The sequence below is a fragment of the Micromonospora psammae genome (genome assembly GCF_036902725.1).
Classification (GTDB): Bacteria; Actinomycetota; Actinomycetes; order Mycobacteriales; family Micromonosporaceae; genus Micromonospora.
In genome coordinates, this window is record NZ_JBAKHM010000010.1 from 54,928 (window position 1) to 112,598 (window position 57,671).

The 57,671-nt window shown below is 73.0% G+C and carries 50 protein-coding genes (2 of these 50 only partly in view); 31 read left to right on the forward strand and 19 right to left on the reverse strand.

Going from position 1 to position 57,671, the window contains the following annotated elements; all coding sequences use genetic code 11:
• The 3 genes from V6U79_RS14530 to V6U79_RS14540 all read right to left on the reverse strand — a co-directional run.
• Positions 1-245, reverse strand: partial view of an EcsC family protein gene (locus V6U79_RS14530; protein ID WP_334614929.1) — the 5' end (the start) only. Its footprint begins 526 nt before the window's first position; the window shows 245 of its 771 coding nt (coding positions 1-245); the start codon lies at positions 243-245; its stop codon lies beyond the left edge, outside the window.
• A 32-nt stretch (positions 246-277) separates the two neighbouring features.
• Positions 278-427 carry a hypothetical protein gene (locus V6U79_RS14535; protein WP_334528315.1) on the reverse strand — a complete coding sequence of 50 codons (150 nt, stop codon included), beginning with the start codon at positions 425-427 and terminating at the stop codon, positions 278-280.
• 73 nt (positions 428-500) lie between these two features.
• Positions 501-1,379, reverse strand: a complete 879-nt coding sequence (locus V6U79_RS14540; RefSeq protein ID WP_334614930.1) for a peptidase M23 — start codon at positions 1,377-1,379, stop codon at positions 501-503.
• 421 nt (positions 1,380-1,800) lie between these two features.
• Here V6U79_RS14540 and V6U79_RS14545 point away from each other — a divergent pair, with 421 nt between their 5' ends.
• From V6U79_RS14545 to V6U79_RS14555, 3 genes are all read left to right on the forward strand, one after another.
• Complete coding sequence (locus tag V6U79_RS14545) at positions 1,801-2,721, forward strand: proteasome assembly chaperone family protein (protein WP_334528320.1); 921 nt, start codon at positions 1,801-1,803, stop codon at positions 2,719-2,721.
• A 37-nt stretch (positions 2,722-2,758) separates the two neighbouring features.
• On the forward strand, positions 2,759-3,553 hold the full coding sequence (locus V6U79_RS14550; protein ID WP_334528323.1) for an exodeoxyribonuclease III: 795 nt from the start codon (positions 2,759-2,761) through the stop codon (positions 3,551-3,553).
• Between the two features lie 65 nt (positions 3,554-3,618).
• Positions 3,619-3,939: an antibiotic biosynthesis monooxygenase family protein gene (locus V6U79_RS14555; protein ID WP_334528327.1), complete on the forward strand. Its 321-nt coding sequence runs from the start codon at positions 3,619-3,621 to the stop codon at positions 3,937-3,939.
• Positions 3,940-3,974: 35 nt separating this feature from the next.
• Here V6U79_RS14555 and V6U79_RS14560 read toward each other — a convergent pair whose 3' ends face one another.
• Together V6U79_RS14560 and V6U79_RS14565 are read right to left on the reverse strand one after the other, a co-directional pair.
• Entirely contained in the window at positions 3,975-4,643 is a 669-nt protein-coding gene (locus V6U79_RS14560) for a class F sortase (RefSeq protein WP_334614931.1), read from the reverse strand.
• 2 nt (positions 4,644-4,645) lie between these two features.
• Entirely contained in the window at positions 4,646-5,251 is a 606-nt protein-coding gene (locus V6U79_RS14565; protein WP_334614932.1) for a hypothetical protein, read from the reverse strand.
• A gap of 131 nt (positions 5,252-5,382) precedes the next feature.
• Here V6U79_RS14565 and trmB point away from each other — a divergent pair, with 131 nt between their 5' ends.
• The 4 genes from trmB to V6U79_RS14585 all read left to right on the forward strand — a co-directional run bounded on the left by trmB (position 5,383) and on the right by V6U79_RS14585 (position 10,745).
• Positions 5,383-6,123: a tRNA (guanosine(46)-N7)-methyltransferase TrmB gene (trmB, locus tag V6U79_RS14570; RefSeq protein ID WP_442933779.1), complete on the forward strand. Its 741-nt coding sequence runs from the start codon at positions 5,383-5,385 to the stop codon at positions 6,121-6,123.
• 136 nt (positions 6,124-6,259) lie between these two features.
• Positions 6,260-8,764, forward strand: a complete 2,505-nt coding sequence (locus V6U79_RS14575; protein WP_334614933.1) for a DEAD/DEAH box helicase — start codon at positions 6,260-6,262, stop codon at positions 8,762-8,764.
• Between the two features lie 118 nt (positions 8,765-8,882).
• Positions 8,883-9,527, forward strand: a complete 645-nt coding sequence (locus V6U79_RS14580; RefSeq protein WP_334614934.1) for a hypothetical protein — start codon at positions 8,883-8,885, stop codon at positions 9,525-9,527.
• Between the two features lie 204 nt (positions 9,528-9,731).
• On the forward strand, positions 9,732-10,745 hold the full coding sequence (locus V6U79_RS14585; protein WP_334614935.1) for an endonuclease domain-containing protein: 1,014 nt from the start codon (positions 9,732-9,734) through the stop codon (positions 10,743-10,745).
• Between the two features lie 267 nt (positions 10,746-11,012).
• Here V6U79_RS14585 and V6U79_RS14590 read toward each other — a convergent pair whose 3' ends face one another.
• The 4 genes from V6U79_RS14590 to V6U79_RS14605 are packed head-to-tail and all read right to left on the reverse strand — an operon-like array spanning position 11,013 to position 15,086.
• Positions 11,013-11,960, reverse strand: a complete 948-nt coding sequence (locus tag V6U79_RS14590; protein ID WP_334614936.1) for an ABC transporter substrate-binding protein — start codon at positions 11,958-11,960, stop codon at positions 11,013-11,015.
• Entirely contained in the window at positions 11,960-12,889 is a 930-nt protein-coding gene (locus tag V6U79_RS14595; protein ID WP_334528407.1) for an ABC transporter ATP-binding protein, read from the reverse strand. Before V6U79_RS14595 ends, V6U79_RS14590 begins: the two co-directional genes overlap by 1 nt.
• Before the next feature lie 44 nt (positions 12,890-12,933).
• Positions 12,934-14,043, reverse strand: coding sequence for a FecCD family ABC transporter permease (locus V6U79_RS14600; RefSeq protein ID WP_334528347.1), 1,110 nt, complete (start codon positions 14,041-14,043; stop codon positions 12,934-12,936).
• The gene (locus tag V6U79_RS14605; RefSeq protein WP_334614937.1) at positions 14,040-15,086 is read right to left on the reverse strand and encodes a FecCD family ABC transporter permease; all 1,047 of its coding nucleotides are present in this window, start codon (positions 15,084-15,086) and stop codon (positions 14,040-14,042) included. Before V6U79_RS14605 ends, V6U79_RS14600 begins: the two co-directional genes overlap by 4 nt.
• A 159-nt stretch (positions 15,087-15,245) precedes the next feature.
• Between V6U79_RS14605 and V6U79_RS14610 the strand changes: the two genes are divergently transcribed.
• Positions 15,246-15,605 carry a YciI family protein gene (locus V6U79_RS14610; protein WP_334528353.1) on the forward strand — a complete coding sequence of 120 codons (360 nt, stop codon included), beginning with the start codon at positions 15,246-15,248 and terminating at the stop codon, positions 15,603-15,605.
• Between the two features lie 4 nt (positions 15,606-15,609).
• Here the strand turns inward: V6U79_RS14610 and V6U79_RS14615 are convergent, their stop codons facing one another.
• Positions 15,610-16,083 (reverse strand): cytidine deaminase family protein, encoded by a 474-nt coding sequence (locus V6U79_RS14615; protein WP_334614938.1) that lies wholly within the window; start codon positions 16,081-16,083, stop codon positions 15,610-15,612.
• A 204-nt stretch (positions 16,084-16,287) separates the two neighbouring features.
• Between V6U79_RS14615 and hrpA the strand changes: the two genes are divergently transcribed.
• The 7 genes from hrpA (at position 16,288) to V6U79_RS14650 (ending at position 28,050) form a co-directional block, all read left to right on the forward strand.
• Positions 16,288-20,301: an ATP-dependent RNA helicase HrpA gene (gene hrpA / locus V6U79_RS14620; RefSeq protein WP_334614939.1), complete on the forward strand. Its 4,014-nt coding sequence runs from the start codon at positions 16,288-16,290 to the stop codon at positions 20,299-20,301.
• 104 nt (positions 20,302-20,405) lie between these two features.
• The gene (locus V6U79_RS14625; RefSeq protein ID WP_334528360.1) at positions 20,406-20,762 is read left to right on the forward strand and encodes a cupin domain-containing protein; all 357 of its coding nucleotides are present in this window, start codon (positions 20,406-20,408) and stop codon (positions 20,760-20,762) included.
• Positions 20,746-21,483, forward strand: coding sequence for a cupin domain-containing protein (locus V6U79_RS14630; protein ID WP_334528362.1), 738 nt, complete (start codon positions 20,746-20,748; stop codon positions 21,481-21,483). Before V6U79_RS14625 ends, V6U79_RS14630 begins: the two co-directional genes overlap by 17 nt.
• Before the next feature lie 113 nt (positions 21,484-21,596).
• Entirely contained in the window at positions 21,597-22,541 is a 945-nt protein-coding gene (locus V6U79_RS14635; RefSeq protein ID WP_334528365.1) for an ABC transporter permease, read from the forward strand.
• 47 nt (positions 22,542-22,588) lie between these two features.
• A complete protein-coding gene (locus V6U79_RS14640; RefSeq protein WP_334528368.1) occupies positions 22,589-23,593 on the forward strand; it encodes an ABC transporter substrate-binding protein in 1,005 nt (334 codons plus the stop codon).
• Between the two features lie 7 nt (positions 23,594-23,600).
• Positions 23,601-24,392 (forward strand): ABC transporter ATP-binding protein, encoded by a 792-nt coding sequence (locus tag V6U79_RS14645; protein WP_334528371.1) that lies wholly within the window; start codon positions 23,601-23,603, stop codon positions 24,390-24,392.
• 214 nt (positions 24,393-24,606) lie between these two features.
• On the forward strand, positions 24,607-28,050 hold the full coding sequence (locus tag V6U79_RS14650; protein WP_334528374.1) for a ThuA domain-containing protein: 3,444 nt from the start codon (positions 24,607-24,609) through the stop codon (positions 28,048-28,050).
• Between the two features lie 52 nt (positions 28,051-28,102).
• Here V6U79_RS14650 and V6U79_RS14655 read toward each other — a convergent pair whose 3' ends face one another.
• A complete protein-coding gene (locus tag V6U79_RS14655; RefSeq protein WP_334614999.1) occupies positions 28,103-29,038 on the reverse strand; it encodes a LysR family transcriptional regulator in 936 nt (311 codons plus the stop codon).
• 29 nt (positions 29,039-29,067) lie between these two features.
• On the opposite strand from V6U79_RS14655, the gene V6U79_RS14660 reads away from it, so the two are divergent.
• From V6U79_RS14660 to V6U79_RS14685, 6 genes are all read left to right on the forward strand, one after another.
• Positions 29,068-29,799: a succinate dehydrogenase cytochrome b subunit gene (locus V6U79_RS14660; RefSeq protein WP_334614940.1), complete on the forward strand. Its 732-nt coding sequence runs from the start codon at positions 29,068-29,070 to the stop codon at positions 29,797-29,799.
• Between the two features lie 2 nt (positions 29,800-29,801).
• Positions 29,802-31,739 carry a fumarate reductase/succinate dehydrogenase flavoprotein subunit gene (locus V6U79_RS14665; protein WP_334614941.1) on the forward strand — a complete coding sequence of 646 codons (1,938 nt, stop codon included), beginning with the start codon at positions 29,802-29,804 and terminating at the stop codon, positions 31,737-31,739.
• Positions 31,736-32,497 (forward strand): succinate dehydrogenase/fumarate reductase iron-sulfur subunit, encoded by a 762-nt coding sequence (locus V6U79_RS14670; protein WP_334528383.1) that lies wholly within the window; start codon positions 31,736-31,738, stop codon positions 32,495-32,497. Before V6U79_RS14665 ends, V6U79_RS14670 begins: the two co-directional genes overlap by 4 nt.
• A 195-nt stretch (positions 32,498-32,692) precedes the next feature.
• Complete coding sequence (locus V6U79_RS14675) at positions 32,693-33,877, forward strand: zinc-dependent alcohol dehydrogenase (RefSeq protein ID WP_334614942.1); 1,185 nt, start codon at positions 32,693-32,695, stop codon at positions 33,875-33,877.
• Positions 33,874-34,821, forward strand: coding sequence for an SDR family NAD(P)-dependent oxidoreductase (locus V6U79_RS14680; protein WP_334614943.1), 948 nt, complete (start codon positions 33,874-33,876; stop codon positions 34,819-34,821). Before V6U79_RS14675 ends, V6U79_RS14680 begins: the two co-directional genes overlap by 4 nt.
• A gap of 234 nt (positions 34,822-35,055) precedes the next feature.
• On the forward strand, positions 35,056-36,201 hold the full coding sequence (locus tag V6U79_RS14685) for an MBL fold metallo-hydrolase (protein ID WP_334614944.1): 1,146 nt from the start codon (positions 35,056-35,058) through the stop codon (positions 36,199-36,201).
• 55 nt (positions 36,202-36,256) lie between these two features.
• Here the strand turns inward: V6U79_RS14685 and V6U79_RS14690 are convergent, their stop codons facing one another.
• Positions 36,257-37,768, reverse strand: coding sequence for a deoxyguanosinetriphosphate triphosphohydrolase family protein (locus V6U79_RS14690; protein ID WP_334528393.1), 1,512 nt, complete (start codon positions 37,766-37,768; stop codon positions 36,257-36,259).
• Positions 37,769-37,871: 103 nt separating this feature from the next.
• Between V6U79_RS14690 and V6U79_RS14695 the strand changes: the two genes are divergently transcribed.
• Both V6U79_RS14695 and V6U79_RS14700 read left to right on the forward strand, forming a co-directional pair.
• Positions 37,872-40,364 carry a Tex family protein gene (locus V6U79_RS14695; RefSeq protein WP_334614945.1) on the forward strand — a complete coding sequence of 831 codons (2,493 nt, stop codon included), beginning with the start codon at positions 37,872-37,874 and terminating at the stop codon, positions 40,362-40,364.
• 769 nt (positions 40,365-41,133) lie between these two features.
• A complete protein-coding gene (locus V6U79_RS14700) occupies positions 41,134-41,568 on the forward strand; it encodes a hypothetical protein (protein ID WP_334614946.1) in 435 nt (144 codons plus the stop codon).
• Here V6U79_RS14700 and V6U79_RS14705 read toward each other — a convergent pair.
• On the reverse strand, positions 41,531-42,508 hold the full coding sequence (locus V6U79_RS14705) for a DUF389 domain-containing protein (protein WP_334614947.1): 978 nt from the start codon (positions 42,506-42,508) through the stop codon (positions 41,531-41,533). The two genes, V6U79_RS14700 and V6U79_RS14705, sit on opposite strands and share 38 nt — an antisense overlap.
• 589 nt (positions 42,509-43,097) lie before the next feature.
• Here V6U79_RS14705 and V6U79_RS14710 point away from each other — a divergent pair.
• Genes V6U79_RS14710 through V6U79_RS14725 form a run of 4 tightly spaced genes read left to right on the forward strand, consistent with a single transcriptional unit; the run spans position 43,098 to position 46,673 of the window.
• Positions 43,098-44,225, forward strand: a complete 1,128-nt coding sequence (locus V6U79_RS14710) for a DegT/DnrJ/EryC1/StrS family aminotransferase (protein WP_334526344.1) — start codon at positions 43,098-43,100, stop codon at positions 44,223-44,225.
• Positions 44,222-45,277 carry a lipid II:glycine glycyltransferase FemX gene (locus tag V6U79_RS14715; RefSeq protein ID WP_334614948.1) on the forward strand — a complete coding sequence of 352 codons (1,056 nt, stop codon included), beginning with the start codon at positions 44,222-44,224 and terminating at the stop codon, positions 45,275-45,277. Before V6U79_RS14710 ends, V6U79_RS14715 begins: the two co-directional genes overlap by 4 nt.
• Before the next feature lie 5 nt (positions 45,278-45,282).
• Positions 45,283-45,906 (forward strand): sugar transferase, encoded by a 624-nt coding sequence (locus V6U79_RS14720; protein ID WP_334526338.1) that lies wholly within the window; start codon positions 45,283-45,285, stop codon positions 45,904-45,906.
• The gene (locus tag V6U79_RS14725; RefSeq protein ID WP_334614949.1) at positions 45,903-46,673 is read left to right on the forward strand and encodes a GNAT family N-acetyltransferase; all 771 of its coding nucleotides are present in this window, start codon (positions 45,903-45,905) and stop codon (positions 46,671-46,673) included. Before V6U79_RS14720 ends, V6U79_RS14725 begins: the two co-directional genes overlap by 4 nt.
• 32 nt (positions 46,674-46,705) lie before the next feature.
• Here the strand turns inward: V6U79_RS14725 and wecB are convergent, their stop codons facing one another.
• From wecB to V6U79_RS14750, 5 genes are all read right to left on the reverse strand, one after another.
• Entirely contained in the window at positions 46,706-47,830 is a 1,125-nt protein-coding gene (gene wecB, locus V6U79_RS14730; RefSeq protein WP_334614950.1) for a non-hydrolyzing UDP-N-acetylglucosamine 2-epimerase, read from the reverse strand.
• Complete coding sequence (locus tag V6U79_RS14735; protein ID WP_334526330.1) at positions 47,827-49,065, reverse strand: glycosyltransferase family 4 protein; 1,239 nt, start codon at positions 49,063-49,065, stop codon at positions 47,827-47,829. Before V6U79_RS14735 ends, wecB begins: the two co-directional genes overlap by 4 nt.
• Positions 49,062-50,189, reverse strand: a complete 1,128-nt coding sequence (locus tag V6U79_RS14740) for a polysaccharide biosynthesis C-terminal domain-containing protein (RefSeq protein WP_334614951.1) — start codon at positions 50,187-50,189, stop codon at positions 49,062-49,064. The genes V6U79_RS14735 and V6U79_RS14740 overlap by 4 nt, the downstream gene beginning before the upstream one ends.
• Positions 50,183-51,223, reverse strand: a complete 1,041-nt coding sequence (locus V6U79_RS14745) for an SDR family NAD(P)-dependent oxidoreductase (protein ID WP_334614952.1) — start codon at positions 51,221-51,223, stop codon at positions 50,183-50,185. Before V6U79_RS14745 ends, V6U79_RS14740 begins: the two co-directional genes overlap by 7 nt.
• Before the next feature lie 105 nt (positions 51,224-51,328).
• Positions 51,329-52,597: a glycosyltransferase family 4 protein gene (locus V6U79_RS14750; RefSeq protein WP_334614953.1), complete on the reverse strand. Its 1,269-nt coding sequence runs from the start codon at positions 52,595-52,597 to the stop codon at positions 51,329-51,331.
• 174 nt (positions 52,598-52,771) lie between these two features.
• Between V6U79_RS14750 and V6U79_RS14755 the strand changes: the two genes are divergently transcribed.
• Genes V6U79_RS14755 through V6U79_RS14770 form a run of 4 tightly spaced genes read left to right on the forward strand, consistent with a single transcriptional unit; the run spans position 52,772 to position 56,846 of the window.
• Complete coding sequence (locus V6U79_RS14755; protein ID WP_334526319.1) at positions 52,772-53,464, forward strand: NeuD/PglB/VioB family sugar acetyltransferase; 693 nt, start codon at positions 52,772-52,774, stop codon at positions 53,462-53,464.
• 35 nt (positions 53,465-53,499) lie between these two features.
• Positions 53,500-54,513, forward strand: coding sequence for a GDP-mannose 4,6-dehydratase (gmd, locus tag V6U79_RS14760; RefSeq protein ID WP_334526316.1), 1,014 nt, complete (start codon positions 53,500-53,502; stop codon positions 54,511-54,513).
• A complete protein-coding gene (locus tag V6U79_RS14765) occupies positions 54,510-55,700 on the forward strand; it encodes a glycosyltransferase (protein ID WP_334614954.1) in 1,191 nt (396 codons plus the stop codon). Before gmd ends, V6U79_RS14765 begins: the two co-directional genes overlap by 4 nt.
• 9 nt (positions 55,701-55,709) lie before the next feature.
• The gene (locus V6U79_RS14770; protein WP_334614955.1) at positions 55,710-56,846 is read left to right on the forward strand and encodes a DegT/DnrJ/EryC1/StrS family aminotransferase; all 1,137 of its coding nucleotides are present in this window, start codon (positions 55,710-55,712) and stop codon (positions 56,844-56,846) included.
• Here V6U79_RS14770 and V6U79_RS14775 read toward each other — a convergent pair.
• A protein-coding gene (locus tag V6U79_RS14775; protein ID WP_334614956.1) for an MATE family efflux transporter crosses the window boundary here: on the reverse strand, positions 56,824-57,671 show its 3' portion. 535 nt of this gene lie beyond the right edge of the window; only the last 848 of its 1,383 coding nucleotides appear in the window; its start codon lies beyond the right edge, outside the window — the gene reads right to left on this strand; it ends in the stop codon at positions 56,824-56,826. The two genes, V6U79_RS14770 and V6U79_RS14775, sit on opposite strands and share 23 nt — an antisense overlap.

Here is a 57,671-nt window from a genome sequence, read left to right on the forward strand (position 1 = left end):
TCGGGCCGCTCGGCGCGGGCCCGGACGACCCACTGGGCCGCCTCCGGCCCGAGCCGGCGGACGGCCTCCAGGGCGAGGTGCTCCGGGGCGTACTGCGGGTCGTCCCGCATCCGGTCCCAGAGCGTGGCCGGCGGCGCCTCGGGGGCGTCCGCGCCCCCGGCCGGTGGGGCCGGGGGCGGAGCGGTCGGGGTGGCCTGCGGCGTGGGGACGGTCGGTTCGTCGTCGACGGGGGCGGCGTCGGTCACGGGGGCTCCCGCTGGGGTCGTGGAACGGGGGCTCAGCGGCGACGACCGGAGAGCCGGTCGGCCACCTGCTTGAGCTTGGTCTTGTTCTCGGGCTTGGCCATCTCGCGCCGACCCCGGTCGACCAACTGCTGGCCCTTCGGTGACCGCAGGAACGCGCTGATCCGTTGCATCAGTGCCGACATGTCTTCCTCCGTCAAGTTGTCCTGCCTCATGTGTACCCCGGAACGACAAGCGGCAAGCAGACATCACGGACTATCACGCCAGGATGGCCTCGACCACCTGGGTGGCCCGCCATTCGTGCTGGGCGTAGGCGTCGGGGAAGGCGGAGACCTGGACGGCCTGGGCGGCGACGGTGAGCGGCAGGTTCTGCCAGCCCGGGATCTCCAGCAGCACGCGAAGGAACGCCCGGGTGGCGTACTCCGGGTCCATCAGCTCCCCCACCTCGCCCCAGCCGCTGCTGGGGCGCTGCTGGAACAGTCCGACGGAGTCGTGGTCCCAGCCGATGGCCTGGTGCGGGTACCGCTGCGACTCCGGGAGCACACCGCTGGCGTAGTTGTAGAGGCGACTTTCCTGCATCGCGGTGGCCACCGCGATGATCAGTGCCCGCCGGGGCGCGCCCATCCGGCGACCGGCGTTGACGATGGCCTTGGCGTTCTCCATCTGCGCCCTGTCGAGCCCGGCGACCGGGGCGATCCGCTTCGGCCGGGGCTTCGGCCGGTGCCGGGGCTTCGCCTCCCGGCTGGCGGCCGACTTCGGGTTGGGTGTGGCGGCGCTCCGGGTGGGGGACGCGGTGCCCGGGGTGCGGTCGTGGCTGCGGGAGGCGGGGTTCTCCTGGGCCCGCTCGGCGAGCGCCGGCTGGGCGGCGACGGGTTCGACCCGCTCGGCGGGGAGGACCTGGACGCCGGCGAAGGCGGCCACGCCGAGGCAGCAGGCCACGCCGGTGGCGAGCGCCACCCGGATCCGGGACGGGCCACCGGACCGGGCGTTAACGAGGGCGCCGAGGCGGGTACGGAGGGAGGGGGTCGCCGCGGTGTCACGGAGCACGCCGACCTGATCGGACGAGGGGGTGTCGTCCGAACGGCCAGTCGTGTCCTCGGGGGAGTACTGGTCGTCGAGGGTGTCGTCGTCACGCATCCGACGAGGCTAAGCAGGGGAAACGGCCTCCACCCGGCGCCGTGGTGTGGCCCTGCCCACACTTCGCGCCCCGGAACGGGACGTCCTCGGCCGGGCGCGGGTGCCCACGGACAGAGGTGCCGGGTCGGGCAAACCGGTCAGACGCCACAGGCCCGACGGTCGCGGGGACGAACCACTCCCGATCATGACGTCCTACCCCATGATCCGCAATATCCACCGTTCGGCCGACACGACGGGGTACGGAAATCCAATCCGCTGACGGATGATCGGCGAATTGCCGCGTTCGTCGGTCTTCACCCACCTCGCCGTGACGGATCTCCCCCTGCTGGAATGGATTACGCGGGCGGGTACGTTCCCCGAACCGGGTGCCGTGTCGCGGACGGGCGCCCGCACGCGCGTTCTTCTCAGGAGGTCCCCACCGGTGCTCGACCCACACGAGCTCTACCAGCTCACCGACGACCTGCCCGACCTCGGTCAGCCGGTGCTGATCCAGGCGCTGACCGGCTTCGTCGACGCCGGCAGCGCCAGCCGCCTGGCCCGGGAGCAGCTGCTCACCTCGCTGGAGTCCCGTCCGATCGCCACCTTCGACGTGGACCAGCTCTTCGACTACCGGTCCCGGCGCCCGGTGATGACCTTCGTCGAGGACCACTGGGAGCACTACGACGCGCCCGAACTGGAGCTGCACCTCCTGCACGACGACGACGAGACCCCCTTCCTGCTGCTCACCGGCCCCGAGCCGGACCTGCAGTGGGAGCGGTTCGTGGCGGCGGTCGGCGGGCTGGCCGCCCGACTCGACGTCCGACTCACCGTCGGGCTGAACTCCATCCCGATGGCGGTGCCGCACACCCGCGCCACCGGCGTCACCGCGCACGCCACCCGGCGCGAGCTGATCGCCGGCTACGAGCCGTGGCTGCAGCGGGTGCAGGTCCCCGCCAGCGTCGGCCACCTGCTGGAGTACCGGCTGGGCGAGCTGGGCCGGGACGCGATCGGCTTCGCCGCCCACGTGCCGCACTACGTCGCGCAGACCGAGTACCCGGCCGCCGCCGAGGTGCTGCTCTCCTCGATCTCCCGCAGCACCGGGCTGCTGCTGCCCAGCGACGCCCTGCGCACCGCCGCCGAGGTGGTCCGGGTCGAGATCGACCGCCAGGTCGCGCAGACCGACGAGGCCGCGACCCTGGTCCGTGCCCTGGAGGAGCAGTACGACGCGTTCGCCCGGGGACGCGGCGAGAAGAACCTGCTCGCCGCCGAGAGCGGCCCGCTGCCCACCGCCGACGAGCTCGGCGCCGAGCTGGAACGTTTCCTCGCCGAGCAGACCCGCCCGGGCGACACCCCGGGCAGCTGACGCGGCGCACCGGGGCGGGATGCGGCAGGCTGGAGACATGCGCCTGGCCACCTGGAACGTGAACTCCGTGAAGGCCCGCCTGCCCCGGCTGCTCGACTGGCTGGCCACCACCGCCCCGGACGTGGTCTGCCTCCAGGAGACCAAGTGCCCCGACGGCGCCTTCCCCACGGAGGTCGGCGAGCTGGGCTACGAGGTGGCCAGCCACAGCGACGGCCGGTGGAACGGGGTGGCGATCCTGTCCCGGGTCGGGCTGGCCGACGTGACCGTCGGCTTCCCCGACGAACCGGGCTTCCCCGACCCCGAGGCGCGGGCCATCGCCGCCAGCTGCGCCGGGGTCCGGGTCTGGTCGGTGTACGTGCCGAACGGCCGCGCCCCGGACGACCCGCACTACGCGTACAAGCTGGCCTGGTTCGCGGCGCTGCGGGACGCCCTCGAACCGGAGCTGGCCGGCGGCGGGCCGGTGGCCGTATGCGGGGACTTCAACGTCGCCCCGACCGACGCCGACGTCTGGGACCCGGCGCTCTTCGCCACCTCCACCCACGTCACCCCGGCCGAGCGGGCGGCCCTGGCGGCGCTGCGCGACCTCGGGCTCAGCGACGTGGTGCCGACGCCGATGAAGGGCCCGCACCCCTACACCTACTGGGACTACCGGGCCGGGATGTTCCACCAGAACAAGGGCATGCGGATCGACCTGGTGTACGCCTCCGCGCCGTTCGCCCGCGCGGTCCGCTCGGCGTACGTGGACCGGGAGGCCCGCAAGGGCAAGGGGCCGTCCGATCACGCCCCGATCGTGGTCGACGCCGACCTGGTCCCGGCCGTCGAGTCGTTCTGACCCGACCCGCACCCCAGGGATGCGCTCGCCCCGCCCGGCGCCCGCCCGGTCGTTAGGGTGGAGCCATGGCAGTAGTGAAGATCAACGCGATCGACGTCCCGCCCGGCGCCGGCGAGGAATTGGAGAAGCGGTTCGCCGCCCGGGCCGGCGCGGTGGAGAACTCCCCCGGCTTCCTCGGCTTCGAACTGCTCCGCCCGGTCGCCGGCGAGAACCGCTACTTCGTGTACACCCGATGGGAGACCGAGGAGGCGTACCAGGCGTGGGCCGCCGGGCCGTCCCGGGCCGCGCACGCCGGTGGTGAGGGTGGCGAGCAGCGCCGGCCGGTCGCCTCCGGCGCGACGCTGTTGGAGTTCGAGGTGGTGCAGCAGGTGACCGGCAAGGGCTGACCCACGCCCGGCCCACCGCACTGCCCGGCCCGGGGTCAGGGCTCGCGGATCTCGGCGAGCGTGGCGAAGGCGATGACGTTGTCGGCGTAGCCGGTCCGGCCGCCCACCCACTCGCCGCCGCAGGTGATCAACCGCAGGGCGGGAGTGCCCTCGTCGCCGTAGACCCGGTCGGCGGGCAGGTTCGACTTGTCGAAGTGCTCCACCGACTCGACGGTGAAGACGACCACCTTCCGGTCGTCGCGGGTCACCTCGATCCGGTCGCCCGCCTTGAGCCGGTGCAGGTCGTGGAAGACCGACGGGCCGCTCCTGGAGTCGACGTGCCCGACGATCACCGCCCGGCCGGGCTCCCCCGGGGTGGGGCCGCGGTCGTACCAGCCGGTCTCGTGGTGCCGGCTCAACGGCGGGACGTCGATGGACCCGTCCGGCGCCTGGCCGACCGGGTTGACCGCGGCGGACACCTTGATCGTCGGCGCCGCCAAGCGGACCGGCCGGCTGGCCGACAGGCCCGCGCGCTGCTCCGCCGCCCGCTGGGACTGCGCCGGGCCCGCCGCCCAGTCCAACGGCCCGACGGTACGACCCAGTCCCGCGCCGGTGGCGAAGACGCCGACCAGCACCAGCAGCACCGCCAGCGGCACCGACCACGGGCTGCGCGCCGGGGCCCGGTCACGCCGGGTGACCGGGGCGGAGGCGGGTGAGGTGGCCATGGTCAGCGTCGGGCGACGCCACGGGGACGGCGGGCCGCGATGATGCCGACGGTCGCCCCGGCGATGGTCAACGCCAGCCCACCGGGGACCAGGAGGCCAGCCGGGCCCAACCCGGCGCCACCGCCGAACCCGGTCTGCGGGCCGGGGCTCGGGCGCACCTTCTCCACCACCTGGAGCATGGTGGCGGCGGTCGCGCCGTCCGGGCACTCCAGCTTGACCCGGTAGTTGCCGGGCCGGGTCCGCTCCCGGACCATCGCCGACGAGGTCAGCTCCCCGCGCTGCGGCTGCACCTGCACCCGGCCGAAGGCGTCGGAGACGACGATCGCCGGTACGGCGTTGTTCCGGCAACTGGCCCGCAGGCCGACCAGGAAGCCGGGCTGCACCATGCTGGGGCGCACCTCGACGAAGACGACGCCGGGGGGCGGCTGCGGATTGCCGTTCTGGTCCGGAAAGCTCTGGCCCTCGTCGGACGGAGTGGGAGCCGCCACGGCCAGGGCCGGAGCCGCCACCGGCGGCGCACCGGCGCGGGCCACGCCCACCCCGAGGAGCACCGGACCGAGGGCACCTACCGCGACCGCCACGGCGACCCGCTGGAGCGAGACCGACATCCTGCCCCCTTCCGGCGCCTTCCGGCAGCGCCGCGGCGGAGCCGCCGGCCTGCCGTACGGGATGAATCGTCTCACCCCCGGGCGTACATCACATCCGATACGCCGGAACCGTCGCGTACGCTCGGGTCGCTGTGACCTCCACCGACCTGAACCCCGCCGTCCCGGTGGCCGCGCCGGCCGTCGGGATCCGCACCTTCCATCCCCGCCGCGGCCGGATGAGCGGCCGCCAGACGGACGCGCTGGAGCGGCTCTGGCCCACGTACGGCATCGACATCGCCGCCCTCGACGGGCCGGTCGATCCGGCCGCGCCGTTCGGACGCGGCGCTCCGGTGGTGCTGGAGATCGGCTCCGGGATGGGTGACGCCACGGCCGCGATGGCCGCCGCCGACCCGGATCGAGATTATCTGGCGGTCGAGGTGCACACCCCGGGAATCGCCAACCTGCTCGACCTGGTGCAGCGGCACGGGCTGCGCAACGTCCGGGTGGCGCAGGGCGACGCGTTGGACCTGGTCCGGGCGATGCCCGAGGGCTGCCTCGACGCGGTGCACGTCTTCTTCCCCGACCCGTGGCCCAAGTCCCGGCACCACAAGCGGCGGCTGATCCAGCCGGGCCACGTGGCCCTGCTGCGCTCCCGGCTGACCGACGGCGGGACGCTGCACTGCGCCACCGACTGGGCCGAGTACGCCGAGGCGATGCGGGAGACCCTGGCGGCCGACCCGGAGCTGGCGAACGCGTACGACGGTTACGCCCCCCGCCCGGCGCACCGGCCGGTGACGAAGTTCGAGCGGCGCGCGCTCACCGCCGGCCGCCCGGTCTTCGACCTGATCCACCGGCGGGTCGCCCCCGCCGCCGCCGCGACCGCCCGGGGCTGAGCCGCGGGCGTACCCCTCGGGGTGCTCGGCGACGGGCGCGGACCGGGACGCGCGGGACGGCGCGCGCGCCCGGCGGGCGCCCGCGCCCGACCCGGTTGGCGCGACCGACCATGATCCGGGCACCATGGGGGGCGCTATGACGCTCACCGCCGCGCTTCCGGAAAGCGCCGACCCCGACACCCTCTACGACGCGTTCGCCGGCTGGGCGAAGGAGCGCGGCCTCGACCTCTACCCCCACCAGGAGGAGGCGGTCATCGAGATCGTCTCCGGCGCGAACGTGATCATGAACACGCCGACCGGCTCAGGCAAGAGCCTGGTCGCGATCGCCGCGCACTTCGCCGCCCTCGCCGACGACCGGACCACCTTCTACACCGCGCCGATCAAGGCCCTGGTGTCGGAGAAGTTCTTCGCGCTCTGCGAGGTCTTCGGCGCGGAGAACGTCGGCATGCTCACCGGCGACGCCAGCGTCAACGCCGACGCCCCGATCATCTGCTGCACCGCCGAGATCCTGGCAAACCTCGCGCTGCGCGAGGGTGCCCGGGCCGACGTCGGCCAGGTGGTCATGGACGAGTTCCACTTCTACGCCGAGCCCGACCGGGGCTGGGCGTGGCAGGTGCCGATCATCGAACTGCCCCAGGCGCAGTTCGTCCTGATGTCCGCCACGCTGGGCGACACCACCCGCTTCGTCGACGACCTGACCCGGCGCACCGGGCGGCCGACCGCCACCGTGCGCTCGGCCGAGCGGCCCGTCCCGCTCCTCTTCTCGTACGCGATGACGCCGATGCACGAGACCCTCGAGGAGCTGCTGGCCACCAAGCAGGCCCCGGTCTACGTCGTGCACTTCACCCAGGCCGCCGCCCTGGAACGCGCCCAGGCGCTGATGAGCGTCAACGTCTGCACCCGGGCCGAGAAGGACATGATCGCCACCGCGATCGGGAACTTCCGGTTCACCTCCGGCTTCGGCAAGACGCTGTCCAGGCTGGTCCGGCACGGCATCGGGGTGCACCACGCCGGCATGCTGCCCAAGTACCGGCGCCTGGTGGAGACCCTGGCCCAGGCCGGGCTGCTCAAGGTCATCTGCGGCACGGACACCCTCGGCGTCGGCATCAACGTGCCCATCCGCACCGTGCTCTTCACCGGCCTGTCCAAGTACGACGGGGTCCGCACCCGGCTGCTCAAGGCCCGCGAGTTCCACCAGATCGCCGGGCGGGCCGGCCGGGCCGGCTTCGACACCCTGGGCCGGGTGGTGGTGCAGGCCCCCGAGCACGTCATTGAGAACGAGAAGGCGCTCGCCAAGGCCGGCGACGACCCGAAGAAGCGCCGCAAGGTGGTGAAGAAGAAGCCGCCGGAGGGCTCCATCGGCTGGGGGGAGCCCACCTTCCAGCGCCTGGTCGAGGCCGAGCCGGAGCCGTTGACCTCCAGCTTCCAGGTCAGCCACTCCATGCTGCTGAACGTGATCGGCCGCCCCGGCGACGCGTTCGCCTCGATGCGGCACCTGCTCACCGACAACCACGAGGACCGCGCCGCCCAGCGCCGGCACATCCGCCGGGCCATCGCCATCTACCGGGCGCTGCGCGCCGGCGGCGTGGTGGAGCAGCTCGACCAACCCGACGAGGCCGGCCGGCGGGTCCGGCTCACCGTCGACCTCCAGCTCGACTTCGCGCTCAACCAGCCGCTGTCGCCGCTGGCCCTGGCCGCGATCGAACTGCTCGACGTCGAGTCCCCGTCCTACGCCCTGGACGTGCTCTCGGTGATCGAGTCGATCCTCGACAACCCGCGCCAGGTGCTCTCCGCGCAGCAGTTCAAGGCCCGCGGCGAGGCGGTCGCGGCGATGAAGGCCGAGGGCATCGAGTACGAGGCCCGCCTGGAACTGCTCGACGAGGTGACCTGGCCCAAGCCCCTCGCCGAGCTGCTCGACTCGGCGTACGAGATGTACCGGCAGGGCCACCCCTGGGTCGCCGACCACGAGCTCTCCCCCAAGTCCGTCGTGCGGGACATGTACGAGCGGGCGATGACCTTCACCGAGTACGTGCAGTTCTACGGCCTGTCCCGGTCGGAGGGCCTGGTGCTGCGGTACCTCGCCGACGCGTACAAGACGCTGCGGCAGACCGTCCCCGAGGACGCCAAGACCGAGGAGCTGGTCGACCTCATCGAGTGGCTGGGCGAGCTGGTCCGCCAGGTCGACTCCAGCCTGATCGACGAGTGGGAGCGGCTGCGCAACCCGTCCGACGTGGCCGAGGTCGCCTCCGCCCTGGAGGACCGGCCACCGGCGGTCACCCGCAACGCGCGGGCGTTCCGGGTGCTGGTGCGCAACGCGCTGTTCCGCCGGGTCGAGCTGGCCGCGCTGCGCCGCTGGTACGACCTCGGCGAGCTGGACTCCGCCACCGGCTGGGACGCCGACGCCTGGGCCGACGCGCTGGAGCCGTACTTCGAGGCGTACGACTCGATCGGGGTGGGGCCGGACGCGCGGGGGCCGGCGCTGCTGATGATCGAGCAGGGGCGGGAGCGCTGGACCGTCCGGCAGATCTTCGACGACCCGGAGGGTGACCACGACTGGGGCATCAGCGCCGAGGTCGACCTGGCCGCCTCCGACGAGGCGGGGGCGGCGGTCGTCCGGATCACCTCGGTGGGCCAGCTCTGACCTTTTTTCCAAGGGGCCGTCCGGGACGTCCGGACGGCCCCTTTTCTACCCTGGGCGATGTCACCCCCGTCGATTAGAATGTATGTACTAATCGAGTTCCTGACCTGGGAGGACGCTCGTGACCGCGCCCATCGCCACCCCCCTCACGCCGTACGCCACCCTCCTCGGTTTCACCCGGTACGTCGACCGCACCGGCCCCACCAAGGCGACCTTCGTCGGCGGCCTGCGCAAGCAGCGGGCCAGCCGTTCCGGCTTCAACCCGCACGGCCAGTTCGTCAAGGCGCTCAAGGCCGACATCGCCTTCCACACCGGCGGCACCCACCTGGCGCAGGTGGCCGACCTGGTCAAGCCGCGCTGGCGCCCGCTCTACCAGGCGCTCGTCCCCGGGGCGACGGCCTGGCTGGAGTCCCTCGGCGAGCCGGCCGGCGTCGACCTCGCCCAGACCCGCGACGCCCTCGCCATGCTCGGCGACCTGCCCGTCAAGATCAACCCCCACTTCGGTGTCCGGTACGCCGACGGTCGCGCCGAGGCGATCCGGCTGCACTTCGACGAGGCGTCGCCGAGCGAGGAGGCGGCGCTCGCGACGCTGCACCTGATGGCCCGGCACATGGACGCGGTGCTCCCGCACGCCGAACCGGTCCTGGTCGACGTCCGCCGCGGCGCTGCCCTGCGCATGCCCGAGACCGTCAAGCCCCAGCAGGTCGAGCAGTGGCTGGCCGGCGAGGCCGCCGCCTTCCGCGCCATCTGGTCCACCGCCGCCTGACCCACCCACCCCCCACCCCGTCGCGTCGCCACGGCCCTCGCGCCCCTCGCAAGATCGCGCTCGATCCAGGAAGTAGTGGCCTCGCCGGCGCTGGGAGGCCACTACTTCCATGTTCGAGCGTGATCATGGCGTGACGGCCGAGGACGCCCGCGGGGTTATCCACAGGGGATGGCGCGGGGCGGCGGGATCCGGAACCGTTGGAGCATGCCGAAGGCCCCTCGCCGACCGCCGCAGCTGCGCGGCCGGATCTTCCGCGGATCCACCGCCGTCTCCCGCGGCCTGCTCACCCGCAACGACCTCCGCAGCTCAGCGTGGCGCTCCCTGTTCCGGGACGTCTACGCCGACTCACACCTGAGAGTCAGCCATCGCGATCGATGTCGGGCCGTCACGCGTTGGCTGGTACCGCCCGGCACGGCCGTGGCCGGTCGGTCCGCCGCGGCGTTGTACGGCGCCGGGCGGGTCGCCCCCGACGAGCCGATCGACGTGCTGATGTCGACGTCGCTCGCCGCGCCGCAGCCCACCGACGCCACCACGACGGACACCACAGGCACGTACGCGGCCGACGGGGGGACGACCAAGGCGGAGAGGAGGTCCATCGCCCGGACCCGACCGCGGCGCGGCCCGGCGACCGGGCTACGGGTGCATCGGGCCGAGCTGGATCCCGGCGACGTCGTGGACCGGGCGGGCATCCTGGTCACCACGCCGGCGCGTACCTGCTGGGACCTGGCCCGTTGGCTGGACGTCGTCGACGCGGTCGTCGTCATCGACAGCCTGCTGGCCCGCCGGCTCACCGACGTGCCGGCCCTACGCGAGTACGCCCTGGCGCGGGCCGGCCGGCGAGGTTGGCGATCGCTGCTGCGCGCCGTCGACCTGGCCGACCCGGGCACCGAGTCGCCACCGGAGTCCCGCACCCGGGTCCAGCTCGTACTGGCCGGACTGCCCCGGCCTCGGACGCAGTGGGTCGTCTCCGACCACGGCCGGTTCGTCGCGCGGCTGGATCTGGCCTGGCCGGAGCTCAAGGTGGCGGTGGAGTACGACGGTCTGTGGCACGACGATCCCGAGCAGTTCCACCGCGACCGCCGCCGACTCAACCAGTTGCTCGGTGGCGACTGGATCGTCCTGCACGTGACGGCCAAGCGTCTCCGGGAGGACTTCCCGGGCTTCGTCGCCGAGGTCCGGGCCGCCCTCCGCTCCCGCGGACACCGCGCGGGGCGCTGACACCGGAGCGCGCAGCGCGGGGAGCCGGGGTTCGGACGGCATAGGGCGCGCGGGGCGTGCGGGGCGCAGGGCGTGCAGCCGGGGCGCAAGGCGCGGCAGGACGCAAGGCACGGCGGGCAGAGCCGGGAAGATCACGCTCGAACATGGAAGTAGTGGCCTCCCATCGTCGGGGAGGCCACTACTTCCTGGAACGAGCACGATCTTGCGGGTGCCCGGCTGCTCGGGATGCACGCGACGCAAACGCGAGCGCGAGCGGACGCGGGGCGGTCAGGCGGCGGTGAGGTACTTCTCGAGGTCGTCGAGGATCTTGTTGGCGGCGCCGACGCCGATGCCGGTCATCCAGACCTCGTCGGAGACGACGTGGGCCTTGCCGGCCTTGACCGCGGCGAGACCCTGCCACAGGGTGCCGGCGGTGACCTTGGCCTGCTCGGCGGCGGCCTTCTCGCCGTACGCGGTCACGAAGATGACGTCGCCGTCCACCTCGTTGACCCGCTCGGCGCTGACCAGGTCGAAGCGCTTGTCCTCCTTGCCGTCGAGGCGCTGCCGCTCCGGGCGGCCCAGCCCGGTGTCGCCGACGACGATGCCGGAGAACGAGTCCGGGCCGTACACCCGGATGTTGCCGGGGATGAAGCGCACGATGGAGATCTCGCGCGACGCCGCGTCGCCGAGCTTGGCGCCGAAGTCCTTCGCCCGCTTCTCGTACGTGGCGAGCAGCTCCTTGGCCTGCTGCTCCTTGCCGAGCGCCCGACCGTCGAGGAGGAGGTTCTCCTTCCAGGTGACGCCGACCTTCTCGGTGAAGACGGTCGGCGCGATGGCGGCCAGCTCGTCGTAGAACTTCTCCTGGCGGAACTTGCTGCCCAGGATCAGGTCCGGCTTGAGGGCGGTGATCGCCTCCAGGTCGGGCTCGGTGAGCACGCCGACCTCCTTGATGGCGGCCAGCTTCTCCGCGCCGAAGTAGGTCGGCCAGCTCTTCGCCTCGCCGGCGGTGGCGGCGCCGACCGGCGTGACGCCGAGCGAGAGCGCAGTGTCGATCTTGTCGGTGTCGAGCACCACGACGCGCTTCGGGTCGGCGGGGACCTTGGTGGCGCCCATGGCGTGGGTGATCTCCCGGGTCTCCCCGGTGGCGGTGCCGGCGACCGGGTCGCTCTCACCACACGCGGTGAGACCGACGCCGAGGGCGAGCGCCGCGGTGAGAGCGGCGGCGAGACGACGCATCAGAGTCCTTTCGAGGGGTACGAGCCGACGACCGGGCCATCCGTGTCGTCGGTGTGGGTGCGGGCCGCCGGAGCGGGGGCGGCCGGCTCGGAGGCGCCGCCGGGGCCGGCAGCCCCGGTCGGCGGTGCGAGGGAGGACGGGGCGGCAGCCCCGGGCAGCGGCGCGAGGGAGGGGGCGCTGAGCCCGGGCACCACCAGCGGCGCCCCGGTCACCGGGCAGGGCACGACCACGCAGTCGAGCCCGAAGACGTCGCGGACCAGCTCCACGGTGAGGATCTCCCGGGGTGGCCCGGCTGCCACCACCGCGCCGGCCCGCATCGCGATCAGGTGGTCGGCGTAGCGGGCGGCCTGGTTGAGGTCGTGCAGCACGGCGACCACGGTCCGGCCCCGCTCGACGCGCAGCCGGTGCAGCAGGTCCAGCACCTCCACCTGGTGGGCCAGGTCGAGGAAGGTGGTCGGCTCGTCGAGCAGCAGCGCCTCGGTGTCCTGGGCCAGGGTCATCGCGATCCAGACCCGCTGCCGCTGCCCACCGGAGAGGGTGTCCACCGGCCGGTCGGCGAGGCCGGCCACGTCGGCGAGGGCCATCGCCCGCTCCACGGCGGCGCCGTCCTGCTCGGACCACTGCCGCCACCACCGCTGGTACGGCTGTCGCCCCCGCCCGACCAGGTCGGCCACGGTGACGCCCTCGGGCACCAGGGGGCTCTGCGGGAGCACGCCGAGCCGGCGGGCCACCTCCCGGGTGGGCAGGTCCCGGATCGCGGTGCCGTCGAGCAGAACCGTTCCCCGGCGGGGCTGGAGCAGCCGGGCCAGGGTGCGCAGCAGGGTGGACTTGCCGCAGGCGTTCGGGCCGACGATCACGGTGAACGCGTCGGCGGGCAGCTCCAGGTCGAGCCCGTCCAGCACGGTCCGCTCGTCGTAGCCGGCGACCAGGTCGCGGGTGGAGAGCAGCGCGCCTGCCCGGTCAGGGGTGGACCTCACGACGACCTCCGGCGACCACGGATGAGCAGGAACATCAGGTAGGGCCCGCCGATGGCGGCGGTGAGCACGCCCGCCGGCAGTTGGGTGGGGGCGAACAACCGCCGCCCGGCCAGGTCGGCCAGCACCAGCAGCAGCGCGCCGACCAGCGCCGCGCAGACCAGCGGGGGCCGCTCGGCGCGGACCAGCCGGCGGGCCACCTGCGGGGCGACCAGCGCGACGAAGTCCACGGCGCCGACCTGCGCGGTGACGCTGGCGGCCACCGCGACCCCGGTCACCGCCAGGCCGATCCGGCGGGCGACCGGGCGCAGCCCGATGCCCCGCGCGGTGTCGTCGTCCAGCGCCGTGCTGTTGAGCGCCCAGCCGGCCCAGGCGAGCACCGGCAGCAGCACGACCAGGGTGAGCGCGATCCAGGCGGTCTCCGTCCAGCCCTTCCCGGCCAGGGTGCCGATCAGCCAGATCTGCGCGCGCAGCCCGTCGATCGGGTCTGCGGTGAGCATGACCACCTCGGTCAGCGCCCGCAGGGCGAACGCGACGGCGACGCCGGCGAGGACGAAGCGCTGCGCCGCCAGGCCGTGCCGGGCCCCGAGCGCGAACAGCAGCAGCGCGGCCGCCAGCCCGCCCAGCAGCGCCGCCGGGGCGACCAGGACGGCGGCCGCGCCGGTGGTGATCGCCACGGTGGCGGCCAGCCCGGCGCCCTGGGTGATGCCGACGACGTCGGGGCTGGCCAGGGCATTGCGGGCCACGCTCTGGATCAGCGTGCCGGCGATGCCGAACGCGGCGCCGGCGGTGGCGGCGAGCACGACCCGGGGCAGCCGCAGGTCGAGCACCACCAGGTCGTACGGGGTGCCGGCGCCGGAGAGCGCGCGGAGCACGTCGCGCGGCGCGACGTACGGGGTGCCGAGGCAGAGGCTGAGCAGCACGGCGACGGCGAGCAGCGCGGTGGTGGCGGCGGCGACCAGCACGGCGCGGCGGCGGATCTGGACGCGGACCGGCCCGACGCGCAGCAGCGACCGGCCGGGCGGCGCGGTGCGGGGTGGCCGGGAGGTGGCGGCCGGAGTGGTGCCCGCCGGCGCCCCGGTCGGGTCGGAGAGGACGCGGGGGCTCACGCGGTCACCACCTTGGCGCGGCGGACCAGGAACGCCAGCAGCGGGGCGCCGATGAGGGCGGTGACGATCCCGGCCGGCACCTCTCCGGGCGGGGCGACCAGTCGGCCGACGATGTCCGCGCCGAGCAGCAGCGCCGGCCCGAGCAGGGCGGAGACGGCGAGGGTCCACCGGTGGTCGGCGCCGACCAGGGCCCGGGCCAGGTGCGGCACGGCGAGGCCGACGAAGGCGATCGGGCCGGCCGCGGCGACGGCGGCGCCGGTCAGCAGCACGGCCGACAGGCCGCCGCCGAGGCGGACCAGGCCGATCCGGTGGCCCAGGCCGCGGGCGACGTCGTCGCCGAGGGCGAGCGCGTCGAGGCCGCGGGCCACCAGCACGGCCAGCGTCAGTCCGGCGAGGACGAACGGCAGCACCTGGCCGGCGACGGTGAGGTCCCGGCCGGTGAGCCCGCCGACCACCCAGAACCGGTACTCCTCGAAGGTGCGCGCGTCGATGCTGAGCAGCGCGTACACGACGGAGGCGAGGCTGGCGTCGAGCGCCGCGCCGATCAGCGCGAGGGTGACCGGGCTGGCGCCCTCGCGGGTGCGGTTGGCGACGGCGAAGACGAGCAGCCCGGCGCCGAGCGCGCCGGCGATGCCGAACCAGACGTACCCGGCGAGGGTGCCGATGCCGAACACCGCGATGGCGAGCACCACGCCGAAGGAGGCGCCGGCGCTGATGCCGAGGATGCGGGGCTCGGCGAGCGGGTTGCGGGTGAGCGCCTGGAAGAGCACCCCGGCGACGGCGAGGGCGAGGCCGACCAGGAGGCCGAGGGCGGTACGCGGCATGCGCAGCTCGCGCACGATGGTGCTGGCGGTGCCGCCGTCGGGGGCGACCAGCGCGTCCCAGACCTGACCCGGGCCGAGCGGCCGGCTGCCGAGCGCGAGGCTGGCCAGCACCGTGAGCGCCAGCACGGCGGCCGCGGTGACGGCGACCGCGGTACGGCGGCCGGGGCGGCCGCGGGACCGGCGGGCGGCGCCGGCCGGTCGGGCGGCGAGGGTGGTCACGTTGCTCCTGACCTCGGAATAAGGTTCGCCTTACCTTATCCGAGAGGCTTAGGGTCGCCTAACCGAAGGCCCTCGATCGGTCGTCGTGCCCGCCGGTGTCCGCGCCGCTGTCGGCCGGGAGCGGGACAGCGCGGCGGCAATCGCCCCTACGCTGGTCAGATGCGATTCGACCAGCACACCCTCGTCCTGCTGATCCGCCCGGAGGGCACCCCGGAGCTGCCGCGGGACGCGGCCGACCTGCTGCGCGACGCCCACCTGGCCCACCAGGCGGGGCTGGTGGAGCAGGGCCTCGTGCTCGCCGCCGGCCCGTTCCTGGACCCGGACGACACGACGCTGCGCGGTCTCGCGGTCCTTCCGGTCGACCCGGCCGCGGCCCGCGAACTCTACGCCAACGACCCGGCGGTGCGCGCGGGCCAGCTCGCCGTCCGGGTGACGAGTTGGATGGTGCCGGAGGGCAACGTGCGGTACGGGGAGGTCGGCGTGCCCCGGTCGATGCTGGAGGCGGCCGCCGGGGACTGACCGGTCACGCCTCCGAGGCCGGCCGGCTGCCCGGCACGGTCGGCAGCGGCCACTGCCCGGTCCGCACCACCGCCGACGGGTCGAGCTGCTGGTCCGCCCAGACGTGCGTCTCCGGCAGCAGGTCGGTCACCGGCACCTTCCGCAGGGCGTTCATCGGCCCGACGATCACCTCGACGGAGGGGAAGTAGTCCAGCAGCACCTGCCGGCACCGCCCGCACGGCGGGAGCACGGTGCGCCCCCGGTCGCCCACGGCGACGATGGTCTCCAGGGTGCCCGCGCCCTGGGTCGCCGCGGCGCCGATCGCGACCACCTCGGCGCACGGGCCCCCGGTGAAGTGGTGGACGTTGACCCCGGTGAAGAGCCGGCCGTCGACGGTCCGCGCCGCCGCCGCCACGGTGTGGTTGTCGCTGCGGCAGCGCAGCTTGGCGACGGCCGTGGCCGCCTGCACGAGCGCGCGGTCGGTGTCCAGCATCGTCATCTCGGGCCCCCGTGGTAGCCAGTGGGTCGGCGGCAACTCTAGCCCGCCGCACCCCCCTTTCCCCGGGAGCGACTCCGCTGCCCCCGCGACCTCGGCGACCAGCGCGTCGACCCCGACCCGCCCGGGCGGCGGCAGGTGGCCGGCGGCCGGTGGGCGGTAACCCGGGGGCGGTCCCGCGCCGGTCTGCCTATCCTTGTCGGCGACATGCAGAATCCAGCCGCACCCGCCGACGCCGTCACCGCCCGTGAGCTGCACCGCCGCCTCGCCCCGCTGATGTTCCGCGACCAGCGGCGTCTGCAACGGCGGCTGGACGGCGTCCGACGGCTGAAGGACCCGCAGCGGCGGGACGACGCGCTGGCCGAGATCGCCGCGGACGTGGTCCGGGCCGAGGCGCGGCTGGAGAGCCGCCGGGCCGCCGTGCCGGTGGTGACCTATCCGGCGCAGCTGCCGGTCAGCGAGCGCCGGGACGACATCGCCGCCGCGATCCGCGACCACCAGGTGGTGATCGTGGCCGGCGAGACCGGCTCCGGCAAGACCACCCAGTTGCCGAAGATCTGCCTGGAGCTGGGCCGCGGGATCAACGGGCTGATCGGGCACACCCAGCCGAGGCGGCTGGCCGCCCGGACGGTGGCCGACCGGATCGCCGAGGAGCTCGGCACCGAGCTGGGCGACGTGGTCGGCTACAAGGTGCGCTTCACCGACCAGGTGAGCGACCGCAGCCTGGTCAAGCTGATGACCGACGGCATCCTCCTGGCTGAGTTGCAGACCGACCGGATGCTGCGCCAGTACGACACGCTGATCATCGACGAGGCGCACGAGCGCAGCCTCAACATCGATTTCATCCTGGGCTACCTGCGGCAGCTCCTCCCCCGCCGCCCCGACCTCAAGGTGGTCATCACCTCGGCGACCATCGAAACCGACCGGTTCGCCCGGCACTTCGCCGACGCGGACGGGAAGCCGGCGCCGGTGGTGGAGGTCTCCGGGCGGACCTACCCGGTCGAGGTGCGGTACCGGCCGCTGGTCGAGGTCACCGAGGCCGAGGAGGACGAGGGCGACGACGACGAGACCGTCCGGGACCAGATCCAGGCGATCGGCGACGCGGTCGAGGAGCTGGCCGCCGAGGGGCCCGGCGACATCCTGGTCTTCCTCAGCGGCGAGCGGGAGATCCGGGACACCGCCGACGCGCTGGGCAAGCTGGTGGAGAAGAAGCGGTCGCTGCTCGGCACCGAGATCCTGCCGCTCTACGCCCGGCTCTCCGCCGCCGAGCAGCACCGGGTCTTCGCCCCGCATCCCGGTCGCCGGGTGGTGCTCGCCACCAACGTCGCGGAGACCTCGCTGACCGTGCCCGGCATCAAGTACGTGGTGGACCCGGGCACGGCCCGGATCTCCCGCTACAGCAGCCGGCTCAAGGTGCAGCGGCTACCCATCGAGCCGGTCTCCCAGGCCTCGGCCAACCAGCGCAAGGGCCGCTGCGGGCGGACCTCCGACGGCATCTGCGTCCGCCTCTACGACGAGCAGGACTTCGAATCCCGGCCGGAGTTCACCGACCCGGAGATCCTGCGCACCAACCTCGCCTCGGTCATCCTCCAGATGACCTCGATCGGGCTGGGCGACATCGCCGCGTTCCCGTTCATCGACCCGCCGGACCGGCGCAACGTCACCGACGGCGTCAACCTGCTGCACGAGCTGGGCGCGCTCGACCCGACCGAGACGGACCCGGCGAAGCGGTTGACCGCGCTGGGGCGGCGGCTGGCCCAGCTCCCGGTCGACCCGCGGCTGGCCCGGATGGTGCTGGAGGGCGAGCGCAACGGCTGCGCCACCGAGGTGATGGTGATCGCCGCCGCGCTGTCGATCCAGGACCCGCGGGAGCGGCCGGCGGAGAAGCAGGCCCAGGCCGACCAGGCGCACGCTCGGTTCGCCGACAAGGAATCCGACTTCGTGGCGTTCCTCAACCTCTGGCGTTACCTGCGCGAGCAGCAGCGGGCGCTGTCGTCCAGCACGTTCCGCCGGATGTGCAAGGCCGAGTACCTCAACTACCTGCGGGTCCGCGAGTGGCAGGACATCGTCAGCCAGTTGCGCCAGGTGCTGCGTACCCCCGAGCAGGGGCGACCGGCGCGCGACGGCGACGGCCGGCGCGGCCCGACGGCGGACCTGCCGGAGGAGATCGACACCCCGAAGGTGCACCAGTCGTTGCTGCCCGGCCTGCTCTCGCACGTCGGGCTCAAGGACGCCCAGAAGCACGAGTACCTGGGTGCCCGGGGCGCGAAGTTCGCGCTCTTCCCCGGCTCGGCGCTGTTCAAGAAGCCGCCGCGCTGGGTGATGGCCGCGGAGCTGGTGGAGACCTCCCGGCTCTGGGGCCGGGTGGCCGGCCGGGTCGAGCCGGAGTGGGTGGAGCCGCTGGCCCAGCACCTGGTCAAGCGCAGCTACAGCGAGCCGCACTGGGAGAAGAAGCAGGCCGCGGTGATGGCCTTCGAGAAGGTCACCCTGTACGGCATCCCGCTGGTCACCTCCCGCAAGGTCAACTTCGGTCGGATCGACCCGGCGCTGAGCCGGGAGCTGTTCATCCGGCACGCCCTGGTCGAGGGCGACTGGCAGACACACCACCAGTTCTGGCAGGACAACCAGCGGCTGCTGGCCGAGATCGAGGAGCTGGAGAGCCGGGCCCGGCGCCGGGACATCCTGGTCGACGACGAGACGATCTTCGCCTTCTACGACCAGCGGATCCCCGCCGACGTGGTCTCCGGCCGGCACTTCGACGCCTGGTGGAAGAAGACCCGCCGGGAGCAGCCCCAGCTGCTCACCTTCACCCGGGACCTGCTGGTCAACGCCGGCCGGGGCGGGGTGGACGAGGCGGACTACCCGGACGAGTGGCGCTCCGGCGAGGTGGCCCTGCCGTTGACCTACCGGTTCGAGCCGGGCAGCCCGACCGACGGCGTGACCGTGGACATCCCGCTGCCGCTGCTCAACCAGGTGCCGGCGGAGAGCTTCGACTGGCAGGTGCCGGGGCTGCGCGAGGAACTGGTAGTCGCGCTGATCCGGTCGCTGCCCAAGGCGATCCGGCGCAACTTCGTCCCGGTGCCCGACTACGCCCGGGCCGCGCTCGCCGCGATCACCCCGGGCGAGGAGCCACTGCTCGACGCGCTCACCCGGCAGCTGCGCCGGATGACCGGGGTCACCGTCCCCCGCGACGCCTGGGACACCGAGCGGCTCCCGGCCCACCTGCGGGTCAGCTTCCGGGTCCTCGACGAGGAGAACAAGCCGGTCGCCGAGGGCAAGGACCTGCCGACCCTGCAACGCCAGCTCCGTCAGGAGGTACGCCAGGTCGTGGCCGCCGCCGCGCCGGACGTCGCCCGGACGGGCCTGACCGACTGGAGCATCGGCGCCCTGCCGCGCACCTTCGAGCAGGTCCGCGCCGGCTACGCGGTGACCGCGTACCCGGCGCTGGTGGACGAGGGCGCGACGGTCGGGGTGAAGGTCTTCGACTCCGAGGCCGAGCAGGCCGCCGCGCACTGGGCGGGCACCCGGCGGCTGCTCCGGCTGACCGTGCCGTCGCCGGCGAAGTTCCTCCAGGGGCGGCTCTCCAACGAGGCGAAGCTGGCGTTGAGCCGCAACCCGCACGGCAGCGTGCAGGAGTTGATCTCCGACGCCGCCGGTGCGGCGATCGACAAGTTGATCGCCGACGCCGGTGGGCCGGCCTGGGACGCGGAGGGCTTCGCTGCGCTGCGCGAGAAGGTCCGCGCGGACCTGGTCGACACCGTGGTCGACGTGATGGACCGGGTCCGCAAGGTGCTCGCCGCCGCGTACGCGGTGGAGCAGCGGCTCGGCAGGACCCAGAACCTGGCGGTGGTGTCCGCCCTGGCCGACATCCGGGCCCAGCTCTCCGGGCTGGTCCACAAGGGTTTCGTCACCGAGACCGGGTACGCCCGCCTCACCGACGTGCTGCGCTACCTGACCGCGATCGAGCGGCGGCTGGACCGGCTGCCCGGCAACCCGCAGCGGGACCGGCAGCAGCAGGACCGGATCGCGGCGGTGCAGAAGGAGTACACCGACCTGCTCGCGGCGCTGCCGCCGGGTCGCCGCGGGTCCGCGGCGGTGCGGCAGATCCGCTGGATGATCGAGGAGTTGCGGGTGAACGTCTTCGCCCAGGCGCTGGGTACGCCGTACCCGGTGTCGGAGCAGCGGATCTACCGCGCGATGGACGACGCGGAGGGTCGGTAGCCGCGGCCAGGTCTGCTGCAACAGACCATTGACTGTTTGCAGTGGACGGGGCTAGCGTCTTCGCCTAGGAAAGCCCTTTCCTCAGGCGAAAGGCGGTTCCCCGGATGCCTTCCACCTCCCCTTCGGACGGCCCTCACCGCGCCGTTCTCGACGAGCTCCCCCCGCACCGCTGCTCGTGCGGCACCACCCGCCGCGCCTTCGTCGACGAGTCGGCCGGCGCGGTGAGCGTGCACCTGCTCCAGGTGCAACAGGCCACCACCCACTTCCACAAGGTCGCCACCGAGGTCTACGTGATCCTCGACGGCACCGGCGAGGTGGAGCTGAACGGCGTACGTCACGAGGCCAGACCCATGTCGGCCTTCCTGATCCCGCCGGGCACCCGGCACCGGGCCATCGGCGACCTCACCGCGCTGGTGGTCTGCCTGCCCGCGGCGGACGACACCGATGAGTACTTCGACTGAGCCGAGCACCGTCGCGCTGCCCGGCGGCGTCGGTGTCTCCCGGCTCCGGGTCTACGACACGGCCGCCCCGGACGGCCTGCCCGGCGGCACGCCGCACCTGCACCTGGCCTGCACCGAGGGGTACGTGGTGACCGGCGGCGCGGGGCTGGTGCAGACGTTGACCCTCGCCGGCTACCGGGAGGTGGCGCTGCGGCCGGGGGCGGTGGTGTGGTTCTCCCCCGGGACCATCCACCGGCTGGTCAACCACGGCGGCCTGGAGATCACCGTGCTGATGCAGAACGGCGGCCTGCCCGAGGCCGGCGACGCGGTGCTGACCCTGCCGCCGGAGCTGCTGGCCGACCCCGAGCGGTACGCCGCCGCCGCGCGGCTGCCCGACGACGGCGCGCCCGGTGGCGACCTGGCCGCCGCGTACGCCCGGCGGGACCTGGCGGTCCACGGCTACCTGCGGCTGCGCGACGCCCTCGCGGCGGGCGACCCGGCTCCGCTGCGGGAGTTCCACGCGGCGGCGGTCCGGCTGGTGCGGCCGGGGCTGGACCGGTGGCGGCGACGCTGGCGCTCGGGCGCGCTGGACGCCGCCGAGGAGACCGGCCGGCACCTCGACGCGCTCGACCACGGTCGGGGCGACCACCTGGCGGACGCGCGGGTCAGGTGGCGCGACCGGCCGCTGGAGCACGGCCGGCACGGCATGTGCGGCCTGCTCGACACCTATCCCGCCGGCTGACCCACCCCGTTCCGGGCTCCCGGGCCCGAAACCGACCGTAGTGAGAAAGCGCTTACCCGCTGGCCGGAACCGCCATCGGCGCACACCGGACCACCGACCCGAGGAGGAGTGCCGTGCCCGACCAAGCCGTCAACCAGGGCGTCGAGCTGGCCGTGCCGACACCCGACAGCCCCCCGCCGCCCCCACCCGCGGTGGCACCCGACCCGGCACCGGGGCCGGGCGGCACCCGGGTGGAGGAGGCCGCGCGGGCGGCCCGGTCGGGCCCGGTGCGTCGCCTGGCCGGCCTCGCCGACGCGCTCTGGCGGCCGGCGCTGCTGCTCGCGGCCGTGCTCGCCGGCTGGTGGTTCGTGGCCGCCCGCGAGTACGTGCCCAACTACCTGGTCCCCACCCCCGGGCAGGTCTGGACGACCACCGTCGAACAGTGGCCGTTCCTGCTGCGCAACACCTACGTCACGCTCTACGAGACGGTGGTCGGCTTCGTGCTCGCCGCGCTGCTCGGGCTGGGCACCGCGATCCTGATCGCCTACTCCCGCACGATGGAGCGGGCGATCTATCCGATCGTGCTCTTCGCCCAGGTGATCCCCAAGATCGCCATCGCCCCGCTGCTGGTCGTCTGGTTCGGGGTGGGCTTCGCGCCGAAGGTCATCCTGGCCGTGCTGATCGCGTTCTTCCCGGTGGTCATCTCCGGCGTGGCCGGGCTGCGCTCGACCGACCCCGAGCTGATCGACCTGGCGTCCACCATGGGCGCCGGCCCGTGGCGGACGTTCCGCAAGATCCGCTTCCCGAACGCGCTGCCGCACCTGATGAGCGGCCTGAAGGTCGCCGTCACCCTCGCCGTGGTCGGCGCGGTGGTCGGCGAGTTCGTCGGGGCCGACGAGGGCCTCGGCTACGTCCTGCTGCTCGCCAACGGCAACCTCGACGCCGCGCTGCTCTTCGCCGACCTCTTCCTGATGTCCCTGATCGGCATCGCGCTCTTCGTGGTGGTCGAGGTCGCCGAGGCGCTGCTCATCCCCTGGCACGCCAGCCGGCGCGGCGGCGTACCGCTGACCACCTCCTGACGCACCACCACCCCACCCCCCGTTCCGAAACGCTGCTGGAGGCACCCATGAAACGTCTCGCGTACGCCGGCGCCGCACTGCTGCTGCTCATCCCGATCGCCGGGTGCGCCGGGTCCGACGGCCCGGCCACGACCGCCGACGGAAAGAAGAAGGTCACCCTCACCCTCAACTGGGTGCCCTACGGCGAGCACGCCCCGTTCTACTACGGGCTGAAGAAGGGCTTCTACGCCGAGGAGGGCATTGAGCTGGAGATCAAGGCCGGGGGCGGCTCCGGCAAGACCATCCAGGCCGTGGCCCAGAAGCAGACCGACTTCGGCTGGGCCGACACCCCGCCGCTGCTCAAGGCGATCGGCACCGGGATGAAGGTGAAGAGCGTCGGGGTCTTCCTCCAGAAGGGACCGACGTCGATCGAGTTCCTCGCCGACAAGGGGATCAGCAAGCCGGCCGACCTGAAGGGCAAGACCGTCGGCGGCACCCCCGGCGACGCCATCTACGCCACCTTCCCCGGCTGGCTGAAGGCCAACGGCCTCTCCCCCGGCGACGTCAAGGTGGTCAACCTGGACGCCGCCGGCAAGATCGCCGCCCTGTCCGAGGGGCGGGTCGACGCCATCCAGGGCTTCTTCCACGACCAGGCGCCCACCATCGAGGCGAAGACCGGCAAGAAGGTCAACTACCTGCTCTACGCCGACTGGGGCATGAACATGCTCGGCACCGGGCTGGTGGTCAACGAGGCCACCCTGAGCGGGGACGCCGCCCTGGTCCGGTCGTTCGTCAAGGCCACCCAGCGGTCCTGGACCGAGGCGGCGAAGGACATTCCCGCCGCCACCGACGCGATGGCCGAGCTGGCCGAGAACGAGCCGGCCAAGGAGGTACTGGTGAAGCAGCTCACGCTGGCCGTGCCGCTGCTGGACACCGGGGCCGGCGGGGTGCCGGGGGTCAACCCGGAGGCGAAGTGGACCGAGACGATCGACCTGATGAGCAAGTACGCCGAGTTGAAGGGCGCCGGCGCCCCGGCGACCTACTGGGACGCCTCCTACGCCGGACAGGGGTGAGACGGCGATGGCCAGCTCCGCGACGCTGACCGGCACGGCGGTCGACCTGACCGACCTGACCGTGCGCTTCGCCTCGAAGCGCTCCCGCACCACCGCCGTCGACGACGTCACGCTGCGCGCCGCGCCCGGTGAGTTCGTCACCATCGTCGGCCCGTCCGGCTGCGGGAAGTCCACCCTGCTCAAGGTGGTCGCCGGCCTGGTCCGGCCCAGCTCCGGGTCGGTGTCGTTGCTGGGCCGCCCGGTCACCGGCCCGCAGAAGGAGATCGGGTACGTCTTCCAGCGCGCCGCCCTGCTGGAGTGGCGCGGGGCGCGGAAGAACATCCTGCTCCAGGCAGAGATGCGGGGGCTGGACCGGGCCTTCGCCGCCCGCCGGGCCGACGAGCTGATCGAGCTGACCGGGCTGAAGGGATTCGAGGACGCCCTGCCGCACGAGCTCTCCGGCGGCATGCAGCAGCGGGTGGCGCTCTGCCGGGCCCTGCTGCACCAGCCGCGGGTGCTGCTCATGGACGAGCCGTTCGGCGCCCTGGACGCGCTCACCCGGGAGCAGCTCAACACCGAGCTGAACCGGATCTGGCGGGAGACCGGGACGACGATCCTGCTGGTGACCCACTCGATCGCCGAGGCGGTCTTCCTCGGCACCCGGGTCGAGGTGATGAGCCCCCGGCCCGGCCGGATCATCCGCACCCTGCCGGTGGAGCTGCCGCCGGACCGCCGCTACGCGGAGGTGATGAGCGACGGGAGGTTCGACCGGCTGGCCACCGAGATCCGCACCCTGCTCGGCGCCGACGCCAACCACTGACCGGGCCGGCGCCCGCCGCCCGGCACCCGCCACCCGCGTCCGGCGTCCCGCCGGCGCACCGACACCGGACCGCCCGGTCGCCGACCTGCCCGGCGACCGGCGGCGCCGGGGCCGCCACCGCCCGTCCGTACCGCTGGTCGGCGCCGCCCGCGCGGCGCCGGCGGCAGGACCCTGCGTGCCCCACCCCGCTCGTCCCCCACCGGGAGCGCCCGCCATGAGACGACGTCACCCCGTACCGCTGGCCCTGCTCAGCATCCTCGCGCTGCTGATCAGCCTCACCCCGACCCCGGCGCAGGCCGCGCCCCGCTTCAACGTGCTGGTCTTCTCCAAGGTCACGAACTTCTACCACGACTCGATCCCGGCCGGCATCGCCGCGATCCGGCAGCTCGGCGTCGACCACAACTTCACCGTCGAGGCGACCACCGACGCGACCGCCTTCACCGACGCCAACCTGGCCCGGTTCGACGCGCTGGTCTTCAACAACACCAACTCCACCCCGACCTCGGGCGACCTGCTCAACGCCAGCCAGCGCACCGCCCTGCAGAACTACGTCCGCGGCGGCGGCGGCTGGGTCGGGCTGCACGCGGCGACCGCCAGCGAACGCGACTGGACCTGGTACGAGGGCCTGGTCGGCACGATCTTCGACTACCACCCGGACTTCTCCGCCACCGGCGGGACCTTCCCCGGCCGAATCAAGGTGCTCGACCGCGTCCACCCCTCCACGCAGGGGCTGCCGGAGCTGTGGGAACGCTCCGAGGAGTGGTACAACTGGCGCACCAACCCGACCGGCAAGGTGCACACCCTGGCCCAGATCAAGGTGCGCGACGGGATCAACGGCCTGGACGAGGGCGTCGACCACGCGTACTCCTGGTGCCAGAACTACGACGGCGGCCGGTCCTGGTACACCGCCGGCGGGCACTCCTCGTCGTCCTTCTCCGAGGCGGCGTTCCTGGCGCACCTGCGCGGGGGCATCGAGTGGGCGGCCGGCGCGGTGCCCGGCGACTGCGGGGCCACCAAGACCGCGAACTTCCAGCGGGTGCCGCTGGTCACCGCCGACCTGGCCGACCCCTTCGAGCTGGCCGTCGCCCCGGACCGGCGGGTCTTCTACATCCAGCGCACCGGCGCGGTGAAGGTGATCGACCAGGCCACCCTCGGGGTCACCACGCTGATCGACTTCGCGTACACCGCGGAGCAGACCAGCCAGTCCGACGGGCTGATCGGGCTGACCCTGGACAACAACTTCGCCACCAACAACTGGCTCTACCTGCTCTGGTCCGACAAGACCCTCAAGCAGCTCAACCTCTCCCGGTTCACGGTGGCGAACAACGCGATCAGCCTCGCCTCGGAGAAGCGGCTGCTGACCATCCCGACGCTGCGCGGGGAGGCGCGGGCCAACTCGCACATGGGTGGCTCGCTGACGATGGACCGGGCCGGCAACCTCTACGCCGCCATCGGCGACAACATCGACCCCTTCGAGTCCAGCGGCTTCACCCCGATCGACGAGCGCGCCGGGCGGCGGGCCTTCGACGCGCAGGGCACCTCCGGCAACACCAACGACCTGCGCGGCAAGATCCTGCGGATCCGGCCGCAGGCCGACGGGACGTACACCATCCCGAGCGGCAACCTCTTCGCGCCGGGCACCGCCAAGACCCGGCCCGAGGTGTACGCCATGGGCATGCGCAACCCGTTCCGGATCAGCGTCGACCCGGTCAGCAACGCGCTGCTGGTCGCCGACTACGGGCCGGACGCCCGGGCCGCCGACCCGAACCGGGGCCCCGAGGGGACGGTCGAGTTCAACCGGATCACCAGCGCCGGCAACTACGGCTGGCCGTACTGCGTGGGCAACAACACCCCGTTCAACGACTACAACTTCGCCACCTCCACCTCGGGGGCGAAGTTCAGCTGCTCCGCGCCGGTGAACAACTCGCCGAACAACACCGGCCTGACCAACCTGCCGGCCGCCCGGCCCGCGCTGGTCTGGTACGCCTACTCCGCCTCCAGCCAGTTCCCCGAGCTGGGCACCGGCGGTGGCGGGCCGATGAGCGGCCCGGTCTACGACCACGACCCGGCCAACCCGAGGGTGACCAAGTTCCCGGCGTACTTCGAGGGGAAGTGGATCGTCTACGAGCTGACCCGCAAGTGGTTCAAGACGCTGTCCACGCACACCACGGCACAGACCTTCAGCAACGCCCGGTTCGGCCCGACGAAGGTCGGTGACCTCCAGTCGATCAACGGCATCTTCGGCGACATGTCCTGGGTGCAGCCCTTCGAGGCGGAGTTCGGCCCGGACGGCTCGCTCTACGTGATCGACTTCGGCGCGGGCAGCGGCAGCGGCCGCGGCGGCAGCAACGAGGGCGCCGGGATCTACCGGATCGACTACGTGGCGAACGGCCGGCCGCCGGTGGCGAAGGCGGCCGCGAGCCGGGACAACGGGCCGGCGCCGCTGGCCGTCACCTTCTCCAGCGCCGGCTCGGCCTCGGGCGACGGCGGGCCGATCACGTACGCCTGGGACTTCGACGGCAACGGCACGACCGACTCCACGGCGGCGAACCCGAGCTTCACGTACACCACGAAGGGACGGTTCACCGCCCGGCTGACGGTGACCGGCACCGGCGGGGCGACCGCGGTGGCCACCACCGAGATCACGGTGGGCAACACCCGGCCGGTGGTGACGCTGAGCGTGCCCGACGGCGGCTTCTTCGACTTCGGTGACCGGATCCCGTACACGGTGACGGTCAGCGACCCGGAGGACGGCACCATCGACTGCTCCCGGGTGGTGGTGCAGAGCCAGCTCGGCCACGACTCGCACACCCACCCGCTGGACAACTACACCGGCTGCTCCGGGGTGGTGCTCACCGACGGCGGGGCCGGCGACGGGCACGGGCCGGGGCAGAACCTCTACACCGTGCTGACCGCGCAGTACACCGACGGCGGGACGACCGGCGTACCGGCTCTGGTCGGGTCGACGAAGTCCGAGCTCCAGGTCAAGAGCAAGGAGGCGGAGCACTTCGACGCCCAGAGCGGGGTGAGCGTGCTGGACCGGGCCACCGCCCGCGCCGGCAAGCGGATCGGCGACGTCGACAACGGTGACTGGATCAACTTCGGGCCGGTCAACCTGCGCGGCATCGGCTCGGTGACCGTCGGCGCCAGCTCCGGCGGTCTCGGCGGCGACGTGGAGTTCCGGGCCGGCTCGCCGACCGGGACGCTGCTCGGCAAGGCCACCATCGGCAGCACCGGCGGCTACGACAACGTGGTCTCGCCGACGGTCCCGCTGACCAACCCGGGCGGCACGACGACGCTCTACCTGCGCTTCGTCAACGCCGCGCAGACCGGCGGCACACCGGACCTGCTCTCGGTGGACTGGCTGCGCTTCAACGGGGCGGGGGTCAAGCAGGAGACCGGTGGGACGCTCAGCGCCAGCGCCACGCCGAGCACCGGCACCGCGCCGCTGGCGGTCGCTTTCAGCAGCACGGCCACCGCGCCGGCGGGGCGTACGGTCGCGGACCGGGAGTGGGACTTCGGGGACGGCTCCGCGGTGGTGCACGGCGCGACGGCGAACCACACGTACAGCCGCAAGGGCACGTACACCGCGCGGCTGACGATGACCGACAGCGCGGGTAGCCCGATGTCGACCTCGGTGACCATCACGGTCGGCTGAGCGGCCCGGCGGTGGTGTGCCCGGTCCCGTCCCGGGCGCACCACCGCCGGCCCTACCGCGGCTCGACGCCGGCCGGCAGCTCGTCGGCGGCGGTGGCGTCGTGCACGTACTCCAGCAGGATCCGGCGCAGCTCCCGGCCGGCGTGGGTGGGCACCACGTCGCGGCGGCGGGCCACCGCGATGGTCCGCCGTACGCCGGGCGGGGCGAGCCGGGTGACCCGGACGCCGGGCCGGCGAGCGACCACGATGCCGGGCACCAGCGCGATGCCCAGCCCGGCCTCGACGAAGCTGAGCACGGCGTCCATCTCCCCGCCGTCGACGGAGAAGGTGGGCTCGAAGCCCGCCTCCCGGCAGGCCTGGATGGTGGCGTCGCGCAGGTCGTAGCCCTCGCGGAACATCACCAGGGGCTGGTCGCGCAGGTCGGTGATCCGCAGCTGACCGGTCTCCCGCGCGGCGGGCAGCTCCTCGACCGAGGCGACCACCAGGCTCTCCCGCAGGATCGGGTCGACGCGCAGCCCCGGGTCGGCGCCCTGGGCCGGCATGATGATCAGCGCCAGGTCGAGGTCGCCGCGGAGCAGGTCGCGGACGAGGTCTTGCGAGCCCCCCTCCTCCACCCGCAGGTCGACGCTGGGGTGGGCGTCGCGGAACCGGCGCAGCACCGGTGGGGCGAGCGAGGTGGCCAGGCTTGGGGTGGCCCCGAGCCGGACCCGGCCGCGGCGCAGCCCGACCAGCTCCTGCACCTCGCGGGTGGCGGTGTCCACGTCGGCGAGGATCCGCTTGGCCAACGGCAGCAGCACCTCGCCCGCGGCGGTGAGGGCGATGTTGCCCCTTACCCGTTCGAAGAGCGGGGCCCCGAGGTCGGTCTCCAGGGCGTGAATTTGCTTACTCAACGACGGCTGCGTGATGCCGACCAGGTCGGCAGCTTGGGTGAAATGTCGTACTTCGGCCACCGCTACGAAGTACTTGAGCTGATGGAGCTGCATCTGAATAGCCTATGGCTATCAAGACTGCGAGGTCGATGCATTGGACGACTGATCGAAGTGCTCCTAGCGTCGGTCACGTGGTAATCACGAAAACTCGGTCGCCCCTCCGCTCCAGCGTCGGCCTCAAGGCCGTCATGGCGGTGTCGGGCATCTTCCTGGTGCTGTACCTCGTCGCGCACATGGTCGGCAACCTCAAGGTCTTCACGGGCGCGACGTCGTTCGACCACTACGCGCACTGGCTGCGCGACATCGGCAAGCCGCTCCTGCCGGGCGTGTGGTTCCTGTGGATCCTGCGGGCGGGGCTGCTGGTGGCGGTGCTCGCCCACATCTGGGCCGCCACCACGCTCGCCCTGCGCGCCCGCGCCGCCCGGCCGGTCCGGTACGCCCACCGCAAGAAGGTCCAGGGCAGCTACGCCGCCCGCACGATGCGCTGGGGTGGGGTGATCATCCTGCTCTTCGTGATCTACCACCTCCTGGACCTGACCACCGGTCACCTGAACCCGGTCGGCGACCCGAGCAAGCCGTACGCCAACGTGATCGCCGACTTCGCGCCGGAGCGCTGGTACGTCACGCTCTTCTACACCCTGGCGGTCGTCACCCTCGGCTTCCACCTGCGGCACGGCATCTTCAGCGGCCTGCGCAGCCTCGGCCAGCAGACGCCCAAGGGTGAGCGCCGCAACCGGGCGATCGCGCTGGTCGTCGCCGTCGGCATCTGCGGCGGCTTCCTGATGGTCCCGTTCGCCGTACTCACCGGATTGGTGTCCTGACCATGGATCTCTTCATCTCCGGCGACCCGATCGCCGACACGAAGGCACCCGCGGGCCCCATCGACAAGCGCTGGGAGACCCGCCGCTTCGAGGCCAAGCTGGTCAACCCGGCCAACCGCCGCAAGATGACGGTGATCGTGGTGGGCACCGGCCTGGCCGGCGGCTCGGCCGCCGCCACGCTCGCCGAGCAGGGCTACCGGGTCAAGTCGTACTGCTACCAGGACAGCCCGCGCCGGGCCCACTCGATCGCCGCGCAGGGTGGCATCAACGCCGCCAAGAACTACCGCAACGACGGCGACTCGGTGCACCGGCTCTTCTACGACACCGTCAAGGGCGGCGACTTCCGCTCCCGCGAGTCGAACGTGCACCGCCTGGCCGAGGTGTCGGTCAACATCATCGACCAGTGCGTCGCCCAGGGCGTTCCGTTCGCCCGCGAGTACGGCGGCCTGCTGGACACCCGCTCCTTCGGCGGCGCGCAGGTGCAGCGCACCTTCTACGCCCGGGGCCAGACGGGCCAGCAGCTGCTGCTCGGCGCGTACCAGGCGTTGGAACGGCAGATCGGCCTGGGCAACGTGGAGATGAACGCCCGGCACGAGATGCTGGAGCTGGTCGTGGTCGACGGCAGGGCCCGGGGCATCGTCGTCCGGGACCTGGTCACCGGCGAGATCAGCACCGAGATGGCCGACGCGGTCGTGCTCGCCTCCGGCGGCTACGGCAACGTCTTCTACCTCTCCACCAACGCCAAGGGCTGCAACGTCACGGCCACCTGGCGGGCGCACCGCAAGGGCGCCTACTTCGCCAACCCGTGCTACACGCAGATCCACCCGACCTGCATCCCGGTCTCCGGCGACCACCAGTCGAAGCTGACCCTGATGAGCGAGTCGCTGCGCAACGACGGCCGGGTGTGGGTGCCGAAGACCAAGGGCGACGACCGCGCGCCGCGGGACATCCCCGAGGACGAGCGGGACTACTACCTGGAGCGGATCTACCCCTCCTTCGGCAACCTGGTCCCCCGGGACATCGCCTCCCGCGCCGCGAAGAACGTCTGCGACGAGGGCCGCGGCGTCGGCCCGACCAAGCTGGGCGTCTACCTCGACTTCGCCGACGCGATCAACCGGCTCGGCCGCAAGGCCATCGAGGCCAAGTACGGCAACCTCTTCGAGATGTACGAGCGGATCACCGGCGAGGACCCGTACGAGGTACCGATGCGGATCTACCCCGCCGTGCACTACACGATGGGTGGCCTCTGGGTCGACTACGACCTCCAGTCGACCATCCCGGGCCTGTTCGTGATCGGTGAGGCCAACTTCTCCGACCACGGTGCCAACCGGCTCGGCGCCTCGGCGCTGATGCAGGGCCTGGCCGACGGCTACTTCGTGCTGCCCAGCACCATCGCCAACTACCTGGCCGCCGGTCCGCTCGAGAAGGTCGACGCCAGCCACCCGGAGGCGGTCGCGGCCCGCACCGACGTCGAGGACCGGATCCAGCGGCTGCTGGCGGTCGACGGCGACCGGACGGTGGACTCGTTCCACCGGGAGCTGGGCCAGATCATGTGGGAGCACTGCGGCATGGAGCGCAGCGAGGCCGGGCTGCGCAAGGCGATCGACGAGATCCGGGCGCTGCGCGAGCAGTTCTGGCAGCGGGTGAAGGTGCCGGGCGACGGCGAGGGGCTCAACCAGTCGCTGGAGAAGGCCGGCCGGGTGGCCGACTTCTTCGAGCTGGCCGAGCTGATGTGCATCGACGCCCTGCACCGCGAGGAGTCCTGCGGCGGCCACTTCCGGGCCGAGCACCAGACCCCGGACGGCGAGGCGCAGCGCGACGACGAGCGGTTCGCCTACGTGGCGGCCTGGGAGTACACCGGCACCGACGAGCCGGTCGTGCTGCACAAGGAAGACCTGAAGTTCGAATACGTCCACCCCACGCAGCGGAGCTACAAGTGAACCTGACCCTGCGCATCTGGCGCCAGAAGGGCCCTGAGGACAAGGGTCGGATGGTGACCTACCAGGTCGACGACGTCTCTCCCGACATGTCGTTCCTGGAGATGCTCGACGTGCTCAACGAGCGGCTCATCCTTCAGGGCGAGGAGCCGGTGGCGTTCGACCACGACTGCCGCGAGGGCATCTGCGGCATGTGCGGTCTGATGATCAACGGCGACGCGCACGGGCCGCAGCGCGGCACCACCGCCTGCCAGCTGCACATGCGGCAGTTCTCCGACGGCGAGACGATCGACATCGAGCCGTGGCGGGCCCGGGCCTTCCCGGTCATCAAGGACCTGGTGGTCAACCGGGGCGCCTTCGACAAGATCATCGCCGCGGGTGGCTACATCACCGCCCCGACCGGCAGCGCCCCCGAGGCGCACTCCACGCCGGTGGCCAAGGCCAACGCGGACGCGGCCTTCGAGTCGGCCGCCTGCATCGGCTGCGGCGCCTGCGTGGCGGCCTGCCCGAACGGCTCCGGCATGCTCTTCACCGCCGCCAAGCTCACCCAGCTCTCGCTGCTGCCGCAGGGCCAGCCGGAGCGCTACACCCGGGTGATCGGCATGGTCGACGCGCACGACGAGGCCGGCTTCGGCGGCTGCACCAACACCGGTGAGTGCACCGCGGTCTGCCCGAAGGGCATCCCACTGAACACCATCGGCCGGCTCAACCGGGACTACCTCAAGGCGACCGCCACGCGCGGCGACACCCCCGGATCCTGACCGCTCGCGGCGACCCGCCGCGCGCAGCATCGACCGCCGTACCCCCGCCGGGGTGCGGCGGTCGGCGTTTTCCCCCGGGTACGACGGGAAGTCGCCCCGTGGCCGCTCCGGCGACCCGCTCCACCCGTCGCGCCGGTTCAAGCCGTCCGCTCCGGGTAGCAGTCCCGTGGACGGCACCGAGAGGGGACATCAGGCATGAAGGCACTGACCTGGCACGGCAAGCGTGACGTCCGGGTGGAGGAGGTACCGGACCCACGGATCGAGGAGCCGACGGACGCGATCGTCCGGATCACCTCCACCGCCATCTGCGGCTCGGACCTGCACCTGTACGAGGTGCTCGGGCCGTTCCTGAAGCCGGGCGACATCCTCGGACACGAGCCGATGGGAATCGTCGAGGAGGTCGGCTCCGGGGTGACCCGGCTCCGGCCCGGCGACCGCGTGGTCGTGCCGTTCAACATCGCCTGCGGCGACTGCTGGATGTGCCGGCGGCAGCTCTACGCCCAGTGCGAGACCACCCAGGTCACCGCCGAGGGCAAGGGCGCCGCGCTGTTCGGCTACACCTCGCTCTACGGCTCGGTCCCCGGCGGCCAGGCCGAGTACCTGCGCGTCCCGCACGCCCAGTTCGGCCCGGTGAAGATCCCGGAGACCGGCGCGGACGAGCGCTACCTCTACCTCAGCGACATCCTCCCCACCGCCTGGCAGGCGGTGAAGTACGCGGACACCCCGCCCGGCGGCACCCTGGCCGTCTTCGGCCTCGGCCCGGTCGGGCAGTTCTGCGCCCGGATCGGCCGCCACCTCGGCGCCGACCGGGTCATCGGGCTGGACCTGGTGCCGGAGCGGCTGGCGATGGCCCGCCGGCACGGCATCGAGACGCTCGACATCAGCGAACTCGACGACGTGGCGGGCGCCCTGATCGACCTGGTCGACGGGCGCGGCCCGGACGCGGTGATCGACGCGGTGGGCATGGAGGCGCACGGCTCCACCTCCGGGAAGGTGGCCCAGACCGCCGCCGGGCTGCTGCCGGACAAGCTGGCCCGGACGATGACCGACAAGGTCGGCGTGGACCGGCTCGTCGTGCTCAAGACCGCGCTCAAGGCGGTCCGCCGCGGCGGCACGGTCTCCGTCTCCGGGGTGTACGGCGGCGAGGTGGACCCGCTGCCGCTGATGGAGATGTTCGACCGGGGCGTCCAGCTGCGGATGGGCCAGTGCCACGTGCGCCGCTGGACCGACGAGATCCTGCCGCTGCTCTCCGGCGACGACGACCCGCTGGCCGTGGAGGACCTGCGGACCCATCGGGTGCCGCTCACCGAGGCGCCCCGCATGTACGAGATGTTCCAGAAGAAGGAGGACGGCTGCGTGAAGGTCGTACTCGCGCCGTGACCCGGGTCGTCGTGGTCACCGGGGCGACCAGCGGCATCGGCCGCGCGGCCGCGCTGGAGTTCGCCGGGCGCGGGGACCGGCTGGTCCTCGCCGCCCGCTCCACCGAGACCCTGGAGCAGGTGCGCCGGGACTGCTGGGAGGCCGGCGCCGCCGACGTGCGGGACGTGCCCTGCGACATCACCGAGCCCGGCGCGCTCGACGCGCTGACCGCCGCGGCGGTCGAGGAGTTCGGCCGGATCGACGTCTGGGTGCACACCGCCGCGGTGATGGCGTACGGGCGCTTCGAGGAGGTGCCGGCGGAGGTCTTCGACCACGTGGTGCGGACCGACCTGCTGGCCGCCGCCGGGGCCGCCCGGGTCGCGCTGCGGCACTTCAAGGCGGTCGGCGGGGGCACGCTGATCCTCACCGGGTCGGTGCTCGGGCACATCACCGCGCCGTACATGAGCGGCTACGTGGCCAGCAAGTGGGGGTTGCAGGGGCTCACCCGGACGTTGCAGCAGGAGTCCCACGACCTGCCCGGGGTGAGCGTCTGCCTGGTCACCCCGGGCAGCGTGGACACCCCGGTCTACCAGCAGGCGGCGAACTACCTGGGCCGGGTGGGGCGGCCACCGCTGCCGATCGCCAGTGCGCAACGGGTGGCCCGGGCCATCGCCGACTGCGCCGACCGACCCCGCCGGGAGGTCTCGGTGGGTCGGCTCAACCTGATCATGCGGGTCGGCTTCGTCGTCGCGCCCGGCCTCTACGACCACCTCGTCGGGCCGCTGATGCGCCTCGGCGGGCTCACCGACCGGCCGGTGGCGCCGCACGATGGCGTGGTGTTCCGACCGAACCCGGCCGGCGAGGCGATCCGCGGCGGCTGGCTGCCCGACCTGCCCCGGCTGGCCCGGGCGGTCGGCGGCCAGGCCGCCTCGGTCGGCGGGGCGGTGCTGCGCCGACTGCGCTGAACCCCGGCTGGGGCCCCGTTTGCGGCGTGTCGCGGTGTCCCCGGTCAGAGAAACCCCGATCCGCCGCGAACGGGGCGGCCGGCACCCGGATGCCGGGCCGGGACGGCCGCGGGCGGGGGCGGGGGCGGGCGGCGGATTGCGTCGGGGCGCTCTCGCCCGGGCCGGCTTCACGTGGGCGGGCGGGTGCGGCGATGACTACCGTGTATCCCGGGACACGGCGGAGGGGACGAGGCGATGCGGGCACCAACGGACCGGGAACTGGACCGGGCGGTCGGCGGACGGCTCTGGCGGATGACGGGGCTGGCCGCGGTGGCGGGCCTGGCCTGGGCGGCGCGGGACGTACCGGCGGCGCTGGGCGGGCGGCTCACCGGGGCCCGGGCGGAGCGGGCGGCCCGCTCCCCGCAGTTCCGCGACGGCACCTTCCACAACCGCACCCCCATTCGCACGATGCCCGGCGGCGAGTCGGGCCGGAACCTCTTCCGAGAACTGATCTTCGGCAAGCAGCGCCGCCGCCCCACCGCCCCCGTGCCGATGGTCCGTCCCGATCCCGCCCCGCAGAGCGCCGTCGAGCGCGAGCTGAGCATCGTCTGGTACGGCCACGCCTCCGCCCTGGTCGAGATCGAGGGGCACCGGGTGCTGATCGACCCGGTCTGGAGCGAGCGTTGCTCCCCGTCCGCCACGGTGGGCCCGAGGCGGCTGCACGAACCGCCGGTCCGCCTCGACCAGCTGCCACCGGTCCAGGCGATCCTGATCTCCCACGACCACTACGACCACCTCGACATGCCCACCGTCCAGGCGCTGGTACGCGGGCAGTCGGCGCCGTTCCTGGTCCCGCTGGGCGTCGGCGCGCACCTCGACCGGTGGGGGGTGCCGGCGGACCGGATCGTCGAGCTGGACTGGTCGGAGAGCCACCGGGTGGGTGACTTGGAGATCACCGCCACGGCCGCGCAGCACTTCTCCGGCAGGGGACTGCGCCGCGACGGCACGCTCTGGAGCTCGTGGGTGGTGGCCGGGGCGCGCCGCCGGGTCTTCTACACCGGCGACTCGGGCTACTTCGACGGCTACGCCGAGATCGGCGCCGCGCACGGGCCGTTCGACGTCACGTTGATGCAGATCGGCGCGTACGACCGGGCCTGGCCGGGCATCCACATGTTCCCCGAGGAGGCCGTCTCCGCCCACCTCGACCTGCGCGGCGGGCTCTTCATCCCGGTGCACTGGGCGACGTTCAACCTGGCCCTGCACGACTGGTCCGAGCCGGTGGACCGGCTCTGGGCCGAGGCCAAGGCCCGCGACGTGCGCCTGGCCGTCCCCCGCCCCGGGGAGCGGGTGGTGGTGGACGACCCGCCGCCGGTCGACGGCTGGTGGCAGGCGGTCGCCTGACGTACCCGCCGGCGGGCCGGGCGGCGCCCGCGCCCGACGGTGCGGGACCGGCGCCTCAGAGCACGAAGGCGTCGGTCCACAGCGCGCCGGACCGGCCCGAGAGGGCGTCCAGCATCGCGACCGCCTGGCCGTCGGTGAGCTGGGCGACGAAGTCGATGATCGCCCGCCCCCGGGCCCGACCCACCCGGTCCGGGGTACGCGGGTGCAGCTCCGCCTCGGCCAGCTCCACCAGGTCGTGCAGCCGGCGCGGCAGCCGGGACTCCTCCTCCGGGTCGAGCAGCCACTCCCAGAGCGCCTCCACCAGGGTGCCCAGGAGCCGGGCCTGACCGCGCTGGTGCAGCGCCAGGTCGGGGCGGGCCAGCACGAACCGGTGGTGGACGAACTTCAGCACCTGCACCTCGTGCCACTGCGCCTTCGCCAGCTGCACGTGGCCGGCGCGCACGTCCGGCTCGCCGGTCACCCGGATCGCGTCGACGAACCGGGTGGTCCAGCGGGCCGAGAAGCGGGCCACGTACTGCTCGGCCTCGATCGACCCGTCGAACGGCAGGGCCAGCAGTCCCTCCACCAGTTCCTGCCGGACGTGCTCGACGGCGGCGGCGAACGCGTCGTCGTCGGCGATCCAGGCGTCCTTGCGGTGCAGCTGCCGGCGCAGCCGCTCGATCGCCGAGCCGGGCCGGCGGGCCGCCCCGGCCAGCGCCGCGTCGGTGACCGCCCGCAGGTGGCCGCCCTCGCGCTGCCAGGCCATCAGCTCGGCGGCCACCGCGCCCTGCTGGAGCACCCCCACCCGGTAGAAGTCCTCCACGTCGTGGATGGCGTACGCGATGTCGTCGGCGGTGTCCATCACCGACGCCTCAACGGTCTGCTGCCAGTCCGCGATCCGGCCGGCGAACGGCTCCCGGGCCTGCCGCAGGTCGGCCAGCTCGGTGCGGTAGGCGCCGAACTTGGCCGAGCCGCTCTCCGGATCGTCCGGCGGGACCGCCGCGCCCCGGGGCGCGGGGACGAGGTGACGCGGGTGCGGGTCCGGGTGGTCCAGCCGGGTCCACGGGTACTTCAGCATCGCCGCCCGGACCGCGGCGGTGAGGTCGAGCCCGGTGGTGGCCGCGCCGCGGATCTCGGTGCTGGTGACAATCCGGTACGACTGGGCGTTGCCCTCGAAGCCGTCGGTGAGCCCGAGCCGCTGCCGGGCCAGCCGGTCCAGCACCCGCTCCCCCAGATGCCCGAAGGGCGGGTGCCCGAGGTCGTGGGCGAGCGCGGCGGCCTCCACCACGTCGGGGTCGCAGCCGCCGAGCTTCTCCAGCAACGGCCGGTGCCGGTCGTCGGCGGTGAGCCGCTCCGCGATCGCCCGGGCCACCTGGGCGACCTTGAGGCTGTGGGTGAGCCGGTTGTGCACCAGCAGGCCGGAGCCGACCGGGCTGATCACCTGGGTCACCCCGCCCAGCCGGGCGAAGAAGGGCGAGGCGACGATGCGGTCCCGGTCGGCCCGGAAGGGGCTGGCGGCGAGGTCGCCGAGCGCCCGGGCGCTGCCGCCGAAGAGCCGGCGTGCCCGCGGATCCGCAGCTAGTTCCATGATCGCCACGCTAGCGCAGGCCGGTTCGGCGGGTGTGGGGAGCGTCGTCGGAGGCGGCCGGCAGAATGCAGCACGGAACCCACAGCGAAGGCGGATCAAGATCGTGACCCAGTCTGTTCATCAGCGGATCGCCGACGAGCTCGGCGTCGCGGAGCGTCAGGTGCGGGCGGCCGTGGAGCTGCTCGACGGCGGCGCGACCGTGCCGTTCATCGCCCGCTACCGCAAGGAGGCCACCGGCCTGCTCGACGACGCGCAGCTGCGCACGCTCGAGGAGCGGCTGCGCTACCTGCGTGAGCTGGACGAGCGGCGCACCGCCGTGCTGGAGTCGATCCGCGCCCAGGGCAAGCTCGACGAGGCCCTGGAAGCGCAGATCATGGCGGCCGACTCGAAGTCCCGGCTGGAGGACATCTACCTGCCGTACAAGCCGAAGCGGCGGACCCGGGCGCAGATCGCCCGGGAGGCCGGCCTGGCGCCCCTCGCGGAGACGCTGCTGGCCGACCCGGCGCAGGAACCGCGCGCCGTCGCCGCCGGCTACGTCGACGCCGACCGGGGCGTGGCGGACGCCGCCGCCGCGCTGGAAGGCGCGCGGGCCATCCTGATCGAGCGCTTCGCCGAGGACGCCGACCTGATCGGCACGCTGCGCGAGCAGATGTGGTCGCGGGGCCGCCTGGTCTCCCGGGTACGCGACGGCCAGGAGACCGCCGGCGCCAAGTTCGCCGACTACTTCGACTTCTCCGAGCCCTACCCGAAGCTCCCGTCGCACCGGATCCTGGCGATGTTCCGCGGCGAGAAGGAGGGCGTGCTCGACCTCAGCATGGACCCGGAGGCCGAGGGCGACTCCGACGCCGCGCCCACCGGCCCGAGCCGCTACGAGGCGGTGATCGCCGGCCGGTTCGGCATCAGCGACGCCGGCCGCCCCGGCGACCGGTGGCTGGCCGACACCGTGCGCTGGGCCTGGCGTACCCGGATCCTCATCCACCTCGGCGCGGACCTGCGGATGCGGCTCTGGCAGGCGGCCGAGGAGGAGGCCGTCCGGGTCTTCGCCACCAACCTGCGCGACCTGCTGCTCGCCGCGCCCGCCGGCACCCGGCCCACGATGGGCCTCGACCCGGGCCTGCGCACCGGCGTGAAGGTGGCCGTGGTGGACGCCACCGGCAAGGTCGTCGCCACCGACACCATCTACCCCCACGAGCCGCGCCGGCAGTGGGACGCCTCCATCGAGACCCTGGCGAAGCTGGCCGGGGCGCACGGCGTGGAGCTGGTCGCCATCGGCAACGGCACCGCCAGCCGGGAGACCGACAAGCTCGCCGGTGAGCTGATCAAGCGGCACCCGCAGCTCAACCTGACCAAGGTGGTGGTCTCCGAGGCCGGCGCGTCGGTCTACTCGGCCTCCGCGTACGCCTCCCAGGAGCTGCCCGGCCTGGACGTCTCGCTGCGGGGCGCGGTCTCCATCGCCCGCCGCCTCCAGGACCCCCTGGCGGAGCTGGTCAAGATCGATCCACGGTCGATCGGCGTCGGCCAGTACCAGCACGACCTGTCCGAGGTGAAGCTCTCCCGCTCGCTGGACGCGGTCGTGGAGGACTGCGTCAACGCCGTCGGCGTCGACGTCAACACCGCCTCCGCGCCGCTGCTGACCCGGGTCTCCGGCATCGGCGCCGGGCTGGCCGAGAACATCGTGCTGCACCGGGACGCCAACGGCCCGTTCCGGTCCCGCTCGGAGCTGAAGAAGGTGGCCCGGCTCGGCCCGAAGGCGTTCGAGCAGTGCGCCGGCTTCCTGCGCATCCCCGGCGGCGACGACCCGCTGGACTCGTCCAGCGTGCACCCCGAGGCGTACCCGGTGGTGCGCCGGATCCTGGCCAGCACCGGGCAGGACCTGCGCTCCCTGATCGGCAAGTCGAACATCCTGCGCGGGCTGCGGGCGACCGACTTCGTCGACGACACCTTCGGCCTGCCCACGGTCACCGACATCCTCGCCGAGCTGGAGAAGCCCGGCCGGGACCCGCGGCCGGAGTTCCGCACCGCCACCTTCGTCGAGGGGGTGGAGAAGATCGGCGACCTCACTCCCGGCATGGTGCTGGAGGGGGTGGTCACCAACGTGGCGGCGTTCGGCGCGTTCGTCGACGTCGGGGTGCACCAGGACGGCCTGGTGCACGTCTCGGCGATGTCGCACACCTTCGTCAAGGACCCGCGCGACGTGGTGAAGTCCGGTGACGTGGTCCGGGTCCGGGTGCTCGACGTCGACGTGCCACGCAAGCGGATCTCGCTGACCCTGCGGCTGGAGGACGAGGCCCCGGCCGGGGCGGGTCGCCCGCCCGCGGAGGGTGGCCGCCGCGAGCGCGGCGGTCCGCGCAGCGACCAGGGCGGACGCGGCGACTCGCGCGGCGACCAGCCCGGCCGTGGCGCGGGCCGCGGCGACCAGGGCGGTCGCGGGGCCGCGCGGGGTGACCAGGGCGGCCGCGTGGCCGCGCGGGGTGACTCGCGCGGGGACCGTGGGGCGCGGGGTGGGCCGCAGCCGCGACAGGGCCGCGGGGGCGGCTCGCCGGCGCCGGTGAACGACGCCATGGCCGAGGCGCTGCGCCGCGCCGGACTGGCCTGACCCGACCCCGTCCTACCCCGACGGCACGTGCCGTCGGGGTAGGACGGGGCAGCCAGACCGAGCCGTACGGCACCGCCCGCCCATCACAGCGTCGATCATGCAGTTGTAGTGGTGGAGGAAGCTCGCAAAAGCTGACGAATCACCACCAAACTTCATGATCGACGGCAGGCCACAGACGTGACCGGCCGGCAGGCCGCAGGCGGGAGGACGGCAGGCCGCAGGCGGGACCGGACGGCAGGGCACGGGCGGGACCGGACGGCAGGGCACGGGCGGGACCGGACGGCAGCGGGACCGGACGGCGGGCCACGGCGGGACCGGGCGGCACGCCGCAGGGAGGGCGCACGACAGGCGGGACCGCAGGGCACGTGACAACAGGCCGAGCCGGGCGGCGCGCGACGGGCGGAGCCAGGCGATGCGGACCGCCCGCCCGCCCCCGAACCCCGAACCCGGACACCCGACGCCTGACGCTTGACGCCCGACCTCAAGATCGTGCTGGATCCAGGATGTAGTGGCCTCCTTCTCGAAGGGATACCACTACATCCATGTTCGAGCGTGATCTTGCCCGGGCACGCAAGCCGAGCCCGCAAGCCGAGCGCGGTAGCCGGACACGGAAGCCGAGCGGGGCACCCGGACGTGGAAGCCGGGCGGCGGCGCGTAGACGTTCGGTCACGCCGCGGCCCGGCGGCGGAACGGCGGCGTCGTCGGGTCGGACGGTCCGGGCGCGCGGGAGCCGTCGTGAACGGCGGCGCGGACGGCGTACCGTCTCGGCATGGGTGCGGACGACGGCCGTGAGTGGCGGGAGCGGCGGCGGGAGGCGGTACGGGCGCACGCGGCGGCCGACGAGCGGCAGCGGGCGGCCGAGCACGCGGCGGCCGCGGAGCTGGTGGCCTGGTTCGCGGCCGAGGCGACCCGGCGGGGCCTGCGGACCACCCGGCTGGTCGCCCGCGGGTACGACGGCCGCAGCCGCTACCGGACCCGGCTCACCGGCTGGTACGTGGACCGGGCCCGCACCCGTGCGGTGGACACCGAGGGCCGCTTCCACCTGCTGACCGTGCCGCCCGGCCTGCGCGCCCGGCTGCTCGGCGTCGACCCGCGACCGGACCTGCCACCGTTGATCGTCGGCCGGGGCGGGCGGGACGGCGAGTCCATTCCACTGCGGGACCTGCTCACCCGCCGGCTGGAGGCTGGCGACGACTGGGAGTGACCGGCCGGCCGGCGGTCTGCCGCCGCTTCTCCCGACGTCCGACGTGCCGCCACCAGAGCTGCTGCACGCCGAGGGTGGCCAGCCCGGCGAGCACGATGGCACAGAGGTTGATCACGAGCTGTAGCGCCGAACCGGCCGCCTCGTACCAGACTCCGTAGGCCGCGGCGACGGCGACGTTGGCGGCGGCCGGCACCGTGGTGACCGAGATCAGCACGCCCACCAGGGATCCGGACTTCTTCGAGGTCAGGGAGAGCATCCCGGCCACGCCGGCGAGCAGGCCGACTACCCAGGAGAGCGCGTCGGGGCGCCAGATGAAGTCGGTCAGCGGCCGTTCCGCCAGCAGCATGTCCCGGCTGACCAGGTCGGCCGCGGTCAACGCCCAGGTGCTCAGCGCGGTGGCCACCATCGCGGCCAGGAAACCGACCACCAGAGCCTGCACCGACCGGCCGACGATCCGGCCCTGGCGACGCAGCAGCGCCACGCAGAGGGCGGCGAGCGGGCCGAACTCGGGCCCGACCACCATCGCGCCGACGATCAGGATCGGCTGGTCGAGCAGCACCCCGATCCCGGCGATCATGGTGGCGATCATGAGCAGGACGAGGTACGTGGCGGAGAGTTCGGTCTGTTCACCGGTCTTGGCGGCGACCTCGTCCCAGACCACCGCGTCGGCTCCGCTGCCCGGCGCCTTCCGGGCGGCCTGGTCCGCCGCGTGGGAGAGGGTCAGTTCGACGTCGGCGGCGGCCACCGCGCCGCGCGCCTCCACCCCCAGTTGCTGGAGGCCGTGCAGCACGTTGTCGGCCCGCTCCCGGACCACGTCGCAGAGGATCAGGTCGCCCTCGGGCCGCCGGGCGGCACCGGCCAGCACCACGAGGTGCGTGACACCGGGATCGGCGGTGAGCAGGTCGGCCACGGCCGACGACTGGTCGGGGGGCGCGATCACCCGAAGGTGTAACACGGCTCTCCCCTCGCCCGATCGACCGCCGAGGACTCTACTGCCACTCGGTGACCTGACATACCACGACGGCGCTTCCATCGCCTCGGAGAGTGTGTGCTACCTGGATGTGATCGGCCGCCAGACGAAGTCGGACGGCGACCGTCCGGCCGGCAGCATCCCCCGGTCGACCGGACCGGCCGGTCAGCGATGCCGGCGATCACCAGGGCGACGGTGATCAGCGCGAGGTAGGTGGCGGAGAGCTAGGTCCGCTCCCCGGCCTTCGCCGCGACTTCGTCCCGGACGATCGCGTCGGTGCCGCTGCCGGCCGTGGCCGAGGAGCCGGTCGGGCGGGGCGATCACCCTCAGTGGCAGCACCCACAGGCTCCCTTCGGGCGTTGAGCCAACCGGGGCCACGACCCGCAGCCCCCGGGCCGCCGCCGGGACCTGACGCGAAGGACCTTGAGGGAATCGGCACCCCGGGAGAGTGACATCCCCCAAAAGTTGCCCCGAAAACACCAATCGCACGTATAGGAGCGAACCGGGTGATACAACCGCTTTGTCAGTTTGATCCGGCGACGGCGGGAGTCACGCAAGCATGAGCAAGATCTATCTCTCCCCGCCCGACGTCGGCCAGCTGGAGGAGTCGTACGCCCTCGCGGCCATCCGGTCGGGATGGGTGGCCCCGCTGGGACCGGACGTCGACGCCTTCGAGACCGAGCTGGCGGAGCGGATCGGCACCGCGTACGCCGTCGCCACCAGTTCCGGCACCGCCGCTCTGCACCTGGCGCTGCTGGGGGTCGGCGCCGGCCCGGGGCAGGTGGTCGTCATGCCCACCCTGACCTTCGCGGCCACGGCCAACGCCGCCGTCTACACCGGCGCCGAGCCGATCTTCGTCGACTGCGACCCGGCGACCGGCAACATCGACGTCGACCTGGTCGAGCAGCTGCTGGAGCTGCTCCGAGCCGAAGGCCGGCGGGTGGCGGCGGTGCTGCCGGTGGACATGTTCGGCGTCTGCGCCGACTACGACCGCCTGCTGCCCGTCTGCGCCCGGGCCGGCGTGCCGGTCGTCGAGGACGCGGCCGAGGCGCTCGGCGCGACGCGCTCGGGCCGGGCGGCCGGGTCGTTCGGCCGGACCGGTGTGCTGTCCTTCAACGGCAACAAGATCATGACCACCTCGGGTGGCGGCATGCTGCTCACCGACGACGCCGAACTCGCGGCCCGGGCTCGGTACCTGGCGACCCAGGCGCGACAACCCGTGACGCACTACGAGCACACGGAGATCGGCTACAACTACCGGCTGAGCAACGTGTTGGCGGCGATCGGCCGGGCACAGCTGCGTCGCCTGGACGGCATGATCCGCCGTCGCCGCGAGCTGCGCGACCGGTACGCCAAGATGTTCGCCGCGGTGTCGGGGGTACGGCTGCTGGGTGACAGCGACCCGGGCGGCAACTGCTGGCTGACCACCATCGTGGTCGAGCCGGAGGAGTCCGGGTGGGAGTCCGTCGAGCTGGCTGCCCACCTCGCCGCCCGGGAGATCGAGACCCGTCCGATCTGGAAGCCGATGCACCTGCAACCGGTCCACGCCGGAGCGGAAGCGGTGCTCACCGGGGCGGCGGAGCGGCTCTTCGCCACCGGCCTCGCCCTGCCCAGCGGATCGGCGATGAGCGACGGCCAGAGCGAGCGGGTCCTACGGGCCATCGACGAGTTCCTGGGCGGCCGATGAGCACCGGATTCGCGGTGACCGGCCCCGGTCCCGGCGCCGCCCTGCTCGACGCCCACTGCCCCGACGTCTACTTCACCGCCGGATACGGCCGGGCCGCCGCCGTGGCCGACTCGGGCACCTGGCGGACCGTCCACGAGGACGACCGGCTGATGCTGCCCCACGTGCTGCGGCCGGTGGGCGAGACCGACTTCGACGCCGCGACCCCGTACGGCTACTCGGGCCTCCATGTCGACGCCGCGTGCACCCCGGCCGACCTGGCTCGCTTCTGGTCCCGGGCCCTCGGCCACTGGCGGGAGTCGGGGGTGGTCGCGCTGTTCCTGCGCTTCTCGCCGCTGGATTCCGCATCGGTCGAGGCGGTCCGGGGGCTCGGGTCCGTCACGTTGACCCGCCGGGCGGACACCATCACCGTCGACGTGTCCCAGGGGCCGGACCAGGTGTGGAAGGGCATGGAGGGCCGGTCCCGCACCGCCATCCGTAAGGCCCGCAGCACGGGTCTCTCCGGTGCGCTCCGGCCCGCCCGAGCGGAGGACATGCTCCCCGGCAGCCCGTTCCGCGCGCTGTACGAGTCCACCATGGCGCGGCTGGGCAGCCAGTCCTGGTACCTCTTTCCCGACCGTTACTACCGACAGCTCGCGGCCGGTCTGGACAAGGCGCTGTCCATCGCCGAGATCCGCGACCCGGACGACGCCGTGGTCGCCGCCGCCCTCGTCCTGCGACACCGGGACCGCGCCCACTACCACCTGGCCGGATCCGACCCGCAGGCCGCCCGGGTCGGCGGCAACAACCTGCTGGTCTGGACCATCCTGGAGTGGGCCGCGCACCATGGGTGCCGGGTGGTGCACCTCGGCGGCGGGGTCCGCGCGGACGACGGGCTCTTCCAGTTCAAGCGGTCCTTCGGCGGTGTCCGCACCCCGTTCTGGACGGGCTCGGCGATCGTCCGGCCGGACCGGTACCGTGAGCTGGTCGCCGCGCAGGCCCAACTGCTGGGCAGGTCGGCGGACGACCTGGCGGCCAGTGGCTACTTCCCGGCGTATCGCGCGGGTCAGCCATGATCACCATGTCGATCGACACCCAACGTCGGATCAAGCGGGCCCTGGACGTCGTCGTCGGCCTGGCCGTCCTGGTCGTCCTCGCTCCGGTGCTGGCGCTCGCCGCGGTCCTGATCCGTCTGCGACTGGGCAGGCCGGTGTTGTTCAGTCAGGAACGTACCGGCAAGGGCGGCCGTCCCTTCACCGTCCACAAGCTGCGCACGATGACCGACGAGCGCGACGCCGACGGCGTGCTCCTTCCCGACGGCGATCGGTGCCGGGGCATCGGCCTGCTGCTCCGACGCGCGAGCATCGACGAACTACCCCAGCTGATCAATGTGCTGAAGGGCGAACTCAGCCTGGTCGGTCCGCGCCCGCTGCTGCCGCGGTACGACCCGTGGTACACGGACCGGGAACGACTGCGGTTCGAGGTCCCTCCGGGGATCACCGGGCTCGCGCAGATCCATGGGCGCAACGGGCTGGCCTGGAACGAGCGGCTCGAGTTGGACGCCGTGTACGTGACGAACTGGTCGCTCTGGCTCGACCTGCGCATCATCGCCCGCACCGTGCGCACGGTCCTCACCGGCGCCGGCGTCGCGGCGGACCCCTCGGCGCAGATGCTGGACCTCGACAAGGAGCGGATGCTGGCATGAGCGTCCTGGTCACCCGGACCGGCGTCTCCGCCGTTGACGAGCCGACCGATCCGCACCTCGGCCGCATCGTGGAACTGCTCCGCCAGTCCATACCGGAGGAGTGCGCGGGTCTCACGCCCTACCACGCGGCCGGTTTCACCGCCTTCCTCGCCGCCGCCGTCGCTCCACCCAGAGGGCTGCGGACGGTCGTTCTCCGGTGCGTCCGCGACTCCTCGGGGGTGTGCGCGGTCGCCGACTGGCGGGTGCTGGGCGAGCGGCTCTTCCTCAACGGTATAGCGGTCGCCGCCGGGCAACGGGGACGAGGCTGGGGCGGGCTGCTGCTCGACGACGGCGACGACCTGGCGCGTCAACTCGGGTGCACCGAACTCGCCCTGGACGTGTCGTTGGGGAACCCGGGGGCGCGCCGCCTCTACGAGCGACGCGGCTTCACCGACGAGGCGTACGCGGAGTGGACCGAGGCGCGCTCCGACGGGGCCGCCGATCCCACCGTCCGCCTGCTCGACTGGCCGTTGTTCGTGGCGCACCACTCGGCGTACGGATTCGGTGATCTTCGGATCCTGTCGGGAGCCGGCGCGACGAGCGTCCGGGTCGTCGGCACGGCCCTGCGCCTTCCCGCGGACGCGCCGGGTCCGGGCCTCGCCGCCGCCCTGGCCGAGGTCGTCCCGCACACCCGCTGCTACCGGATCGGCACGACGGCCGGGAACGGGACGACCGGCGCCTTCGCGCGTTTCGCCCGGATGTCCCGCCCCGTGCAGCAGCGGGGCTGAGCAGACCGACGTGTCCGCGTGGTGTGCGGGGGTCAGCGCCGAATGCCCGCCCAGTCGTGGTGCCGGCGGACCGTGGAGAGGATGAAGTCGACCACCCGGCGGGAGGTGTCCGGGATCCGGTAGTCGGCCGGGCAGGGCACCCCCTGCGCGGCGACCTGCTCCACGGTGACCTGGACCGCCTCCACCACGCCCAGCGGGTCGAGACCGGTCATGATGATGCCGCCGGCGTCCAGCGCCTCCGGGCGCTCGATCGACTCCCGCAGCGTCACCGCCGGGAAGCCGAGGATGGCGGCCTCCTCACTGATCGTCCCGCTGTCCGACAGCGTGCAGTACGCCTGGGTCTGCAGGTGCACGTAGTCGATCAGGCCGAACGGTTCGTGGAACGCGATCCCGTCCAGGGCTGCGGCGTCCGGCGCCAGCGTCTCCAACCGCTTGCGGGTGCGTGGGTGCGTGGAGACCAGCACCGGGTGACCCCACCGGTCGCGGACCGCCGCCAGGCAGTCGAGCAGTCGCTGGAGCCGGGCCGGGTGGTCCACGTTCTCCTCGCGGTGCGCGCTGACCACGAAGTACCGCCTCGGGTCCAGTTCGAGCTGGCGCAGGATGGACGAGGCGGCGATCTCCGCCCGGTAGTGCTCCAGCACCTCCCGCATCGGCGAGCCGGTGTGCAGGATGCGGCGCGGGTGCAGCCCCTCGGCGAGCAGGTTGCGCCGGGCGTGCTCGGTGTAGACCAGGTTGAAGTCGGCGACGTGATCGACCAACCGGCGGTTCGTCTCCTCCGGAACGTTGAGGTCGAAGCATCGGTTGCCGGCCTCCATGTGGTAGACCGGCACCCGCATCCGCCGGGCCATCAGCGCGGCGATGCAGCTGTTGGTGTCGCCGAGCACCAGCAGCGCGTCCGGCCGGAGCTCCGCGATGGTCGCCTCCATGCCGACCAGCACCCCGCCCAGCACCCGGCCGAGCGAGGACGTGTCGACCCGGAGGAACCGGTCCGGCTCCCGCAGCCGCAGTTCGGTGAAGAAGACGTCGGAGAGTGCGCTGTCCCAGTTCTGGCCGGTGTGCACGAGCACGTGGTCGAGCGTGTCGTCCAGCCGGGCGATCACCCGGGACAGCCGGATGATCTCGGGCCGGGTGCCGACCACCGTCATGATCCGGGTCATGTCCGTCCTTCCTGTGCCGCCGCCTTGGTCAGGATGTCCTCGAACTGGTCGACGCCCACCTGCAGCGACATTCGATCCCGGTAGACCTGGCGGGCCCGCAGGCCCATCTCCATCCGCGCGACCGGCGGCCGGGCCGCCGCCTCGACGAACAGGTCGGCGAGCGCGCGCCAGTCCTCGGGCGGGCAGACCAGGCCGACCCCGGCCGACCGGACCAGCGACGCCGCGTCCCCACCCACCGAGGCGATCACCGGTGAGCCGCAAGCCAGCGCGGCCTGCAGCTTCGACGGGATGGTGCCCCGCAGTGCGGGCAGGTCGCGCAGGCAGACGAGCTGCCAGTCCGCGGCCGCGTACAACTCGGCCATCTCTTCGGGCGGACGGCGGCCGACGAAGCGCACGTTGTCGGCGCCCACGTCGGCGGCGACCCGGCGGGCGGCGTCCTCGCCGGCGCCCGAGCCGACCAGCACCAGGTCCATTCGGTCCCGGACGGCGGCGGCGGCCCGGATGGCCGTTCCGATTCCCTGCAACGGGCCGAGGTTGCCGGCGAACATCACCGTGCTGCGCCCCCGGTGGCCGAGCGCCGTGCGGGCCGCGTCGGTGACCGGCACCGCCCGGAACAGGGTGTCGTCGGTCCAGTTCCACACCACCCGGACCCGGGCCGGGTCGGCGCCGTGCGCCACGACCAGTTCGGCCATGGCCGGCGAGATCACCACGATGGCGCTCGCCAACCGGTACGTCGTGCGCATCAGCGCGGAGATTCCGTGTTCGAGAGCCCGCCCAGCCCGGCCGGTCGGCGCCATCCCGGAGTGCAGCACCGACTCGGGCCACATGTCCTGCACGTGCAGCACGATCGGCGTCCGCCGGACGGCCCGCAGCAACGCCGCGGCGGCGATGGCGGTGGGCGGTGGGTGGTAGACGTAGGTGACGTCGACCCCACCCAGCCAACCGGGGCCGGCCAGCGCGCTGCTGGCGCCGAAGGAGAGGTGACTCAACGCCCGGCGGACGGCGGAGGCGTCGTGACTCGGATAGGCCGGCACCCGCCGGACCGCCACCGACCCGTCGGTCTCCCGATGCCCCCAGCGCTGCCGCCAGCCGGGGTAGATCCGGCCGTGCGGGTAACTCGGGAAGGTGGTGAGCACCCGCACCTGGTGTCCCCGGTCGGCGAGCCCGTGCGCCAGGTTACCCGGGATGAACGCCCCCTCCGGGGGGTACCACTGGCTGACCAGTCCGACCTTCACGCGCCCACCGCCACGGGTGCCGGCCGGGTTTCCTCCACCGGCTCCGGCCAGGTGTCCGGGCTTGTCGGGTCGAACAGCTCGTTGGTCCAGAACAGCGTGACCAGCTCGTCCGAACCCGTGTTGACCAGCTTGTGCACCCACATCGTGGGCATGTCGACCAGGACCGGCTCGGTACCGGAGACCGGAAACCGGAGCACCTCGGTGTCCCCGACCCGGCGGAGGCTGATCTCGGCCGACCCGCGCAGCACCACGAAGCGTTCCACCTTGGCCAGGTGGAAGTGCTCGCCCCGGGTGACGGCGGGACGGGTGGTGGAGCAGAAGACCTGCCCGCCGCCCGCGTGCACCTTGACCGTCTCGACCAGCTCGCCCCGGGCGTCGGCCCGGCGGGGCAGCGGCAGGGGGTAGTGGGCCGGGAAGCAGTGCGACCGGTAGGTGTTGAACAGCCGTACGTCGTGCCGATCCGACAGGGGCGGTATCTCGCCCGTGCGGTAGGTGGCGGAGATGGCGCTGAGCCGGTCGGCCAGCGCGCGAACGCCGATCCGCAGCGCCGGCATCGTGGGGTCCCACGATCCCCCGGCCGGGACACCCGCGAGCCGGGCCGCCGCGTCCGTCACGTGCACCAGGCTCAGGTCGCGATCGCCGTGCACCTCCGGTTGCCCACCCTCGGCAAGCAGCCGGCAGAACGTCGCGACCGCCGAGTTGTGGAACGGCCGCCCGTGCTCGCCGTAGAGGTTCGGCAGCAGGAGGTCGTCGAGAGGCAGGCCCGTGTCGGCCAGGATCCGGGCCGCGGTGGCCTTGGCGTCTCCGTAGGGGGTGCCGTTGCCGGCCTGCACCGAGTTGGCGAAGACCACCGAGGCGGGCGGCGTCGGGCAGTGCCGGAGTCCCCGCGCGAGCTGCGCGGCGAGCTGCACGTTGCCGGCGGCCACGTCGGCGGGCTCGCCGCGGTTGACGCCGGCCAGGTGCAGCACGCGGTCGACCCCGGCGACCTTCGCCGCCACCCGCTCCGGGTCGGCCAGCTCCGCGCGGCTGACCACGGCCGGCTCGGGCCAGCCCAGCGCCCGCAGCAACACCCGCACGTGCCAGCCGAGGAACCCGCTGGCACCGGTGACCGCCAGCCTCAGCACGCCAGCACCGGATCCCGCAGGGCCAGCTCCGCGCGGACCTCGGGCAACGTCTTCAGCAGCTCGACGATCTCCGGTACGCCCAGCCGGGGCGCGTTGGCGGAGTTGAAGTCCTCCGTCGGCCCCTCGCCGAGCTCGCCCTCGGAGACGTAGAGCGCGTAGTTGAGGTCGCGGGCGTCCAACGGCACCCGGAGGAAGTCGCCGAAGTCGTCGGCCTGGGCAAGTTCCTCCCGGCTGGCGAGCGTCTCGGCCTGCTTCTCACCGTGTCGCACGCCGATGACGTCGAGCTTGGCGGGCACGTCGAAGAGCTGGCAGACGGCCTCGGCCAGGTCGCCGATGGTGCAGGCGGCGGCCTTTCGGATGAAGATGTCGCCGGGCCGGGCGTGCCGGAAGGCGTGCTCGACCAGCTCGACCGAATCGGCCAGCGACATGAGGAACCGGGTCATCCCCGCGTCGGTCACGGTGGGTGCCCGGCCCGCCTTGATCTGCTCGATGAAGAGCGGGATGACCGAGCCGCGCGAGTACATGACGTTGCCGTACCGGACGCAGGAGACCGTGGTGCCGCTGTCCGGGTTGTTCCGGGCGTGCGCCTGGGCGACCTTCTCCATCAGCGCCTTGCTCATGCCCATCGCGTTCACCGGGTAGACGGCCTTGTCGGTGCTCAGCACGACCACCGAGCCGACCCCGTTACGGTCGGCCGCCTCGACGACGTTGGCACTGCCCAGGATGTTGGTCCGCACCGCCTCGAGCGGAAAGAACTCGCACGAGGGCACCTGCTTGAGGGCCGCCGCGTGGAAGATGTGGTCGATGTTCCGGCTGGCCCGCAGCACCGAGTCGTAGTCGCGCACGTCCCCGACGTAGTAGCGGACCCGGTCGTCGCCGAGCACCCGGCGCATGGCGTCCTGCTTGGCCTCGTCCCGGCTGAGCACCCGGACCTCGCTGGCGCCCCGACCGAGGAGGCGGCGCACCATCGTCTGGCCGAAGGAACCGGTGCCGCCGGTGATGAGGACCCGGCGTCCGGCAGGCAGAGAAGTCACGGCACTCCTGTTCGTCGCTTCCGGTCGCCGTCGCGGACGACCGGGAGGTCGAGACGGCCACACTCCCGCAACGAACGACCCGGTCGGCGGGATACGCAAAACCGGTCAGAGAGGTATATGTCCGGCAGCAGCGGTCGTGGCGGGCGCCGTCAGGTCGGCGCCGGACGCCCCCAGCCGTACCTGGTCCAGGACGTTGGTCCTCGAGGTGCGCTGCCACCAGCGCCGGTACGCCGCGCCGGCGGCGACCCGGGCACTGTGCCGCTGCCGCGGCGAGAGGGCGGCCAGCCGCTCGATCCGCTCGGTCAGCGCCGCCGGCGTGAGGTCCTCGAGCACCTCGCCGCCACCGTCGCGCAGCACCGCCGTCCAGGGCGTACGGTCCGAGCAGACCACCGGGCAGGACGCGGAGAGGCTCTCGGCGATGACGTGGCCGAAGTTCTCTCCGAGGGTCGGCAGGACCGCCGCGTCGTAACCGGCGATCACCCGTCGCACGTCGGTCGACGCCAACTCCCCGCGGTAGGTGGCGCGGGCGGTGGGCGGCAACCGGCTGAGCAACGTCTGGCACCGCTGCCAGTAGGCGGCGTCCTCGAGCGGACCGTAGATGTCCAACAGCACCGGTCGCCGGACGCCGGCGAGCGCCTCCAGCACCAGCGTGAGGTTCTTCATCGCCGCGATCCGCCCCACGAAGACCAGCCGAAGCGGCCCCGGCGACAGCGGGGGCACCGGCAACGGCTCGGGTGGCAAGGGCGTCTGGTTCGCGTTGACCACGACCGTCGCCCAGGGGAAGACCCGGCGGATGTCAGCGGCCTCCTGATCGGTGGAGGCGTGGAAGTGCGTGTCCAGACCGCGCAGCAGCCGGCGCCAGCCGATGACGAAGAGCCGCTTCTTGGCGGTCTTCAGGGAGAGCGCGCCGGCGGAGCACTCCCCTCGCGGCGCCACCATGACCCGGTCGACCCGCAGCATCCGGAGCCGGACGGCCAGGATCGGCACGATGGACATCAGCGCCCAGAGGCTGTTGACGTAGAGCAGGTCGAACCGTACGGCCCGCAGCTCACGGCCGAGCAGCCACCAGTGTCGCGGCCGGCGGGCCCGGAAGTAGAAGATCCGGCTCGCGCCACGGTCCACCCAGCGCCCGGAGAGGCCGGGATAGGCCGCTCTCGTGCCGAGGTCGCGGTCGCGCGTCACCAGGACCGGCGCCACCTCCGGCGACGCGCCGTCGAGGATGTGCGCGACCGACCGGACCGGCCCACCGCCGCGGAAACCGGGCTCGAAGACGGCGCAGGTGACGAGGACCCGGAACGGCCGCCCGGCCGCTCCCCGGCCGACTCCCGCTCGATGCTGCGTCGACTCCCCGAACGCCAGGCGCTTCTCCGGCACGAACGACCTCCCGAACGCCGACACCCAGGGCAACGTGTCGTCAAACGAATGGCACGTTCGTCGGTTACCGATTGGGGTGCGCGATTCGTGAGGCGCGGAGAAACGCATGGAAATTCGCCGCCCTTTGCCTCGTAAACCGAAACGAACCGGCGTGGCCGCCGGTATAAGTGACCCATGACCGCTGTGGAGGTCGCCGTTGCGGCACCCCTGGAACCGCCCGTCGACCGGCACGCCGCCCTGGTGGTGCTCGGCTGCTCCGGGCACGCCCGCGAGATCGCCTGGATCGCCGCCCGCGCCGGGCGGCGGGTGGTGGGCTGCGTCGGTCCGTACCGCCCGGCGGAACTCCCCCGGCTACCGGCGCCCTGGCTCGGCGAGGACGACTGGCTGGACACCGCCGACCCCGCGGTCGAGTACGTGATCGGCATCGGCAGCGGCGCCGCCCGCGCCCGCACGGACCGGCTGGCCAGGCGCAACGGGCGGCGAGCCGGCTCGTTGGTCTTCCCGGCGGCGATTACCGGCGCCGGCACCACCCTGGGCGACGGCAGCGTGCTCTGGCCCGGCGCGGTGCTCACCACGGACGTGCGCCTCGGGCGGCACGTGCACATCGGCACGGGCGCCACCGTCGGGCACGACACCGAACTCGCCGACTACGTGACCCTGCTGCCCGGTTGCACGGTCGCCGGAAGCTGCCGGATCGGGCGCGGCTCGACCATCGCCGCGGGCGCCACCGTCATCGACAACATCTCCATAGGAAGAAATGCGGTGGTCGGCGCCGGCGCCGTGGTCGTCCGTGACGTGCCGGACGACACCGTCGTCATCGGCGTGCCCGCACGAATTCTGCGCGCGAACGACCCGGAACCGGACTGATCACAGATCAATTTCACGTTAGGGAAAGGCGCGGCATGAGCCGAGTGGCGTTAATTACTGGCATCACCGGGCAGGACGGCAGCTATCTGTCGGAACTCCTCCTCGACAAGGGCTACACGGTGCACGGGCTCAAGCGGCGCTCGTCCAGCTTCAACACCGAGCGGATCGACCGCATCGACGTCCACCCTCGGCACGCGGACGCTCGACTGTTCCTGCACTACAGCGATCTGTCGGACGCGGGCTCGCTGGTCGGCCTGCTGCGCGACATCCAGCCGGACGAGATCTACAACCTGGGTGCCCAGAGCCACGTGCGGGTCTCCTTCGACATCCCCGGCTACACCGCCGACGTCACCGGACTGGGCGCACTGCGGCTCCTGGAGGCCGCCCGGCTCGCCGGCGTGCAGAGCCGCTTCTACCAGGCGTCCTCGTCGGAGATGTTCGGCGCCACGCCACCACCGCAGCGCGAGGACACCCCGTTCCACCCACGCAGTCCGTACGCGTGCGCCAAGGTCTTCGCCTACTGGGCGGCGGTCAACTACCGCGAGTCGTACGACATGTACTGCGCCAACGGCATCCTGTTCAACCACGAGAGCCCCCGGCGCGGCGAGAACTTCGTCACCCGGAAGATCAGCCGGGCGGTGGCCCGGATCGAGGCCGGTATCCAGGACAAGCTCTACCTCGGCAACCTGGACGCGGTCCGGGACTGGGGCTACGCGCCGGAGTACATGGAGGCGGTCTGGCTCACCCTCCAGCAGGACGAGCCGGACGACTTCGTCATCGCCACCGGTGAGGGGCACACCGTCCGCGAGTTCGTCGCGGCGGCCTTCTCGCACGTCGGCCTCGAGTGGCAGCGGTACGTGGTGACCGACCCGGCCTACTACCGCCCGGCGGAGGTGGACGCGCTGATCGGCGACTACGGCAAGGCCCACCGGCAGCTCGGCTGGGCACCCAAGACCCTCTTCACCGACCTGGTCCGGGTGATGGTCGACGCCGACCGGCAGTTGCTGGAGGACGAGCGCGCGGGCCGGCTCGTGCGGGTGGACCGGTGAGGATCGGCGTCGACGCCACCTCCATCCGTCCCGGCCACTCCGCCGGGATCGAGGCGTTCACCTACGGCCTGCTCAACGGCCTGACCCAGGGTCCGCACCAGCTCGCCGTCGAGATTCTCGCCGGCACCGCCGACGAGTGGCGGCAGCGGGTGCCCGCCGAAGGGATCGCCTGGTCCGAGGTCGGCGCGAGCCTGCGTACGGACAACGCGGTGGGCAGCTTCCTACGCCGGCACACCCCGCGCCGGGTGCAGTCGTCGGTGACGCTGCGCCGCACGGTCAACCTGGTCCGCCAGTGGCACCGTCCGCTCGCCGCGACCGCCTCCGAGGTGACGCTGTACCCGTTCTCCGGCGTGCCCGTGCGCGCCGATCCGGCCGTCATGGTCCTGCACGACCTGCGCCACTTCCACCCGGAAATCGCCTCGCCCGGCTACCGGGACATGATCAGTCGCAACGTGGCGCGAGCGTCGGCCGTCGTGGTGTCGTGGCCACACCCGTACCGCGAGGCGTTGGAGTTCTTCCCCGCGGCGCGGGACAAGATCGCGCTGGTCCCGTTGCCCGCCTTCCACGCGGCACCGACGCGGCCGGTGACCGAAACCGAGCCGGGGCTGCTGGTGTACCCGTCGTCGACCGCCCCGCTCAAGAACCACGCCACCCTGCTGGAGGCGATGGCGCTGCTGCCCGAGTGCCGGCTCGTCTGCCCCGGGCCGCTGGTGGAGCCTCAGGCCAGCCGGTTGTTGGCCCGCGCCGCCCGTCCTGACCTGCTGGGCCGGGTGTCCTTACCCGGGTTCGTGACCGTTCAGGAGCTGGCCGAGCTCTACGCCCGCGCTTCAGCGGTGGTGGTGCCGTCGTTGTGGGAAGCGGCCAGCGGGGCCATGCTGGAAGCGTTCAGCTGGGGTCTCCCCGTCGCCTGCGCGGATGTGGACCCGTTACGCGCGCAGCTGGAGTTCACCGGCGCCGACGCGGCGGTGTTCAGCGCGAAGAGCCCGGAGTCACTGGCCCGGGCGGTCCGGCGGATCCTGCACGACCGTGACCACTATGCGGAGGCGTCCCGGCGGGCCGGTGCCCGGCTGGCGGATCGGACCTGGGCGGACACCGCCGCCGACTACGCGGCCGTCCTGGACTGGGTGACCGCCGGGCGTCCCGGCCCGATCCCCCGCTCCCCGTTCGCCGCCACGCTGACCTCCTGAAGGGCCACGATGACCATCGACGATCGCTTCCCGGTTGCCCGCCCCTGGCTCTCCGACCTGGAAGAGCACTACCTGCTCGACGCACTGCGCAGCGGCTGGATCTCCTCCCAGGGCCCCTACCTGCACCGGTTCGAGAACCGCTTCGCCGAACGGTGCGGCGCGGCAGCCGCGGTGGCCACCAGCAACGGCACCGTGGCTCTGCACCTGGTCCTCGCCGCGGCGGGGATCGGCCCGGGTGACGAGGTCGTCGTTCCCGCTCTCACCTATGTGGCGACCGCGAACGCGGTGACGTACTGCGGAGCCCGGCCGGTGTTCGTGGACGTGCTGCCGGAAAGCTGGTGCATCGACCCGGAGCAGGTCCGGGCGGCGATCGGTCCCCGCACCCGAGCGGTGATCGCCGTGGACCTCTACGGCCATCCGGCCGACTACTCCGCTCTCCGCCAGCTCTGCACCCAGCACGGGCTCCTCCTGGTCGCTGACGCGGCCGAGTCGTTCGGCGCCGAGGTGGACGGCCGGCCGACCGGCGGACTGGCAGACGTCAGCACCTTCTCCTTCTTCGGCAACAAGGTGATCACCGCCGGCGAGGGGGGCTGCGTCACCACCTCCGACCCGGCGCTGGCCGAGCGCATGCGGCTGCTGCGCAACCAGGGGATGGACCCGAACCGGCGCTACTACTTCCCGGTGGTCGGCTTCAACTACCGGCTGACGAACCTGGCCGCAGCGCTGCTCTGCGCCCAACTGGAACGGGCCGACGAGATCATCCGTCGGCGTGACCGGGTGGTGGCCGCCTACGAACGCGAGCTGGTCGGCCCCCCGCTCGTCTGGCCGCAGCCGGTCGTGCCGGGAGTGCGCAGGGCGCCCTGGATGGCGTCGTTCCTGGTCGGCCCGCCGGGGACGGATGGGCTCCGCGACGAGCTGGCCCGGGTGCTCGACCGCCTCGGGGTGGAGACGCGTCCGTTCTTCGTCCCCATTCCGCAGCTACCCCCGTACGCCGGGGCCGCCGAGGAGCAACCGGTCACGCTGGACCTGTCCCGCCGCGGAATCAACCTCCCGACCTACGCCGAACTCACCGACGTGGACGTGAAGGTCATCCTCGAGCGGGTACGGGCCGCGCTGGCCACCCTCACCGCTGCCCGGGTGGACTGACCCCGGGCGCGGACAGCGCACCACGGTGTCGACCGGCGGTCGAGGGGCCATCCGCGGCACCGAGCGCGGAGCCACCCGGGCCGGCGGTCGGTGCGCCGCCCGTCGGGCCGGTGGTCCTGAGCAGCCGGACGTAACTGCACCACCAGGCGGTCGCGCTGAGCAACCCCATCAGCACCAGGGCGGCGGCCGCCCCGAACGCCCCCAACGACGCGCCGCCGACCACCACGAGCGGCACTCGCACCACGCCCAACGCGCCGCCGATCAGCAGCGCGCGCGACCCGGCGCCCTGGACCCGGTGCCCGGCGAAGCCCACCATCGCCACCCCGGCGAGCAGGACCTCTGAGGCGAGCACCGGCAGCAGCGGCGCCGCGTGCCGCCAGTTCCCGCCGAGAACGGCCGTGCCGACCTGGTCGGGCAGGAGCGGGACCAGCACGGCCAGCGGGGCGCTGACGGCCAGCAGGAGGACGGTGACCCGTACGGCGGCACGCATCCGGACCGACCCCGTCGACGACCTGGTGCGGGCCAGGTAGGGGATGACCAGGGAGGAGGCGGTGCCGACCAGCAGGGTGACCGGACCGAGCACGGTGCGACCCACGCTGAGGGCACCCACGACGGCCATCCCGGCGGCCATCCCGAGGGCCGCCAGGGCGAGTTGGGCCGAGCCTGCGGTGAGCAGGTACTGGAATCCGAAGCTGGCGGCGGCCCGGGTGTCCGACCGGCTCAGCTGCCACCCGGGCCGGACGCGATGGCCGCGTAGCAGGGCTGCGGCGTACCCGAGTAGCGCGCCGGTGCCGGCCCAGACCGTGAAGACGGCCATCGGATCGA

Coding starts and splice junctions, on each gene's coding strand:
- V6U79_RS14650 (WP_334528374.1), top strand. CDS start 24,607: ATGAGACGACGTCACCCCGTACCGCTGGCCCTGCTCAGCATCCTCGCG.
- V6U79_RS14610 (WP_334528353.1), top strand. CDS start 15,246: ATGCGATTCGACCAGCACACCCTCGTCCTGCTGATCCGCCCGGAGGGC.
- V6U79_RS14590 (WP_334614936.1), bottom strand. CDS start 11,960: ATGCGTCGTCTCGCCGCCGCTCTCACCGCGGCGCTCGCCCTCGGCGTC.
- wecB (WP_334614950.1), bottom strand. CDS start 47,830: ATGACCCGGATCATGACGGTGGTCGGCACCCGGCCCGAGATCATCCGG.
- V6U79_RS14700 (WP_334614946.1), top strand. CDS start 41,134: ATGGGTGCGGACGACGGCCGTGAGTGGCGGGAGCGGCGGCGGGAGGCG.
- V6U79_RS14710 (WP_334526344.1), top strand. CDS start 43,098: ATGAGCAAGATCTATCTCTCCCCGCCCGACGTCGGCCAGCTGGAGGAG.
- V6U79_RS14770 (WP_334614955.1), top strand. CDS start 55,710: ATGACCATCGACGATCGCTTCCCGGTTGCCCGCCCCTGGCTCTCCGAC.
- V6U79_RS14560 (WP_334614931.1), bottom strand. CDS start 4,643: ATGGCCACCTCACCCGCCTCCGCCCCGGTCACCCGGCGTGACCGGGCC.
- hrpA (WP_334614939.1), top strand. CDS start 16,288: ATGCAGAATCCAGCCGCACCCGCCGACGCCGTCACCGCCCGTGAGCTG.
- V6U79_RS14625 (WP_334528360.1), top strand. CDS start 20,406: ATGCCTTCCACCTCCCCTTCGGACGGCCCTCACCGCGCCGTTCTCGAC.
- V6U79_RS14645 (WP_334528371.1), top strand. CDS start 23,601: ATGGCCAGCTCCGCGACGCTGACCGGCACGGCGGTCGACCTGACCGAC.
- V6U79_RS14555 (WP_334528327.1), top strand. CDS start 3,619: ATGGCAGTAGTGAAGATCAACGCGATCGACGTCCCGCCCGGCGCCGGC.
- V6U79_RS14665 (WP_334614941.1), top strand. CDS start 29,802: ATGGATCTCTTCATCTCCGGCGACCCGATCGCCGACACGAAGGCACCC.
- V6U79_RS14640 (WP_334528368.1), top strand. CDS start 22,589: ATGAAACGTCTCGCGTACGCCGGCGCCGCACTGCTGCTGCTCATCCCG.
- gmd (WP_334526316.1), top strand. CDS start 53,500: ATGAGCCGAGTGGCGTTAATTACTGGCATCACCGGGCAGGACGGCAGC.
- V6U79_RS14675 (WP_334614942.1), top strand. CDS start 32,693: ATGAAGGCACTGACCTGGCACGGCAAGCGTGACGTCCGGGTGGAGGAG.
- V6U79_RS14565 (WP_334614932.1), bottom strand. CDS start 5,251: ATGTCGGTCTCGCTCCAGCGGGTCGCCGTGGCGGTCGCGGTAGGTGCC.
- V6U79_RS14615 (WP_334614938.1), bottom strand. CDS start 16,083: ATGACGATGCTGGACACCGACCGCGCGCTCGTGCAGGCGGCCACGGCC.
- V6U79_RS14540 (WP_334614930.1), bottom strand. CDS start 1,379: ATGCGTGACGACGACACCCTCGACGACCAGTACTCCCCCGAGGACACG.
- V6U79_RS14755 (WP_334526319.1), top strand. CDS start 52,772: ATGACCGCTGTGGAGGTCGCCGTTGCGGCACCCCTGGAACCGCCCGTC.
- V6U79_RS14660 (WP_334614940.1), top strand. CDS start 29,068: ATGCATTGGACGACTGATCGAAGTGCTCCTAGCGTCGGTCACGTGGTA.
- V6U79_RS14685 (WP_334614944.1), top strand. CDS start 35,056: ATGCGGGCACCAACGGACCGGGAACTGGACCGGGCGGTCGGCGGACGG.
- V6U79_RS14535 (WP_334528315.1), bottom strand. CDS start 427: ATGTCGGCACTGATGCAACGGATCAGCGCGTTCCTGCGGTCACCGAAG.
- V6U79_RS14630 (WP_334528362.1), top strand. CDS start 20,746: ATGAGTACTTCGACTGAGCCGAGCACCGTCGCGCTGCCCGGCGGCGTC.
- V6U79_RS14690 (WP_334528393.1), bottom strand. CDS start 37,768: ATGGAACTAGCTGCGGATCCGCGGGCACGCCGGCTCTTCGGCGGCAGC.
- V6U79_RS14585 (WP_334614935.1), top strand. CDS start 9,732: ATGCCGAAGGCCCCTCGCCGACCGCCGCAGCTGCGCGGCCGGATCTTC.
- V6U79_RS14715 (WP_334614948.1), top strand. CDS start 44,222: ATGAGCACCGGATTCGCGGTGACCGGCCCCGGTCCCGGCGCCGCCCTG.
- V6U79_RS14550 (WP_334528323.1), top strand. CDS start 2,759: ATGCGCCTGGCCACCTGGAACGTGAACTCCGTGAAGGCCCGCCTGCCC.
- V6U79_RS14720 (WP_334526338.1), top strand. CDS start 45,283: ATGTCGATCGACACCCAACGTCGGATCAAGCGGGCCCTGGACGTCGTC.
- V6U79_RS14575 (WP_334614933.1), top strand. CDS start 6,260: ATGACGCTCACCGCCGCGCTTCCGGAAAGCGCCGACCCCGACACCCTC.
- V6U79_RS14725 (WP_334614949.1), top strand. CDS start 45,903: ATGAGCGTCCTGGTCACCCGGACCGGCGTCTCCGCCGTTGACGAGCCG.